Raw genomic sequence first — 57,671 nt, forward strand, 5'->3', positions numbered from 1 at the left:
CTTAACCAGCCCCTGCCAGGGTCTTCCGGCTTGCAACGTTTTCCAGAAATCGACAAATGCCTCTTTAGGCATATCCGGATGGCGCAGAATATTGTGCGGTTTGCCGGCGATTTCAACGTCGCTGTAACCGGACGCCTCTCTGAAACCTTCGTTGTAATCGACGATATTACCTACCAGATCCGACGTCGACAAAATGACTAAATCGTCCGCCAAAAAATATTCGTTGCCTGAGCTCATGGGATAGGGTCTCCAAAAAGGTACTTTTCTCTATATCGGCGCAAAGACAAGTTTCGTTAGCTGTCTTTGCACTAGAGTATGCATTGAGGTTATAGGAGAAAAATAGCACAAAAAACCGGCTTTACTGGAATTTGTTGTGACAAATCTTGCCATTTTAAAAAGCGACTCCCAGTTATGAGAGGAAACCATGACGGTTTCGGGTCTGTACGACGGGTATGGTGTATAAGTATATGCTGATCTAGTCGGATCTCACTGGAAGAGGTCCGATGAACTTGCCGCCGACACGGAGGCAAGGGCAAGCAAATCGGAGCCTGTTTCAGGAAAGGGCGCAAGACCCGTGTATATGGAGTGTCTTCAGTTCAAAAAACGCGCGCGGACTTTTCGTCCTTTCAGTTTGCCGTGGTTCAGCTGGTTCAGCGCCTGCTGGCTGACTTTCTTGCTGACCGCAACATAAGAGCGCATCGCCGTAACTTTGATTTTACCTACCTGATCTCCAGCAATCCCGCCTTCGCCGGTCAGTGCGCCGAGAATGTCGCCCGGACGGATTTTACTTTTCTTGCCGCCATCGATCAGAAGCGTCACCATCGGTGCCTTGATCGGGCGCTGCATCAGGACGGAATCATCCGGCAAGTCTTCGGTTTCAATCTTAATGCCAAGGGCTTCTTCGAGTTGCGCGACCTTATAACTCTGTTTGTCGCTGATCAGCGAGCAGGCAAAACCGCTTTTGCCGGCACGACCGGTTCGTCCGATACGGTGAATATGCACTTCCGGATCGTGCGCCAGATGGTAGTTGATCACCACTTCGACCGAATCAATATCCAAACCGCGTGCCGCCACATCGGTAGCGACCAGAACGGTCGCACTCTGATTGGCGAACTGAATTAAAGTCTGATCGCGTTCGCGCTGCTCCAGATCGCCGTGCAGGGCGACGGCGCTGAATCCTTGCGCTTTAAGATCGTCGGTAAGCTCCTGTACTTCGCGTTTGGTATTGCAGAATACCACCGCAGAAGTGGTCTGATGCGCCAGCAAGACCAGTCTGACCGCCTTTTGGCGTTCGGCATCATTGGCAACCGCATAAAAATGTTGGCGAATCGCACTTTCAGTGTGCACGGATTCGACTTTGACGTGCTGTGGATTTTTCAGAATATGCGCCGAAAGCTGCTGAATCGATTCCGGGAAGGTCGCGCTGAACAGTAATGTCTGGCGCGATTCCGGAGTCTGCTCGATAATTGCGTCCAAGGATTCCTGAAAGCCCATTTCCAGCATACGGTCGGCTTCGTCCAGCACCAGAATATTCAAATCGTCTAAATGCAGCGTGCCGCGGTTAATATGATCTTCCACGCGCCCCGGTGTACCGACAATAATATGCGCGCCGTATTCCAGTGACGCCGCCTGCGGTTTGAAAGGCGCACCGCCGCATAAAGAGAGCAGCTTAACGTTCTCGATCTGACTCGCCAGTTTACGGACTTCCGAAGCGACCTGCTCTGCCAGTTCGCGGGTCGGGCATAAAATCAGTGCCTGAGTGCTGAACCATTTGGGATCAAGCGATTGCAACAGGCCGAGACCGAATGCTGCGGTTTTACCGGAACCGGTTTTGGCTTGGGCAATCAGGTCTTTACCCTCTAGAATGCCCGGTACGCTCTGCGCCTGAATTGGTGTCATCCGGGTGAAATTCAAAGCCTGTAAAGCTCTCAGAAGTTCAGGGCGGAGATTAAGTTCAGAAAAAGAATCGGAAGCGTGAGAGTCGATCATGGCGGCGCCTGTGGCTAAGGAATGAATTAAGCGCTATTGTACGTGAACTCCCCAGTTTGAGTAGAATTGTATTTACTCCGGTATACTCACTCGTCTATGTGTAAGCTGTTTTTAGGATGGATAAATGACAAACCAAGAGAGTTCGCCGCAGAAAAAGCGCGAATCGAAAGCTAAGCCTGCTAAGTCTGCTGCGAAAAAATCATCAGGCTCGCCGCGCCCGCGTATAGAACAGACCTCTTCGCAGCGCAATAACCCTCTGCACGGCATTACCTTAAAAACCATTGTCACCGAGCTACAGGCGTATTACGGCTGGGAGGGCTTGGCGCAAAAAACGCGCATGAACTGTTTTGAAAGCAACCCGTCGATTAAATCGAGCCTGACGTTTTTACGAAAAACGGATTGGGCACGCGATAAAATCGAACAGCTTTATCTGTTTACGCAACGTGAAATCATTCGTGAGCGCAAAGCCAAATCCAAGCAATAAATCCAAAAACCAATAAGAGAAACCTTTCTGTGAGCACCTTAGCACAGCTGCGATCCGGCGCTTTAAACTGCGCACCCCGCATTCAAATTTCTGACAACCTTACTGAATTTCCTGTCGAACTTTATCAACAGGTCGATACCCTGGAGATCTTGGATCTGTCCAATAATCATCTCTCGGAACTGCCGGATGATTTATACCGTTTCACGAATTTGAAGATACTTTTCTGTTCGCTGAATCCGTTTACAGAGCTGCCGGAAGTGCTCGGCAAGTGCGAAAACCTGGAGATGATTGGTTTTAAAAGCTGCCAGATTGAGCGCGTATCGGCGCAAGCTCTGCCGTCAAAACTGCGCTGGCTGATTCTGACCGACAACCAAATTTCTGAGTTGCCGGACTGTTTTGATAAAACGCCTCGACTACAAAAGTTAGCCTTAGCCAGTAATCAATTGGTGGCTCTGCCGACCACTTTGGCGAGCTGTAAGCGATTAGAGTTGATCCGTATCTCGGCCAACCGGCTAACAGAATTTCCCGATGTGCTGGGTAAAATGCCAAGCCTGGCGTGGTGCGCTTATGCGGGGAATCCTTTCTGCCAAAACGAATCGACTGCGCAAGATGAATTATTGGTTTCCGAACTCGAGGCGTTTGAGCTTAAAGAATTATTAGGGCAGGGGGCGTCCGGGCATATCTATCTTGCGGAAGAATTGGAAAGCGGTACAGAAAAAGCGGTCAAAATCTTTAAGGGCGATGTCACCAGCGACGGTTATCCGGAAGATGAAATGCGCGCTTGTATTACCGCAGGTCAGCATCCGAATCTGGTTAAAGTGGAAGCAAAAATTAATGCCGAAAAACTTGGCTTGGTGATGGAACTGATTCCGAGTCACTATCAAAACCTGGGATTGCCACCGAGTCTGGAATCCTGCACTCGCGACCAGTTTACCGAGGGCTTTCAACTCACGCAAACCATGCTGATTCATCTAGTGCAACAAGCCACTTTGGCGCTGAATCATCTGCATCAACAAGGCTTAGTGCATGGCGACTTTTATGCGCATAATGTCTTGATTGATGAAGAGGGGCATCTGCTGCTTGGCGACTTCGGTGCCGCGTCGCATATGGACTGCCTAACCACCGAACAAGCTCAAGCCATGCTCCGCATTGAAAAACGTGCGCTAGCGCACTTTATTGAAGACCTATGGCAACAAGCGGATGTGGATCCAGCGTGTGAAGAACAACTAAAACAATGGCATCAACAACTGCTTAATGACCAAGTTGAGCTGGTTGAGTTGCTATTTCAGTTAGAGAGTTATTCGAATTAATTTAGCTTTTTACTTTGCCTGTTCTTTTCTTGCTTGTACAAGAAAAGAACCAAAAGAATACACCCTTAACCGTTAGATTAAGATTGGCTAACGTTCAATTTTGCGCGGCTTTAACTCCCTCGCTTTGCTCGGTCAGGCAGTCACCGCCGCTATTGCAAAATTATCACTAAGCCACTCTAAATCTGAACTCTAAAGGGAACCCATTTTATTTGGCATTTTTTTAGTCAAAACAGCCATAAGAATCTATCGCCTGAAAATAGTAGAAAGGGTATTTCGTGAAAGCATTGCCTAAAGACTAAAATCCCACTTTGGAGTGCGCTTAGGCTGAGTTAGCGAAAATTTTTGCAGGAGCGGCGGTGGCTGTTTGAGCCCGCTTGCGGGCGAGTTAAAGCCGCGCAAAATTAAGCGCTACTCAGTCTTGGCAAGCGGAACGGGGTGTCTTTTTTTGCTTACTTTCTCGGCTCTTCGCCGAGTTCGTTGTTTGTTGGACAAGCAACAAAGTTGGGGGAAGTCGTTAGGTTAAAATTGAGGGAAAGTGAAATATTTAAAAGGCTTCTCAATTAAAATTGCCAAATTTAATTTGGCTCTGACCCCAATTATTTCACCAGTTATAAGCTGAATTGTATTTTTTTACAAGAATAACTCAGGATATTTATTTTTGAATTTTTCATAAATCATATCGATATTGTCAGCACTACTACAGCTTATATTAATTCGGCGCGGGGCTAGTAATGGTTTATTATTTTTATCAGTAAAATAAACTGCTATTTTTCCTAAATCACTATCGCAGTCAAAGTGAGAAATATTACATCTCCCATTTTCTAGCTTTTTTTGTTGGTCGATCACAGCTTTTAATTGACGCAATGTTTCCGATAATTCCATATGGTGAGCCTAACTATTAAATGTTACTTGGTTTATTCGTAATTAAAATTCATCAAAAGGACTATGATAACTAGCTGTACCTATATATGGAGAATAGTTATCATCAGTGTAACTATTCTTACAAGTCTTACATTCCCAGTAGCCTTCTCCGTTGCCTTGTAATCGGATTAATTCTTTATTTTTATCATAACATTGCTGGCAAAACGGACCTTCTTTACCATTGTCTGCTATATGCCAGTAGTATGGATGTTCCCAGCTTAAGTTTTCTTCAGTTGATAAGGCTTTTTTTAGGGCGTTTATTTCGTCATCTTTGGAATGAACTAATTGTTGAATATCAGACATTTCCATTTTTACATCAGCGAGTGCAGATATGATTTCAGCAAGCTTTAGCTTTAATTCGGCTTTTTCTAAAGATGAATCACTTTCCTTTAGAACTTTAGCAATATCTGTTGCTGTTTTTATACTTCCTAGAGCCGTGCTAATAGTAGCGGTAATATCCATGTTGTTTTGTCTTCTTTATAGGATGTATATAAATTAGATAACAAAAAAGGTGCTAAAAAGCGCCTTTATTATACATGGCTAATGATTTGCTTACTGCGCAAAATCTTCAGGGTCGTAGCCAAGGTTTGGCGCCAGCCATTTCTCGGCTTCTTCGACGCTCCAGCCTTTACGGTGGGCGTAGTCTTCGACTTGGTCGCGACCGACTGAACCGATACCGAAGTATTTGGAATCCGGATGCGAGAAGTAGACACCGGAAACCGCCGCTGTTGGCGTCATGGCGTAGCTTGACGTCAGTTCCAGACCGATTTCGGTATCCGGTTTAAGCAGTTCCCAAATGGTGCCTTTTTCGGTGTGTTCCGGACAGGCCGGATAACCTGGAGCAGGGCGGATGCCCTGGTATTTCTCGCGAATAAGCGCTTCGTTATCCAGATCTTCATCCGGCGCATAGCCCCATTCTTCTTTACGCACCATTTCATGCAAAGTTTCGGCAAAGGCTTCGGCAAAACGATCCGCCAGTGCTTTCAGCATAATCGCTTCATAGTCGTTGTGCTCGGCTTCAAATTCCGCCGCTTTTTCATCACAGCCGATACCGCCGGAAACGGCGAACAGACCGACATAGTCGGCAATTCCGGTTTCTTTCGGCGCAATATAATCGCTTAGACACTGGTTATAACCGCCGCGTTTTTTCTCCGCCTGTTGACGCAGATTGTGCAGAACGGTCAGTACTTCGGTGCGCGATTCGTCGGTATAAACTTCAATATCATCGCCAATCGCATTCGCCGGATAGAAACCGTACACGGCTTTGGCAGTCAGCCATTTTTCAGAGATGATTTTCTCCACCATGGCCTGCGCATCGGCATACACCTTACGCGCTTCTTCACCGACGACTTTATCGTCGAGAATACGCGGGAACAAGCCGTGCAGTTCCCACGACTGGAAGAACGGCGACCAGTCGAAACGTTCCAGCAGTTTTTCCAGCGGGTAATCTTCAATCACGCGCGAACCGAGGAAGCTTGGTTTCACCGGTGCATAGCCGTTCCAGTCGATTTCGATACGGTTTTCACGCGCCTTGTTAATCGGCACACGTTTGACCTGCTTGGCGCGCGCTTTACGCTCTTCACGCACCTGCTCGTATTCGGCACGAATCTTCGTTGCAAAGTCGGCTTTCAGGTCGTTAGAAATCAGACTTTGCGCCACACCGACCGCACGTGATGCATCCTTAACGTACACCACCGGATGATCGTATTGCGGTTCGATTTTGACAGCAGTATGAGCTTTGGAAGTGGTCGCCCCACCGATCAGCAGAGGCAAGTCCATATTGCGCTCTTTCATCAGTTTGGCGACATTGACCATCTCTTCCAACGACGGGGTAATCAGACCGGAAAGTCCGATCACATTCGCGCCTTCGGCCACCGCAGTGTCGAGAATTTTCTCGGCAGGCACCATAACCCCCAGATCGATGACCTCGAAGTTATTACATTGCAGTACCACGCCGACGATGTTCTTACCGATATCGTGTACGTCGCCCTTAACGGTCGCCATGACGATCTTACCTTGCTGCTGGCCTTCGGTTTTCGCCGCCAGCAGATAAGGGTCAAGATAGGCCACCGCGCGCTTCATAACACGGGCCGATTTAACCACCTGCGGCAGGAACATTTTCCCGGAACCGAACAGATCGCCGACCACGTTCATGCCGTCCATCAGCGGCCCTTCGATAACCGAAAGACCGGAGCCGAGTTTTTGATAGGCTTCTTCGGTATCTTCTTCGATAAAGTCGGTGATCCCTTTGACCAGCGCATGCTCAAGACGTTTTTCGACCGAGGCTTCGCGCCAAGCGGTATCGGCGACCTTACTGGCGGCAGAACCGTCGCCACGGAACTCTTCGGCCACTTCCAGCAGGCGTTCACCGGCTTCTGGGTCTTTGTTCAGAATGACATCTTCTACGGCTAGGCGCAGTTTCTCCGGCAGGTCATCGTAAATCGCCATTTGCCCGGCGTTAACGATCCCCATGTCCATGCCTTCTTTAATCGCGTAGTACAGGAATACCGAGTGAATCGCTTCACGCACCGGATTGTTGCCGCGGAAGGAGAAGGAGACGTTGGAGACACCGCCGGAAATCTTGGCGTGCGGCAGGTTGGCTTTAATCCAGGTTACCGCATTGATAAAGTCCAGACCGTAGTTGTTGTGCTCTTCGATACCGGTCGCGACCGCGAAGATATTCGGGTCGAAAATAATGTCTTGCGGCAGGAAACCGACTTTTTCGGTCAGTACTTCATAGGAGCGTTTACAGATCTCGATTTTGCGCTCAAGCGTGTCCGCCTGACCGTCTTCGTCGAAGGCCATAACGATGGTTGCCGCACCGTACTGTTTTACTTTGCGTGCGTGTTCGATAAAGGCTTCTTCGCCCTCTTTGAGCGAGATGGAGTTAACAACCCCTTTACCCTGAATGCATTTCAGACCGGCTTCGATGACTTCCCATTTCGAGGAGTCGATCATAATCGGAACACGCGACGCTTCCGGCTCGGAGGCCAGCAGGTTGAGGAATTTGACCATGCACGCCTTGGCGTCCAACATCCCTTCGTCCATATTGACGTCGATAATCTGCGCGCCGTCTTCCACCTGCTTCACGGCGATCTCGATCGCTTCTTCGTAGTTCTCTTCGATAATCAGGCGTTTGAATTTGGCCGAACCAGTGACGTTATTACGTTCACCGACGTTCACAAATAGCGAGTCTTCGTCGATATTCAACGGTTCCAAACCAGACAGGCGGCAGGCCGGGTGGATTTCCGGCAAGGTGCGCGCCGGGTGTTTTTGCGCGGCTTCCGCCATGGCCTGTACGTGATCCGGCGTGGTACCGCAACAACCACCGATAATATTGATCCAGCCGTGCTCGGCCCAGTGTGCGATCTCCGCCGCCATCTGTTCCGGGGTTTCGTCGTATTCACCGAATTCGTTCGGCAGACCGGCGTTCGGATGAATCGACACATAGGTTTCGCAGACGCGGCTCAGTTCCTGTACATAAGGGCGCAGCTCTTCCGGTCCCAAGGCACAGTTCAGGCCGACCGAAAGCGGTTCGGCGTGTGCCACGGCGTTATAGAAGGCTTCGGTGGTCTGACCGGACAGGGTACGGCCGGAGGCGTCGGTGATAGTACCGGAAAGCATAATCGGAACTTCATAACCGACTTCGTTTTCCACTTCTTTAACCGCAAAGATTGCCGCTTTCGCGTTTAGGGTATCGAAAATCGTTTCAATCAGAATGGTGTCCACACCACCTTCCAGAAGAGCATGCGTCGCTTGTTTGTAGGCGGTAACCAGTTCGTCGAAAGAGGTGTTACGGAAACCCGGGTCGTTGACGTCCGGCGAGATAGACGCAGTGCGGTTTGTTGGCCCCAAAACACCTGCGACAAAGCGCGGTTTGCCGTCTTCTGACTCGGCAATGTCGCATGCTTCGCGGGCCACCTTGGCACAGGCAAGGTTCAGCTCGCTGACATATTCCTGCATGTCGTAGTCAGCCTGTGCAATGGTGGTGGCGTTAAAGGAGTTGGTTTCGACAATATCGACACCTTTGCGCAGAAAGTCCAAATGAATATCGCGAATCACGTCCGGTTTGGTCATCGCCAGAATATCGTTGTTGCCTTTGATATCCATGTGATAGTCGGCAAAGCGCTCGCCACGGAAATCCTCTTCGCTCAGGTTTAAGCCCTGAATCATTGTCCCCATGGCACCGTCAAGGATGACGACTCGCTCGGCCAGCAAGGATTTCAAAATGGATAAACGTTGTGCGCGTGAACTCATGAAACTTTCCCGTAAATTATGCGGTTAGAGAGATAAAATTAAGCCGGTCATTTTACCCGATTTTGAAATTTTCGTCTGTAATCATTCACTTCGCGCGAATTTGCCCATCGGCTCAGAGTGAGGGGGCGGTGTCGCGGGCAAGCGGTTTTTTGTTACGCTCTTCGGGTATGGCCTACAGGAGTTGCTATAATAACGGTTTTGTTTGCCATCAAGCCGGGACGTCTGTGCCGGGCGTAATTAGATTGAATTGACTATGTTGTGCCAAGTTTTTCCTGAAACCTACCAACAGCAGCTTGCTGACAAGGTAGAACGTTTGCAGTCTTTACTGCCGCAGACCCCGAATCTGCAGGTGTTTGAATCGCCGAGTGCGCATTACCGCGCCCGCGCCGAATTTCGTGTCTGGCATGAAGATGACGATACTTTCTATATTATGTTCGATCAGGAAACCAAGCAGAAAGTCCGCATAGACCAATGTCCGATGGCGATCGAGCCGATTGCCGATCTGATGGCGCCCCTGATGGAGGCGATCAAAAGCGAGCCGGTATTGCGCACAAAACTGTTTCAGGTCGATTTTCTGGCAACGCTGAGCGGCGAGATGCTGGTCACTTTGATCTACCGCCGTCAGATTGAAGGCGATGAGGCCTGGTTGCAGGCGGCGGACAGTCTTCGCAAACAGCTGCCGATCACGCATATTATCGGGCGCGCCCGCAAGCAGAAAATTCTGCTCGATGCCGATTTTGTCACCGAAACCCTGGAGGTGGACGGGAAGCCGTATCACTACCAGCAGATCGAAAACAGCTTTACCCAGCCGAACCCTTATGTCGCGCAGCATATGCTGCACTGGGCGCGTTCCGTTTCCGGCCAGTCGGACGGGGATCTGATCGAACTGTACTGCGGTAACGGCAACTTCTCGATCGCTTTGGCCGATTGTTACCGCAAGGTGCTGGCGACGGAGATTTCCAAAACTTCGGTCGCCTCGGCGCAGGTGAACATTGCGGCCAATCAGGTCGAAAATCTGCAGATTATCAAGATGGCGGCCGAAGAGGTCACCGAGGCTTTCGGCGGGCGCGAATTCAACCGTCTCAAAGGTATCGACCTGCAATCCTATGATTTCAGTACGATCTTCGTCGATCCGCCGCGCTCCGGTCTGGATGACCTGACCCGCAAGATGGTCTGCGACTACGAGCGGATTATCTATATTTCCTGCAACCCGGAAACTCTGGCCAGAGATTTGGAAGTTCTGACGCAGACGCACGAGATTCAGCAGACAGCGTTGTTCGATCAGTTTCCTTACACGCATCATATTGAAAGCGGCGTTTTTCTGACCCGTCGTTCCTGATCCCGCACCGTTCAAGCTTTTGGCTTTGGCTGACGATCATACTTTCGTCATATTTTGCGGGTTGGGCTTGTGTAAAATGGGGCCAGTTTTTTTCGTATATTAGCGATTAGTAATTTTTAGGAGAATCCTATGGTATTTGCCTGGATTGGCGCACTGTTTATCGGGATTACGCTCGGGCTGCTAGGCTCCGGCGGATCGATCTTAACCGTTCCGGTTCTGACCTATGTAGTCGGTCAGGAGACGAAAGTGGCGATAGCCGGATCATTGATGATTGTCGGTATTATCAGTGTCTTTTCAGCAATACCCTATGCCCACCAAAAGCTGGTTCAGTGGAAAACTGTGGTTCTCTTCGGGGTTCCGGGAATGGCCGGTGCCGTAGCCGGTGCCTGGAGCGCGCATTTTGTCTCGGACGCAATTCAGATGCTGATCTTCACCGTTCTTTTACTGATTGCCGCCTATTTTATGTACAAGCCGATGAAGCTTCAGGACGGGGAGCATGAACCGCGCGCTTTTTATAAGATTGCCATCGACGGTTTTATCGTCGGCGGTGTGACCGGGCTGGTAGGTGTCGGCGGCGGATTCCTGATTATCCCTGCGCTGGTGCTTCTGGGTGGTTTGTCGATGCGTCTGGCGGTCGGAACCAGTCTGGTAATTATTGCGGTTAAGTCGTTTGCCGGCTTTGCCGAATATCTGTCGGTACTCAAGGCGCTGGATCTGACTCTGGACTGGTCTATTATCGGTATCTTCTCGGCGATCGGTATTGTTGGCGGCTGGCTGGGGCACAAGATCAGCTCCAGAATCGATCAAGATGCGCTCAAGAAAGGCTTCGCGATCTTTATGCTGTTGATGGGGCTGTTTATTCTTTATAAAAACTTGCCGGCGCTACTTGCCTAAGCTGAACAGCTCTCTTTCATATACAAAAACGGCGCTTATTAAGCGCCGTTTTTTATTGTCCGCAGTGCAACGCTGACTAACCGCCTACTGCTGTCCGTGCCCGAGTTCTTTAGGCGTTTCCTTCAATTCAGGTTTGCGCTGTTCCGCCTGTTTAAGGTCTTGAATATAGGCGCGAATACCTGCTGCGAGCGCCGGGTTTTCTTTGGCATAGTTTTCGAATCCGGCTGTATACGGATCATTATAGGAACCGCTTTCCTGAGAGGCCGAGGCCAGACTCGGCAGGTTTAAGCCGGTTGTGACTGCCAGAGCGGCAAACATTAAAGGCAAGTTTTTTCGCATATACACCACCAAATCATTTTTGTGAGTTAATGAGCTGAAACGCAAGTGTCATTGCGAACAATAATCTAAAGACGGCGTTGGTTTTTTTAAAGGGCGTCGATACTGGAAAGTGTCTAATTTCCCTCTATTCAGCCGGGCATAGGGCCATTAACAAACTGTCATTTAAGTTTCATATTGGCTTCTGTTACGGCCGCTACCATTCCCCCGATTAAAAATACTTACAGATTAACGGGTTTATTCTCGGGGGCATGCGAAGTGAAAAATTTATCGATTGTGAAACGACTGTGGCTCAATTTGTCGATTGCGGTAGTGATTACTTTTGCGATCGCTTGGGGCGGTTTAAGCGGTTTGTGGAAAGCGCAGGCTTCTTCCAGCAGCATTCTGCAGCAGGAAACGCAGAAGATCGCGCCGATCGAAAATTTTCATGACGGTTTCCGTGCGCTGGTGGATGAAATGATGCGCCTTCTGCTGACCCGCTCCGACGAAGGGCAGATAAAATTTGCCCAGGCTTTGGATGCTCAGCAGAGTCTGCTGCTTGAATTTTTTGCGAGGCTGGGTGTGGAGGTCGAAGATAACGGCAATGGTTATTTGCAAATGGCTGCGGATCAGGTCGGAGTTCAAACACCCGAGGTTGCAGAGCAGGCTGAAGATTTATTGGCGATCAACCGCGTTCTGATCAATCTGCAGAAAGCGACGCAGAGTTACCTGTTTCTGAAAAAAGATATTGAAAACACCTATCAATACGGTATCGAAAGCAGCTCGGAGTCAATTGAAGAGAAGTTGCAGACTCTGCTGAGCAGTGACACTGTGACTGAAGAACCGGCCTTGCAGCAGAATATCTCAAGTCTGCAGGAGAAGTTGCGGATCTCCAAACGTCTGGCGGCGCAACTGATGGTCTCCGGCGATTTTGCCTTTCTTGACCAGTTCGAAGAGAAGGGATTGGGTGAAAGTGCGAAACAGGATCTCGCCTCGCTTAACGAGGCGTTGAGCGGTAACTTCCTGGTGCAGGAAACATTCGAAGGCGTGAATGATTCGCGCGACGGCTTTATCGAAAGCATGCAGGATATCCGCGACGGTCTGCGAACGGCTCGGGAGAATGACCGAACCATCTCAAAACTGGTCTATTCTGCGCAGGAACATTTTGACCGACTGTTGAATTTCTACAAACAGCAGCGGGTTGATGCCTTGCAGGAAGTTGAAATCCTTTCTGCCGAGCGTATCGAGCAGATGGTCTGGGTTGCCCTTGGCGGTCTCTTGACTATGGTGCTGGTCAATATGCTGTTTATCCGTTCGATTACCCGACCTTTGAATCGCATGAAGCGACAGGTTAACCATATTACCCGTCGAATGGACTTTGACGCCTGGCAGACTGCGCAAGGCCGTAATGAACTGACCGATATGGAGCAGTCGATCGAGGCACTGTTAAAAAGCTTTTCCGGGGCCATGCAGGAGGTGATTGTCAGCAGCCAGTCGCTTGCACGCGGCGATCTGGATATTTCGCTCGCTGATAACTATCAGGGAGATCTGAAAAAAATGGCCGACCATTTCAATGCCAGTATCGGGCAGGTTAAGCAGACCTTGAACGGGCTCGAAGAGGTCAGTCAGTCTCTGGCCAACGGGAACTTAAACCATCAGATTGCGTTGAAAGATTACAAAGGTCAGTATCAGTCGGTTATGAGCGGCTTGCAGAAAGCGATTTTCGAACAGAAGCAGGCGATTGACGAAGTGCGGCGTATTTCCCTGGCGATGGAGCGGGGGGACTTTTCTCTGCGCATCGAACATCAGATGCCGGGCGATCTAGGCTATCTGAAAAGTCATTTGAACGATGCGCTGCATAATCTGGAACAGGCGATTTTCAATAAGGTTGCGGCACTGCAGGCGTTCAGTGAGGGGGATTTCTCCTACGAGATTCCGGGACAGTATCAGGGCAAACTGCGTGAACTTAAAGAGCATATGGTTTCCATGGCGGAAAAAGTCAGCCAGATGCTGGATGAAATTAAAGTGTCGTCGCATCTGGCCGAAGTCGGCGTGCGCGAAATCAGCGACGGTAATCAGGAATTGAATCAGCGGGTCGAAAGTCAGTCCGATCTGATTCAGAAGACATCCCAGCGTATGGGGGCGATGGTGACCTTTCTGGAGGGCAGTTTTGTCCAGTCTTCCGAGGTGGCCGAAGCGACAGCGAATGTTAAACAGCAGACCTCTTCCGGAGTTAATACTGTCGAAGAGATGGTCGATGCCATGCAGCAGATCGAACTGGCGAGTCAGGAGATTGCCGGCATGACCGATACCATCGACAGCATCTCTTTCCAGACCAATCTGCTCGCGCTGAATGCCGCCGTCGAAGCCGCCAGAGCCGGAGAAATGGGACGCGGTTTTGCCGTGGTTGCCCAGGAGGTGCGTAGTCTGGCGCAGCGTTCAGCGGAAGCTTCGCAACAGATCCGCCAGGTAACCGAACAGACATTGCAACGGGTGGAACGCGGTTTGAAACTGTCCGAGCAGACGCGTTCGGTATTCAGTAATAATGTCGATCATATCGAGAAGATCGCCGAGCAAGCCATGCAGATGAAATCATCGATCAAAGATCAGAATCATTCGATTGTCGAAGTTAATGAAGCACTGCAGAAGATTGAAAATGTCACTTTTGCCAATGCCGAACTGGTGAAGCAGGTGACCTCGACCTCAACGGAAATCATCGAACAGGTTTCCAGCGTGCAGAATAAGATGCAGAGCTTCTCATTAAGAGAGGTGACGTTGAAGCGACCACTGCGGCTGGCAGACGGAACTATTCAGTAGAATGGGCGAATGAGGGTTTAAGCCTTCAAGCTTTTTAAAGTGGTTTTAAAAATCTGTTCCGCCAGATAATCGGTCTGATGGTGTTTGGACTGAGAGCCGGGAAGGAAATCGCGCATATTGCCGATCTGGAAATGGAACAGCGTCATGCCGAGAAGGGTGGTGATGGTAAAGTGCAGATCGCTGTCCGGGTTGATTTGCCGGAGAATCTTTTCCAGTTGTTTACAGCTTTCGGCCATCACGGTTTCCGCAAGAAACTGCAGCTTCTGAGGGTCGTTTTGTAATAGCTCGCGAAGAATTAGCTGGCGGAAAATGGTGTCTTCGGCCATTTTACAGGCGCTCAGACGAATCACTTCTTCAAGCTTTTCTTCGGCGCTCTGTTCGCCGACCAATACCGCAATCAGCTGTTCGTTGTGCTGATCGAAAACCGATTTCAAAGTAGCCTGATAAAGACTCTGTTTATCTTTGAAATGGTTGTATAGCGAAGGGGCTTTAATTCCGCAGGCTTTGGCGATATCCCGCATCGAGACGGCCTCGAACCCTTTTTCAGAGAAAAGTTCCGCGGAATGCGCCAGTATACGGTCATAAGTCTGCATCAATTAAAGCCCTTTGTTTCGAATTTATTCTTATGGGTAAATCTTACTCGAAACTTTGTCCTAAGTCGCCCCCGGTGAGCTCTTTATAGACGTGAACCGCATTGTGCTGATGCGTTTGCTGGTACACCGGACGGTCTTTATAGGCAGACTGGTCGATTGAAGGCATATCTTCTTCCTTGCCACCTGCGGCAATCTTCTGCTTGACGGCATTGCGCAGAAACTCAAGATAGCCCAGAGTGTCTTCGCTGATTTTCGCCATATCGGTCGGAGCGCCGTGTCCCGGAACGACAATGACATCTTCCGGCATAGCGGCTTTCATCGCTTTGAAAGTGTCAACCCAGTGTCCGGTATGGGTGTAGGAGAACAGGGCCAGAGAACGCTTGTTATAGGCAACGTCACCGGTATACAGCAGATTACGGCTTGGGATATAGGCGAGTGTCGATCCCGGAGTATGTCCTGGTCCGAAATTAAGAAGCTCGACCGTTTCGCCGCCGCCGACATCGATTACCAGCTTGTCGTCAAATTCGGTGAACTTGTCACTGACATTGCGCGCCGAGTGGGTGATGTCCTCGCCGACGCGTCGCGCCCAGCTGGCTTTGATCTCTTTAAAGCCGTTGTTGAAGTCCTGATTGGCGCGGCTGTGCGAATAAAGGTTTTTGACGCCGATGTTCACCCAGTAGCTGGCACCCAGATAGGCGTGGCCCTGAGAGTTTTCTACCGCGATCCATTTCACCGGTTTATCGGTGTGTTGTTTGATCTGCTGGTGGAAACTGTATGCAACGGCGGGGTTTGGTCCGGCATTGAAAACGAAAACGCCGTCTTCAAACTCGACCCATGACAGGTTGTTGTTCAAACCGAAGTTTTCCGGTGTGTGCCAGATCAGACTGCCGACCACGGTATAGGCTCCATCGGTCACTTTCTGAGGTGCAGGGAGTGTCAGTTTCTTTCCGATATAACCGGCTTTGCGTTCCGCACTCTGCACATCTTTCATGTAAGCTTCGAGACTTCCGCTTAAAGCGCCGTTTTCTTTGGCGTAGGCGGCAAATCCCTGTACAAAAGGATCATCGGAAGAAGCCTGAACCTGAAAGCTGATGCCGCAGGTCAAGGTTGCCAGTATAGCGGTGGTAATAGGGCGAAAAAGCATAAGCGCTCCTTGGTGGGTTTTGAGTCGAAATTAAATCTAACTAACGTTTGTTAGGTTGATGATTCTAACAACTCTTGTCGCCATTAGCGCTTAAAAAAATTTATAGCGAATAAGTTGTTTTTGGGTGTGGACGGCGTCCTGATTTTAAAAACGGCACGTCTGTGAATGCAGGTTGCCGCCTTTGACGCCGTCTTCCAGAATCTGAAATTCAACGCTTCCTTGGTTAAGACGTTTGAACTGAATGCCTTCCGGTTTACCTTGAGGGCTATCGATTTCGCACAACAGACGCAAGCCTTGTGCATTGCGATCCTTTCCACTCAGTTGATTGCTTTCATCCCAGTAATAGACGGCATAGGAGAGCGCCTGATCGCCAACCGCTCCGGCCAGCAGAAGTTGTCCTTGATGAGCGCCATCTGTGCGTTTGATCGGGCTCATGCCTCGCAGGCCGCGACCGTCCAGATTCAGCCATAACCATTTGGATTTTTTAACGGCGAAGTGGTTTCCGGATCGCAGTTTCAGTCTTAGAACCGGCACCCAGTTGCCGCGTAATACCGGGCCGCGAAAACCGACTAGCAGACGGCCTTTGGCGTCGACGGCCAGCGCTTCAAGATCGATTCCGTTCTCTTTACTGGGAATCGAGATAAAAGGCGCGACGATTTTCTGCTCGGCAATAATCTGCTGCAACGAAAGACTCTGTATTTTCGTTATGTCTGCATTTTGGTTTAGCTTAAGTCGGAACAAGCGTTGCCGTTCCATTTCAGGACTGGTTTGTGCCAGCCGTTTCAGGTTTTGTTTCTGGTTTTTGTCGGTCTTTAATTTCTTGCGCTTGGCGCTGTGCGATCCGAGCGCGTACAGAAATGGCGCTTGATAGGCGAGTGCTTCCAGGTCCAATTCGACCGAACCATTGTCCAGAGAAGACGTTTGCTGTAATTGCCAGTTGGCGCCATGCCGTTTCAATATCGCCAGACGACTGCCTTCGTCGGTGACCAGCGCCAGATAGTCGTCGAATTCGACCATTCCGCTCAGATTGTCGGCGTCGATCGGCAGCGGCGGAAGCGCGGCGGCGCGACTTGTCGCTGCGAACAGGCTGAATAAAAGCACGATGCCGGCGTGGATAAAAAGCGATAAGGTCTTTGGCATGAAGCATTCCCGGGTAAGAATTTAGATTTGGCGAGTGTCGATTATTGTAAAATAGGCGCTAAATTTTTACAGCAAGCAAATTACAGAGCCATGAGCGAAGCGGAATCGACTACTCAACCTAAATTGACCAAGAAAGAGCGAACCAAGGATTGGATTATCCCGCCGAAATCGATAATGAAACTGGTCGGGCGTGCCATGGCGCAGTACAAGATGCTGCGCGACGGCGACCGAGTGCTTCTGGGTCTCTCCGGAGGAAAGGATTCTCTGGCTCTGTTGGTTATTCTGAAGCATCTACAGCGGCATGCTCCGGTCAAATTCGAGCTTGCAGCCTGCACCATAGACCCGGAAATTCCCGGCTTCGATCCTTCGCCACTGAAAGAGTGGGTCGCTAAGCTGGGTGTTCCCTATTTCTACGAGTCGGAAGATCTGGTCGCTCTTGCCGATGCGCACATGAAAGGCGACTCTTTCTGCAGCTTCTGCGCGCGTCAGAAACGCGGCAAGCTGTATACCGTTTGCCGTCGCGAAGGCTACAACGTATTGGCGTTGGCGCAGCATCTCGACGATCTGGCGGAGAGCTTTATCATGTCGGCGTTCAATGCCGGTCAACTGCGTACTATGAAAGCACACTATCTGAACGACGAAGGCGATATCCGCATTATTCGTCCTCTGGTCAGAGTGCGTGAGAATCAGACGCGCGATTTCGCCGAGTCCGCCAATCTGCCGGTGATTCCGGATAACTGTCCGGCCTGTTATGCCAAGCCGCAGGCGCGCGCCGAAACCAAAGCGCTTCTGCTGGAGCAGGAAAAGAAGAACAAACATCTGTATGCCAATCTCTGGACCGCTATGCAACCGCTGATCGCCGACGACAACCACGAAGGCGCAGCACAGCTGAAATAGCCGAATATCGAGGCAGTAATGAATTCTAAGCCGAAAAAACGCTCTTTTTTAAAGCGCTCAGTCCACCGGGTTGCCAGTTGGATCGTGGTCGCGTTGATCCAAATTCTGTCGCTGTTGCCGCTGTCGGCAATCCGCCTGCTGGGGAAAGGAATGGGCACGCTCTTCTACTGGCTGCCGAGTCATGCGCGTTTTCTGGCGCAGTGTAATCTGCGCGCCGTCTATCCGCAGTTATCTGAACAGGAACACAAGAAACTTCTCAAAGCGACTCTGCAGCACAACGCTCAGTCGATACTGGAACTTGGTGCCATGTGGCGCTGGCCGAAAGAGAAAGTTGAAAACTCGGTCAGAGAGGTAAAGGGGCAGGAGCTTTTGGATGCTGCCTATGCAAAGGGCAAGGGCGTTCTGTTGCTTGGTCCGCACATCGGTAATTGGGAGGTTGCCGGAAGTTATATTTCCATGAACTATCCTTCTACGATTATGTACCGCCCACCGAATCTGCAAGGGCTGGAAAAAAGTATGCGCGCAGCGAGAACCCGTTTCGGGGCGACGCTGGTGCCAACCGATTTACGCGGTATTCGTCAGATTATCAAGGCTTTGAAAGAGAATCAGCTGTCGGCGATCTTGCCGGATCAGGACGCCGGGAAGAACGGCGTGCATGCGCCTTTTATGGGGGTGCCGGCACGTACCATGACGCTGGTCAGCAAGTTGCTGCAGAAAAGCGAGGCGGAGTGTCTGTATCTGATCGCGCTGCGTCATCCACAGAGCGGTTTTGTTTTGCATATCTTGCCGGCGGATCGTCAGGCGTTGGCGGCCGAAGATCCGCTTGCCGCCGCCAGTGCGTTGAATCAGGGGATCGAAACCTGTATCCGTCTGGCGCCGGAGCAATATCTTTGGACCTACCGCCGCTTTCGCGGCCAGCCGGAAGGCGCGCCGAATATCTATCGCAAGCGGTAACTCGTCGGATTGCCGCTCTTTTAAGCGTCTTGTTGCTCTGTCGAGCCGATTTTGACGTAATTCCCCTTCACCTCAAGAATAATTACTTCCGAACCGTTCTGCGGGTCCACCGGAGGTGTTTTCGGGTCAATCAGCCAGTAGGTTCCTCGATAGAAAACCGAATAGTCGCCGTTTTTATCCAGATGTAATCGGCCATAGCCGTGATCGTTTTCTGGTGCAAAACTGTCCGCCTCATTCGGGTGCTGGCTTTTTTTCAGGTAAGGGTTCAGTAGCCAGGTGAAAAGCGCGCCGAGCGCGGTGATAATTACCAGCTGCAGTCGCCAGTCGAGCGGTTGATACAGGCTGTAGATACCCATCAGAATAAACGCCAGCGCGATCCAGAAAAGCACGAAAGTCCCGACGATCAGAACTTCGCCGAGCATCATAAGAATACCGACGATAATCAGTAGCGACGGAGTCAGAGAGGAGTCGGTCATCCATTCGAACATCACGGCTCTCCTATTTATCCTGTTTGAGCAGGTGTTGGATCAGGCTCATGGAACCAAGCAACTCGCTGGTTTCCACCGGGATGACGATTTTGTTGCTGGAATCGGATTCGGCCAATCCGGAAAAGGCTTTAACCCGATCCTTGGCCAGCAGATATTCCGCCGCCTGAGGATTTTCCTGCATCGCCTGATTGACGGCTTCGATCGCCAGCTGCTGACCGATACCGAGTTGTTCCTGCTGGTAACGTTCGGCATCGGCGGTTCTTTCAAGCGCTTCGGCTTCAAGAAACGCCTTCTGCTTCAAGGCTTCTGCTTCGGCAATCACTGCATTTTTTTCCGCCTGCGCTTTGGTTTCGATGGCGCGTCTTTCACGCGTCGCCTGCAACTGCAGTTCCATCGCTTTCTGCACCTCTTCCGGTACGGAAATGTCGCTGACCTCGACCCTTGTGACTTTTAGACCCCATTCGTTGCTGGCATTGTTCAGCGCCTGCATCAGGGAGGCGTTCAGATCGTCGCGCGAACTTAGGGTTTCGTCCAGTTCCAGCGAACCGATCTCGGAACGCAGGGTGGTCTGGCACAGCTGGCTGATCATATGTTTAACGTCCAGCGCGGAGTAGGTTGCCGCTTGGGCATCGGTAATGCGGATAAAGACGATACCGTCGATGAAAATGGAAACGTTGTCTTTGGTAATGACCCTTTGCGAAGGGATATCGATGGTCTGTTCCTGCATGTTGTATTTGACGCGGACATCATCGATAAAGGGAATAATAAAGTTCAGTCCGCCTTCCAGCGTGCAGTTGTATTTTCCGAGCCGTTCGATAACCCAGTTTTCCGCCTGCGGAACGACCTTGACTCCGCGCATCAGAATAAACAGTACTGCGACAAAAAGAATAATGACCAATGCGTTGTCGGTCAGTTGAATATCCATATCAATAACGCCTCCATAAGATGGCAAAAGTTTTATGAAATCTTTTTGCCGACGAACCAACTATAACGCTGCTTGCAGTTCAGGTCGAGCGAATTTTCCGATGCAAGCCAGCCCTCGCCGTAGACTTCGCAGCGCAATCCGGAAAAAAGTTTCGGCAGTTCTCCGCTGTGCAGATAGAAATCGGCATTGCCCGGGCCATTTTCCTGTTTCGGGCCGAGAAAGCTCTGGTAGAAAAGCAATCCATTGGGTTTAAGGGCCTGCACAATCTGTTTGGCCATTGAGCGCTCGAGGTAGCGACTGACGACAATCGCGTCGTATTTTTGATAAGGCAGCAGCATCTGCTCCAGATCGGTAATTAACGGCGTAATCGGCAGGTGATTTAGGCTGGCGTAATTATTGAGCACTGTCAGGGCGTTATCGGAGATATCCCAAGCGTCGGTTTTCAAGCCGCAGCGCGCCAGAAAACGGGCGTTACCGCCCAGACCGCAGGCCAGTTCAAGAGCTTTGCCGGAGAAGGGCAGCAGTTTGCTGTGCTGCTGCAGGACATAGCACGGATTGGCCGGAGTCTTAAGGTCGGCGTCGGCATAACGCTGCTCCCACTTCTGTTGCACGCTGCTCATTGTTTATCCTTTATTTACGCCAGAAAGCGGCAGTAAAGAGTACCAGTAGAGTGAAGATTTCCAGACGGCCCAGCAACATGGCGAACGTCAGCACCCATTTAACCGGATCGCTGAGGTTCTGGTAGTTTGCCGAGACTTCGCCGAGGCCCGGGCCGAGGTTGTTCATCATCGCCGCCACCGAAGAGAAGGCGGTGACCTGATCGACGCCGAGCGCCATGACCGCCAGCATAATGATGGTGAAGGTAAAGACATAAACCGCAAGGAAGCCCCAGACCGCCATCATGACTTTTTCCGGTATGGTTTTATTGCCCAGTTTGACCGGCATAATCGCATTCGGGTGCAGCAACCCCTGAATTTCGCGGATCACCTGTTTGCTCAACAGCAGGAAGCGGATGACTTTCATACCTCCGGCGGTCGAGCCGGCACTACCGCCGATAAAGCTGACAAAAATCAGCAGAACCGGCAGAAACCCGGGCCATGCCGGGAAATCGGCATTGGCGAATCCGGTGGTCGTGGCCAGGGATACGCTCTGGAACAGGCCGAAACGCAAGGCTTCTTCCCAGCTCGGATAGACCTGATGCAGGTACAGGAACAGGCTGACTACGATGGTAACCAGAATCAGTATGGAGGCGTAGACTTTGAATTCCGGATCGCTGAGATAGACATTGGTATTCAGGTTGCGGAAAGCGCTGAAATGCAGGGCGAAATTAATTCCCGCCAAGAACATAAAGAAGATCGCGACCAGTTCGATTTCGAAGCTGTCAAAGTAGCCGATACTGGCGTCGTGGGTCGAAAAACCGCCGATGGCAACGGTGGAGAAACTATGGCTGAAAGCGTCGAACCAGTTCATGCCGGCAATCCAGTAAGCAATCGCACAGGCCAAGGTCAATCCGAGATAGATGTACCATAATGCTTTGGCAGTTTCGGAAATACGCGGCGCGATTTTTGAATCTTTGACCGGCCCTGGAGTTTCCGCACGATACAGCTGCATACCACCGACACCCAGCATCGGCAGAACGGCAACCGCCAGTACGATAATCCCCATGCCGCCCAGCCATTGCAGCTGCTGTCGATACCAGAGTATCGATTGCGGCATGCTGTCCAAGCCGGTCAGTACGGTGGCACCAGTCGTAGTCAGGCCGGAAAAGGATTCGAAAATCGCGTCAGTGAGACTTAGAGAGACCTCTTGTTCGATATACAGCGGCAGGGCTCCGACGACCCCTAATACCACCCAGAACATTACCACGACGAAAAAACCGTCGCGGATCTTCAGGTCGTGCTTGTAGTCGCGTACCGGAAGCCAGAGCAGCAGGCCGAGCAGCAGGACGCCGCCCATGACCGAGGCGAATTCGATCAGCGCGCCGTCATTGTAGATGGCGGCAATAATCACCGGCGGTACCAGCGTTAAGCTGAAAATCATCAGCAGCAGGCCGATGACCTTGAGAATGATTTTGGAGTGCATCTAAGGTTAACTCCAGCTGAACCAGCTTGGTTTGCTGGTTGCGAACAGTTCGGCAACCGCAGAGGTGCTGTTCGGGTCGGTCAGGAAGAGTACAACGTGATCCTCCGCTTCGATCTCGAGATCGCGGTGGGCGATAATGACCTGATCGTTGCGGATAATGGCGCCGACGGTAATGTCGCTCGGCCAAGGAATTTCGGCAATGGTTTTACCGATGATTTCCGAGGTATTCTCGCTGCCGTGAGCGACCACTTCCATGGCTTCGGCGGCACCTCGTCGCAGAGTGACAGCCTTGACGGTGTCCCCCTGACGGGTGTGGTGCAACAGATTACTGGTGGTGATCCGGTCGGCGGAGATGGCGACATCAATCCCGTTCAACTGGATCAGCTCGACATACGACTGATTGTTTACCAGAGCGATTACCCGGCGTACACCGAGTTTTTTGGCCAGCATGCCGGAAATGATATTGGCTTCGTCACTGTTGGTGACGGCGACAAACAGATCGATTTCATCAATATTCTCTTCCAGCAACAGGTCTTTATCGGAGATGTCACCGTGGATAATAACAGTATTGTTGAGTTTTTCCGCGACCTCTCTGGCCTGATTCATATTGTGATCGACCAGTTTGACCTGGTGGGTTTTTTCCAGCGCTTGCGCAAGATGGAAACCGACGTTCCCTCCGCCGGCGATCATAATGTTGCGCGAAGGCTTCTCTTTACGCTGGCGCAGTTCGGTAATGATCGCCGGAACATGCTGCGGTTCGGCAAGGAAGAAGACTTCGTCCCCGGTACGAATCACGGTGTCGCCGGTCGGCATGACGATTTCATCCTTGCGGTAGATCGCAACAATACGGGTCTTAATGTGATTCGGCAGGTGGTTTCGCAGAGTATTGATTTTCTTATTGACCAGCAACCCGTCCTCATGCGCCGGCATGGCGACCAGACGTAGCTTCCCGTCGTGAAAGTCGATTACCTGCAAAGAGCCGGGGTAGGCGATAAGCTGGAGAATGTAGTTGGTAACCAGATTTTCCGGACTGATAAGCAGATCTATATCAATCGCTTTTTCGTTTTCAGTGCGGTTGAAGAGTTCCGGGTGCTCCAGATAGGAACGCCCGCGGACGCGGGCGATTTTAGTCGGAACTCGGAACATGAGCTGGGCCAGATGACAGGCGACGATATTGGTTTCATCGTTCTGGGTGGCGGCGATCAGCATATCGGCGTCTTCCAGTCCGGCCTGCATCAGAATGTCCGGGTGAGAGGCATGTCCGAATACGGTACGAATATCAAGACGGTCTTGCAGACGTTGCAGGTGAAGTCGATCGATATCCACCACAGTCACATCGTTGTTTTCATTTGCCAAGACTTCGGCCAGCGAGGAACCAACCTGGCCGGCGCCTAAAATTACAATATTCATTTAACTATGGTCTCAATATTCACTTCGGACTGCTTCAAAGCGGATTTTTCGGGTCGATTCCGAGGTTTTTCAGTTTCCGGTACAGGTTGGTGCGGTCGATACCGGATCGTTTGGCGGTTTCGGATACATTTCCGCCTGTTTCGCGTAAAAGTTGTGACAGATAAGCGGCTTCAAGGCGGTCTTTAGCCTCTTTCAAATTGACGCTGGTATCGATCGCTGCCGTCTGGGCACTTTCGTTATGGGATTCGCTGAGGTACTTACGGACTTCCTCGTCGGAAATTTCGCCGTTGCCGAGAATCAGTATACGCTGCACCAGATTCTGTAGCTCTTTAAGATTCCCAGGCCAGGCGTACTGACGCAGAATATTTTGCGCCGGAACACTGAAATGGCGGTATTCCAAAGCATCGTGAGTCACATAATGATTGATGAAAAAATCCAGTAGCTCCGGGATGTCTTCCGTATGCTGGCGCAGCGCAGGAATGGCGATCGGCATGACTTTTAAGCGCTGATAAAGGTCATCGCGAAAGTTTTTGTGTTCCACTTCAAGTTCCAAATCCCCGCGGCTCAGGGCAATCACGCGGATATCAAGATCAATGGTTTCATTGCCGACCTGAACCTGTTTATGGTTGATCAGGTCGGTGAGAATATTTTGCGCGTCAATGCTCAGTTGTTCGATATTGGCCACCACCAGAGTGCCCTGATCGGCCTGACGTAACTGCTGGATCAGAGCGGATTCCTGCATCTGCTCCAGATAGCGGTTAAAGTCATAGGCCGAGAGCTCGACAATGGCCGCGTCTTTGCGGTTGCTGGTTTTGTGCAGGGCGCGCGCCAGATGGTGTTTGCCGCTGCCTGACTCGCCTTCGATCAGAACCGGCATGGTGAATTTGGACAGGCGTTCGATGGTTTCGCGCAGACTGACCATCGCCTTGCTTTTACCGATCGGCAGAAACTGTTCCGGTAACTTCTGTTTGAGCTGACGGTTTTCCTGATTCAGGCGGATATTTTCCATCGCCCGTTCCGCGGTGACGATCAGTTTGGCAAGAGAGAGCGGCTTTTCCAGAAAGTCGTAAGCGCCAAGGCGGGTCGCTTCGATCGCCGTTTCAATGGTGCCGTGGCCAGACATCATGATCACTTTGGTGTGTTCCAGAAGCGCTTCTTCCTGCATCTCCTTGAGCAACGAAATACCGTCTACATCCGGCATCCAGACATCAAGGAACATAATGTCGGGAAGGCTCTGACGCCAAGCCTGTTTCGCTTGGATGCCATTGGCGGCCGTGGCGACTTGATAACCTTCCTCGGCAAAGATTTCTTGCATTAAATTGCGGATATCTTTTTCATCATCAACGATCAGCAGTTTGCCAGGTTTCATGTTCTCTCGCTAGCTAAAACAGGTAGGGTGATTATAAAGCAGGTTCCCTCGGCGGGTGAAGCCTTAACGCGGATTTGCCCATGATGTTCATCAACTATCTTGCGGACAATCGCCAGCCCCAGCCCGGTTCCTTTCGGTTTGTCGGTGGCATAGGGTTCGAAAATCCAGTTCTGGGCTTCTTTGGGAATACCGGGACCGTTATCGCAAACCTTGATCTGCAGCGAGTCTTCGTCAATCTGTTCTGCGGAGATTTCGACGCGCGGCTGCGGCAGGTCTTCGGTTGCTTCCAGAGCATTTTTGATCAGGTTGTGGAACAGCTGGCGCAGGCGGGCTTTATCGGCCATTACCAGCGGGCAGTTGTTGTTCAGGTGCGAGGTCACTTGCCACTTTGCGTTCGGGTTCTGGTACATCTCGGTGATGCCTTGAATCAGCGAGCACAGTTCGGTTTTTTGCAGCTCGACTTCCGGCGTGTTCGCATAGTCGCTGAAAGCCTGAACCAAGGTTTGCATGGTGCTGACCTGCTCGATAATGGTTTGCGTCAGCCGCTCCAGAAGCTCGCGGTCCTCGCCCTGCAGACGACGGCCGAGCTTGAAATTCAGGCGCTCTGCGGAGAGCTGGATCGGTGTCAGAGGGTTTTTAATTTCATGCGCCAGACGGCGGGCAACATCGCTCCAGGCGGCATGCAGCTGTGCCTGTACCAGATCGGTGATGTCATCGATAACGATAATATAACCCGCGACTTGCTTCTCCAATGAAGGTAACGGCGAGCCGTGTAGCATGAGAATTTTCTGTCCTTCGCTGCTCTGGAATTCGAACTGCAATGCCCAGGTCAGGTTGGGTTGGTTTTGATGATCGTCAAAGTGTTGCACGATCTTGTCGAACAGCAGTTGCAGGCTCTGCTGATGCATGGCTTCATCGTCCTGCAGCGTTTCCAGATTCTTTGCCTTAGCCAGAAACGGCAGACTCTGTTCTAGAAGGTGTTCGCTTTTTATGCCGAGTATGCGTTCAGCGGCACTGTTAAGCGTTCGGATCTGTTTCTGGGTATCGAGCGTGATGACGCCGCTGGAAAGGTTCTGAATGATGGCCTGCAGATAGAGTTTCTGGACTTCGGCCTGCTGGTGACTGAGTTTGATATCGTTTCGGGCCTGGGCAATGCGCGCGATCATATCGTTGAAAGAGTTGATCAGGTCGCCGAATTCATCCTGTTGTTTGACCGGCATGCGGATGGTGTAATCTCCACGCGATACGGCCTTGGTTCCGCGCGCCAGAACCCGGATCGGGCTGGTAAAGTTCTGTACCGCACGGATGGTGAAAAGTACCGCCGTGACCAGTGTTAGCAGAACCACCATCGACAGGATCAGCGTGAAACTGAAAGTCAAAGGCCCTTTAAGGTAGGAGAGTTCGCGGTACTGCTCGGTCGCCAGTGCAACCGAATCCGACAGTTCGGTGATGTTGGTCGGCAGAGGGAAGATTGCCTGCAGGGCGTATTGCGCATTCAGACTGTTGGTGATCGGGATGAATACACGCACGAACTGTTCTTTTTGCGTAGCTCCCGGTTGGCTTTCGATTGCCGCGTAAGGGGTTTCCTTGCGCACCTGCTGGAAAAGGTTGTCGCCGGGCGTATTCGGCAGAATCTGGGTGTTGTCCTGCGAGCTGAAAGCGATCAGTTGCTGGTTGGTTTGGTACAGAGCCACTTCCTGAGCGTTGATCAGATTGCGGATGCTGTCCACTGCCGCGATCGGATTGAATTCCAGTGCAATCTGTTGCTGCGAGACGACAGACTGCGTCAGCTTGAGGCTGTCTCGGGTTTTATTGTCGAGGGTGATGCTGGCCAGACTGGAAGCCTTTTCCAAGGCGTCTTCGGTGGTGACGTCAAACCACTGGCTGATCCCCTGTTGGATGAAGTTCAGCGAGAAAGCGAAGATGGTGATGGCCGGAATGCCCATTAACAGAGTCGCCAGCAGTGTCAGGCGGATAGTGACTTTGATGCCGGGAATTTTCTGTTTCAGCTGTTTGTAGAGTTTCCATAGAGTGCGGAAGAAGAGCACCAGCAATACGCCGACACCGAGCCAGGTGATGAACAGCAGAACCGAATAAACCTCGGCGAACTGCGATGCATTTTGCAGAATCTGACTCATTACGGCCAGCATAACCATCAGAACGCTGAATAGCAGACTGACCCAGCCGAATTGTTTGATAAACCTTCCTAGAGAGCCCATGAATCGTCCTTTCGCTTATTGCCAGCTTAGCGGGGTGGTCAGGTTGACCTCGAACCAGCCGCTGTCCAGTCGCCAGCTTGGGTCTAGGAGGGCTTCCAGGAGCAGCGGTGCAGGCAGGGTCCAGTAATCGAGGAAAATACGCATTCGCAGCCGATATTTCTGTGTCGGGTGCAGTTCTTTAAGATGCGCTATTTCAAAGGCTTCCAATGTTCCCATGGTTTCCAGTGCGCGGTCGATGGTGGCAAAGCGCTGCAGTTTGTCGTTACGGTTATTGAACAGGACATATTGGCGGTTGATGCCATAACTGGTCAGTTCGGTCAGATAGCGGACATGTTTGCGGGTACGCTGGTAGGGGAAGCCAAGAAAGGAGCTGCTTTCGGTCAACAGAATTTCGGTTTTGAACTTGATCGGAATGCCGTGATTAATCGCCGAGATCTGTTCGGTTCCGATACTGAATCGGCTTTGCGAATCGATTTTCAGCTGGTTGTTTTCGCGGTAATCAACGACTTTCAGAATGGTGATGCCGGGGCTGCTGTCGCCGTCGGTGGCGCTTTTTTCGGTCAGGATTTCATCGAGGTCGATGCTCAGAACTTCCTTGTCCCGTTGATCTTCCTCCAGATCGGTACTTTCCGCAGTCTGCTCATTGAGCAGCAGGTTGAAGGGTTCAAGGCGCAGTTTCGACGGAAGCTCGGCGTTGCTGAGACTGCTAACCGATAAAAGTATCCATGCAACGGAAAAAGAGATAAGTCGTGAGAGAGTCGTTTTCCGCATTGGTTTCATAGCATCCGAGATCGTGAATTGCGCGGTTTAAGCACTCTGGGTCTTTTCCAGCAGGCAGTAGTAAAAACCGTCCATGCCGTGGTTGCCCGGTAGAATCTGTCGGCCGGTTGTACTGCCGCTCCAGCCCCATTCTACTTCTAAAGGAACAGGTTTTGCATCCGTCGTGCGCTCCAGAAACGCTTCTATCTGCCGGCTGTTTTCCTGCGGTAAAACCGAGCAGGTCGCGTACAGCATGCGACCGCCCGGTTTTAAAGTCGGCCACAGGGCGTCAAGAATGCGGCTCTGAATCTGAACCAGTTCTTCGATATCTTCCGGCACGCGATGCCATTTTATATCCGGGTGGCGGCGGATAATACCGGTTGCCGAGCAGGGGGCGTCAAGCAGGATTTTGTCGAAGGTCCGTCCGTCCCACCAGGTTTCGGGTTCGGCGGCATCGCCGACGGTATAGTCGCACTGCAGATCCAGTCGGTACAGGTTTTCTGCCAGACGATCCAGTCGTTCGGGTTCTTTTTCCAGTGCGAAAAGATCGATGTCGCCGTCGCTGTACTCCAGCAGGTGACTGGTTTTACCGCCCGGAGCGGCGCAGGCGTCGAGAATATGCTCTCCGACCTGCGGCTGGAGAAGTTGCGCGGCCTGTTGTGCAGCCGCATCCTGTACGCTGAATCCGCCTTCGTCATAGGTTGGTAAGCGGGTAATGTCGGTGCTCTGTTGCAGGATCAGTCCCTGTTCGCAGTCGGGATGCGGTTCCGTAGCAAAACCGGCATCGGTCAGTAGTTGTTGAAGCTGTGCACGGTTTTGAAATTTACGGTTGTTGCGCAGAGTCAGAGGCGCGATCTGATTGTTGGCATCGAGAATTTGCTGCCAATTGTCCGGGTAGGCTTTGCGTATCGCTTTAAAAAACCATTGCGGGTGGGCGTATTTCTGTGCCGGTTTAAGATCGACTTCGGCGCAGATCGACTCCTGTTCACGCATAAAGTTGCGTAAAACGCCGTTTACTAAGCCTTTTGCCCAAGGTTTCTTGAGTTTTGCCGTAACATTGACCGTCTCCGATACCGCTGCATGTTGAGCGGTGTCGGTGTAGAGAATTTGAAACAGGCCGAGAAGAATCAGCTGATTGACGTCTTCATCTTTGGCTTTGAGCTTTTTTTTCAGGAGCTGCGAGCGAATCGCCATTAGACGGAATTGCCAGCGCAAGGTACCCAATACCAGATTTTGAACAAAAGCACGTTCGCGGCGGTCGGAAAACTGCGCCAGCCCTTCGGGAAGTACCTGGCTTAGAGAGCGGCCTTGTTCAATCACGCTGAGACACATTTTCAGCGCGACAAAGCGCGTATGGCTGCCGCTGTTTTCGATCGCCTGATTCATTGCAGTTTCTGTCCCTGGAGTTGTCTGGATTGTGCGAAATCATAGGCGGGCATGGCTTTTTTTCCAGCGGCCTGAATGGTTTGCAGACAGAGAATTCCGTTTCCAGTTTGAATCCAGATACCCTCTTTATTAACCAGTTGCACGGTTCCGGCCGATGCCGACTTGTCGAATGTTTCATGGCTCAACTCGTGTTCCTGCGCCAGCCTGGCTTGCCAGATACGTAACGGCTTGCCTTCGAAGTCGCAAAAAGCCACCGGCCAGGGATTGAATGCCTGAATCAGACGCTGCAGAGAAGTCGCATCCTGCGACCAGTCAATCTGTGCTTCGGCTTTGGACAGTTTCTCCGCATAGGTAACGTGCGACTCATCCTGTTTTTGTGCTTTGTTTTGCAGGTTGTGCAGATCATTCAGCGTGGTGATAAGCGCTTCGGCACCCATGGTCATCAGACGGTCATGCAGACTTTGTGCACTGTCTTCAGGTTGGATGGCGGTTTCGGTTTTATATAGCATGTCACCGGTATCCAGTCCGACATCCATCTGCATAATCGTTACGCCGGTTTTCTCGTCGCCTGCCTGAATGGCGCGTTGGATCGGTGCGGCACCGCGCCAGCGCGGCAGAAGCGAGGCGTGAATGTTGAGACAGCCGTATTTCGGCATTTCAAGTACCGCCTGAGGCAGAATCAGACCATAGGCGACGACAATCATGATATCGGCGTTCAGTGCGGCGACTTCCGCTTGAGCGTCCGGGTCTTTCAGCGTTAACGGCTGATAGACCGGAATGTCATGTTGTAGAGCGAGTTCTTTGACCGGGCTGGCGGTTAATTTCCGGCCACGTCCGGCGGGACGATCCGGCTGGGTGTAGACGGCAATAACCTGATGTTCGGAGTCCAGAAGTGCCAGCAGCGGCGCAACGGAAAAATCCGGCGTACCGGCAAAAATGACTCTTAATGGCTGGCTCATTTAGCTTCCTTGATGTTGCAGCTTGCGGTATTTCTGCATAGCGCGGGTGCGCTTAAGATTGGATAGATGGTCGATAAACATGACGCCGTTCAAATGATCGATTTCGTGTTGCAGGCAGACCGCCAGCAGTTCGTTCGCTTCGATTTCCACTGTCTTGCCGTCGCGGTTCATGCCGCGGACAATGACGTCGCTCGGGCGGGTCACTTTGGCATAGACGCCAGGCAGCGACAGACAGCCTTCTTCCCAGGTGATGCTGCCGGCTTCCTGAACGATTTCCGGATTGATCAGAGCGATCGGCTGATCTTTGGTTTCGGAAACGTCGACCACAATAATGCGTTCCTGAACCGCGATTTGCGGAGCCGCAAGGCCGATTCCCGGTGCGTCGTACATGGTGTAGAACATTTCATCGATCAGTTTGTCGATCTGATCGGTCATCTCGCTGACCGGTTTGCATACCTCGCGCAGGCCTTCATCCGGGTAGAGGACAATATCAAGCTTTTCCAATTGCTGTTCCACCTGTTCTTCCATAGCGTCGCTCACTCATTAAAGTCATAGTAAGTTGTATATAGTGGTATATACTTATGGGTTTAAAAATAATCCGTGCATTATAACTGACTATGCCCAAGTTGTCTGAATTACCCGCTCTGCTCCGCTTGCATCAGGCTCAGCCCAAGCTGAGTCAGTTGCAGGCGCTGCTGGATCGCTTCGGCTCCTTTAGCGAAGCACTGCTGGCGGGCGAAACAAGTTTGCGGGAAACTGCCGGCTTGACGCCCTGGCAACAGCAGCAGATTTCGGCACAGGAAGTCGGCGACAGGGTGGATGAAGCGCTTAACTGGCAGCAGAGTCCGAATAGCGTTTATCCGCAGCAGTGGCTCAGTTATTGGGACGAAGGTTATCCGCAGCTTCTCAAAGAGATCAGCGATGCGCCGCCGATCCTTGCCGTGCGCGGCAATCTCGCTCTGCTGAATGATCCGCAGATTGCGGTGGTCGGCAGTCGTAACGCCTCTAAAACGGGTATGGACAATGCCTATGACTTCTCTCGCTTCCTTTCGCAACAAGGTTTGTGTATTACTTCAGGAATGGCTGCCGGGATCGATACGGCCGCGCATAAGGGCGGTCTTCAGGGACAGGGTAAGACGGTTGCGGTGCTTGGAACCGGGCTGGATCGCGTTTATCCGGCCAGCAATCAGCAGCTGGCCCGCGATATTGCCGCAGATGGCGTAATGATTTCGGAGTTTCCGCTCGGAACCAAACCGCTGGCGCAAAATTTTCCGAAAAGAAATCGCATCATCAGTGGTTTGAGTGTTGGAACGCTGGTGGTTGAAGCGAGTTTGAAAAGCGGCTCTTTGATTACCGCCCGTACCGCATTGGAGCAGGGGCGGGAGGTTTTTGCAATTCCCGGATCGATTCATAATCCGCAGGCAAAAGGCTGTCACCAGTTAATCAAGCAAGGTGCCAAACTGGTTGAATCGGGCGAGGATGTCTTCGCCGAACTCGGCGCCATTCTGCAACTCGCTCTGCAACCGGAAATCTTGTCCGAGCAGCCTGAAAACCGGGAAGGCTCAGCGCCTGAATCTTCCAAATTGCTGTCGTTGATTGAATTTGAACCGATTTCGCTGGACGAGCTGTTGGTTTTGAGCAAAATTCCCCTTTCATCCCTGCAAAGCGAGTTGATGGCTTTGGAGTTGCAAGGGAAAATCGAGAAACTTTCGGCCGGTCGCTGGCAGAGAATCCGTTGAAGAAACTTTTCTTGCGTTGCCCTTCCTTTTCTTGAGCCGGAACCGAAATCACAGTGACTCAAACTCCTGCCTTGCCGGAACGGGCAAAATTTTATCTGTTCAGCCATATAAATAAAATGTCGTTTTAAATTCATTGCAAAACGACCTAAAATTTTGCACCCTAGAAAAAAGATTAAATTATTGAACCCCGTTAATTGTAATAAAGCCGCGTTTTATTGAATACGGGGTTTGTTTTTAGAGAATTGGGAATATATGACAAATTTGGTGATCGTGGAGTCGCCTGCTAAGGCTAAGACCATCGAAAAATATCTGGGTAAAGATTTCGTGGTGCGTTCAAGCTACGGGCATATCCGGGATATTCAGAAAAAAGGGATGGGAATCGATTTGGCGAACGGATTTACGCCGAATTACGAAATTTCCGCCGATAAAAAGAAAAACGTTACCGAGCTGAAAAAACTGGCCAAACAGTCAGATTCAGTTTGGCTGGCAACGGATGAGGACCGTGAGGGGGAGGCGATTGCCTGGCACCTTGCGGAAGCTCTGAATCTGGATGTTACTACGACTAAGCGTATTGTTTTTCATGAAATCACCAAGCCGGCGATTGAGCATGCTGTGGCGCACCCGCGTACAGTGGATATGGATCTGGTTGATGCGCAGCAGGCGCGTCGTATTCTGGATCGTATCGTTGGTTTCGAACTGTCACCGATTCTTTGGAAGAAAATTCGCACCGGGCTTTCCGCCGGGCGGGTTCAGTCGGTTGCCGTGCGCCTGATTGTCGAACGCGAGCAGGAAATCGAAGCCTTTGAAGCCAGTTTCAGTTTTAAGGTTCAGGGTGAATTGCAACTGCTGGACGCGAACGGTCAGGTAAGCGGTACCGTTGAAGTCAAACGCAACGCGGCATTCGAAACCGAAGAGGAAGCTCAGGCGTATCTTCTGGCCGTGGCTCAAGCCAATCTGACGGTGATGTCTCTTGACGAGAAACCGGCGAAACGCAGTCCGAAAGCACCTTTTACTACGTCAACCCTGCAGCAGGAAGCGTCTTCAAAACTCGGTTTTTCGGTCAAGCAGACCATGATGATCGCTCAGCGATTGTACGAGTCCGGGAAAATTACCTATATGCGTACCGACTCGGTGAACCTGTCTGAAACCGCAATTGATCAGGCCAAGCAAACGATTACCGCCAATTACGGTTCCGAATACAGTCATAGCCGCCGCTATAAAACCAAACAAGCGGACGCTCAGGAAGCGCACGAGGCGATTCGTCCGACCGATTTTGCGGTTAGTGAAGTTTCCGGCGAACGCAACGAACAGCGCCTGTATCAATTGATCTGGCGTCGTGCAATCGCTTCGCAGATGGCGGATGCTAAACTGCAGCGCACCACGGTCGAGATCGGCATCAGTAATTTGGACGCCGAAAAATTGGTTGCCAAAGGCGAAGTGGTGACTTTCGACGGATTCCTGAAAGTTTATGATTTTGGCGGCAAAGGCGATGAAGGGCTTTTGCCTCCGATGACGATCGGTCAGACATTGCAGTTAGGCACCCTGGGTGCCCGTCAGAGTTTTGCCCGACCTCCGGCTCGTTATAACGAAGCCAGTCTGGTTCGAACGCTGGAAGAGATGGGGATTGGCCGTCCTTCGACCTATGCGCCGACGATTGATACCATTCAGCAGCGCGGTTATGTGGTCAAGGAAGATCGTGAGGGGACGCCGCGCGATTACCGTCAATTGACCTTGACCGCAGAAGGTTTGCAGGCGGAAACTCTGAATGAGATGGCCGGTTCCGAAAAGAATAAGCTGTTCCCGACCGATATCGCGGGCATCGTAACCAATTTCCTGACCAAGCATTTCGGTGAAATTCTGGATTATCAGTTTACCGCCAAGGTCGAGGAGAAGTTCGATATCATCGCGCACGGCGAAATGCAGTGGCAGGCGATGTTGGATGATTTCTACAAGCGTTTCCATCCTAAAGTCGAAGCTGCAGAAGATGTTTCACGTGAAGAGGCGGGTCAGGCCCGTCTGTTGGGTGAACACCCGGAAAGCGGCAAGCCGATGTTTGTCAAAATCGGCCGTTTCGGCCCTTATGTTCAGGTCGGTGACGGCGAAAACGACGAGAAACCGCAGTTTGCCAGCCTGATGCCGGGCCAGAAGATGGATACCTTGAAACTTGAGGAAGCGCTGGAACTGTTCAAACTGCCGCGCGAAGTCGGTGAGATGCCGGAAAGCTATAGCGCGACCGCCGTCGACGGTTCGGTTTTCTCGGTGGAAGCCGGTCAGAAACTGATTGCCAAGCAAGGGCCTTTCGGACCTTATCTGGAATACGGTAGTAAAATGTATGCTCCGATTAAAGGTTACGATCCTTTAAGTATCACTCTGGATGAGGCGGTAGTGCTGGTTGAGGCCAAGATACAGGCCGAAGCGGAGAAAATCGTCAAAACCTTTCCGGACAATCCGGACGTTAAGATCCTTAAAGGTCGCTGGGGACCTTATATTACCGATTTGACGACCAAGAAAAACGCCAAGATTGCCAAAGACGAAGATGCTCTGGCCTTGACGCTTGAAGAGTGCGTGAAACGTCTCGATGAAGCGCCCGAGCCGAAACGTCGCGGCAGAAAAGCACCGGCCAAAAAGACTGCCGCGAAAAAAGCACCAGCCAAAAAAACGACGGCTAAGAAAACCACCGCGAAAAAGGCACCAGCCAAGAAAACCGCGGCCAAAAAGACGACCGTTAAAAAATAGACTGTTGGGGGCGTCTCTTGAGGCGTCTCCGGTCGATCACGTATCATTCCTTTAAAATGTCGGTGAAGCGATTTGTTTTTGCCGACGCAATTTCCCGTAATTTTATCCTGAAAATCAGTTAATATAACTGGCTTGATTTTTCACCGGCGTTTTACGCGTTTGACTCGCGGATAAAAGGCTTTTAAGCACGCCGATCCCCCATATTTTTCAGACCAACCCATATTTGAAAGAGAGCAGCAAATGAAGCAGCAACTTGCGCAAATTTTGACCGATGTGGTGCAACAACTTAAAGATCAAGGTGTGATTCCGAGCGATGCCGCACCGCGAATTCATGTTGAAAACACACGCGACAAGACGCATGGCGACTTTGCGACCAATCTGGCGATGATGATGACCAAAATGGCGGGAATGCCGCCGCGTGATCTGGCGCAGAAGATTGTCGATTTGCTGTCGGATCATCCGGTTATTGAAAAGATCGAGATCGCCGGACCTGGTTTTATCAACTTTTTTGTCCAGGATACGGCCAAGTTTGACGTTCTCGCGCAGATTTTCGAGCAGGGGGATGCGTTCGGGCGCTGTAATGTCGGTCAGGGCAAATCGGTACTGGTGGAATTTGTTTCCGCCAATCCGACCGGGCCTCTGCATGTCGGCCACGGCCGTGGTGCCGCTTATGGCGCAAGTGTTGCCAATCTGTTGGATGCGGCCGGGTTCGATGTCTGTCGTGAGTATTATGTAAACGACGCCGGACGTCAGATGGATATTCTGGCTACTTCGGTCTGGTTGCGTTATCTGCAGGATCAGGGCGAAGAGCTGACCTTCCCGAGCAACGGTTACAAGGGCAATTATATTCTGGATGTCGCCGCCGAAGTTCGCAGCCAGTTTGCCAATCGTCTGCATAAGCCGGCATTTGAGGTTTTCGCTAATGTCACGCCGGATGAAGGCATGGAAGACGGCGATAAAGAAAAACACATCGATGCGCTTATCGAGCGAGCCAAACACTTGCTGGGCAGTCAGTATTATGACGTTTTTCAGATTGCCGTCGATGCAATTCTAGGTGATATCCGCGATGACCTGGAAGGTTTCAAGGTTCGCTTCGATAACTGGTTCTCCGAGCGTTCGCTTATGGATACCGGCGTAATTGATGCGGCGTTGGAGAAATTGCAGAAAGCCGGAAAAATCTACGAGCAAAGAGGCGCTTTGTGGTTCCGCTCTACTGAATACGGTGACGAGAAAGACCGTGTTGTCGTGCGTGAAAACGGTTTGAAGACCTATTTTGCTTCCGATATCGCTTACCATTTCAATAAACTCGAACGTGGTTTTGATCTGCTGATCGATATTTGGGGTTCCGACCATCACGGTTATATTCCGCGCGTACGCGCTGCAATGCAAGCGATGGAAACCAATCCGGATGCGCTGGAAGTGCTTCTGGTGCAATTTGCCGTTCTGTACAGAAGCGGTGAAAAGGTTGCCATGTCGACCCGTAGCGGACAATTTGTTACCCTGCGCGAACTGCGTGAAGAGGTAGGTTCGGATGCGGCGCGCTTCTTCTATGTACAGCGAAAATCCGAGCAACATATGGATTTCGATCTGGATCTGGCTAAGTCGCAGTCCAACGATAACCCGGTTTATTATATTCAATACGCGCATGCGCGAATTTGTCGTGTGCTTGAACAGGCACGCGAGAAAGGCTATAGCTTTGATCTGCAGCAAGGCATGCAGAATCTTGAGCTACTGACCGAAGAACATGAAACCTATCTGGCAACGGAACTTGCGAAATATCCGGAAATCATCGCCCGCTCGGCAGTGGTTTACGAACCGCATCAGATTGCTTACTATCTGAAAGATCTGGCGAACGGTTTGCATACCTACTATAACGCCAGCCAGTTTATCGTTGACGACGATAATTTGCGACATGCCCGCCTGACGTTGATCAGTGCGGTTCGTCAGGTTCTGCGTAACGGTTTGGCGCTGCTAGATGTCTCTGCTCCCGAATCGATGTAATTACCCATAGGGATTTTTCTGAATGGCTCGAGATTATCGCCCGCGGCGTTCCCCCGAAACTCTGCCGCCACCGATGCTGGAATCAAGTTCGGCCCGACATAAACGTCAGGAAGAACAGCGAACGAGCCGTAATGCCTGGTTGGTTATGCTGCTGGTGATTGGTGCCATGGTTGGCGGCTACTGGGTCATTAACCATTTCGCCAATTCCGGTTTGAAATCGGGCAGCCAGCAAATGCAACAACAGGCGGTTGCCGAAGTTGATTCGACTGGTGAGAGCGAGTCGGTCGTAATTCTGAGTGATCCACAGCCGGAAGCGCTTGAAGAACGAATCGAATTACCTGAAGCAAACACGCCTTTGCAGGCGCCTGAAGCCGTGGCATTGAGCGAAACAGAAGTAATCCCTGAAGCGCCTAAGGAGATCCGTGCGCAGGCGTTGGAAGTGCCTTCCGACGAACAGATCTACGGCGAGCCGAAAAAGAACTTCTACAGCGAACTGAAAGATCTGGAGGTGATTCCGGACGATACGACTCCGGAACCGGTCGCGCTCGAAAAGCCGAAATATATTCTCGCCGGCAGTTTTTTCAGCGAATCCGCCGCTTTAAGAGCGCAGAGCCGACTTGCTCAGCACGAGCAGAAGTTGAAGATCCGTTCAACGGTGCGTAAAGACGGAAAGCATATCTATGCTCTGTATACCGAGCCTTATTATGATCGTCTTGAGTTGAATAAGCGCAAGAATCAGCTGCGTAAGCTGGGGGCAAGTGTTATGGAATTGGAATACAAGTCCGAAAGCCGGTAGTAAAAAAGCCGGCAAGGGAACCGGCTTAGATCGCGAATTTCGACTTTTATAGACTGATTTCACAGACGACGCGATTACGCCCGTCTTTCTTGGCCTTGTAAAGCGATTTGTCGGCGCGATTGAAGAAGCTTTCCGCATCGTCAAGATTCGGGCGAAGCTGGGCGACACCGAATGATGCGGTAATCGTATTAATCTCCTGATCGGAGTTTTTCAGTTTCAGATGGGCAGAGGAAATCTGCTTGCGAATCTCTTGCGCGCGTTTAACCGCTTCATCCAGAGAGAAGTTTCTCAGTAGAATAACAAACTCTTCGCCGCCGTAACGGAAGACGTCTTCATTCTTGCTCTGGTTGCGTCTAATCAGCTTGGAAAAATAGCGCAGGACACTGTCGCCGATAAGGTGACCGTAGGTGTCGTTAAAGTTTTTAAAGTGATCGATGTCGGCAATAATCATGCAGCAGCCTGAACCGAATTCGGCGACATCCTGAAGCATCTGTTCCATGGCCATATTATAGGCTTTACGATTACCGACTTCGGTCAGTTCGTCCTGAAGAACCTGGCTTTGCACGGCCAGAAGCTGTTGACGCAGTTTTTTGATTTCTTCGCTGCTTTCCAACATATGCTTCTGAAACATCTGGTTGGTTTCCTGCATGGACGTGGCCGTATTCAGGACGTTGCTGGTAATCTCTTTGACCTGATGAACGTCCAGATTATCCTTCTTTAATTCTTCAGTCGAATATTCCAGTTGTTTGGTGTGGCTGTCCAGTTTGTCATTCCAGGAATTGATCTTCTGGACCATCAGGTTGACCAGACGGCGGAACGCCTTGTCGAATTCCGAAGTGGTCGAGTCTACGGCAAAGTAATCATTATAGAGACGGCGACCGATCCGGTCGTTATACCCCATGTCATCCTTGAGTACTTGATCCAATTCCTCGCGGAATTGAGGATTATCCCCTTTGTAGTACTGATACCAGAGATAATAGTTCAGCGGAATAGGATTGATGTCCTTCTCTTCGAAGGAGGCCTTTATATATTGAAATAAACGCCATGCAACCTCTGGGCTGTCTTGTATGCGATACATTGTTATTTCCCTTGTTTTAAAATTGATTTTAGCAAAAAGTTGATCGGCTAAATATCAAATGAGTATATTTTTCATACCGTTTTATTTGGCTTTGTTGTATTGTTTTTTCCACAACGGCTGTAAGTTAATTAACGGCCGCATTATTAATAAACTTAATAGTGTTTGCTGGCTTAATTTCGGTCGAATCGTTATAGTGACTGATAATTCGCAGTAAGAGGTATAAATTATGTTTAATCCAGTGCAATTAGAGGAGTTTGCCAAAAAAGTCGCGGAAATTATTCCTCCCGGTTTTGGTGATTTTCCCGAAGAAGGCAAGAAACAGGTGCAGTTAAATCTGCAACGTTTACTGGAGCAGATGGACCTGGTTTCCAGAGAAGAATTTGATACGCAGAAAGCGGTTTTGGCTAAAACTCGAGCCAAACTGGAAGCGCTGGAAAAGCGTTTCGAGGATCTGGAACAGCTGTATAATCGCTGATCGGTTGCAATTCCGTGGGCCTGGCAAGAGTTTTCAGTCGCGCCATACAGGGGATGGAATCCCCCAGAGTGGTTGTCGAAGTGCACGTCAGCTCGGGGTTGCCGAGCCTGACGATCGTCGGTTTGCCGGAAGCATCGGTTAAGGAGAGTAAGGAGCGCGTTCGCAGCGCTCTGCTTAATTCCGGATTCGATATGCCCGCCAAGCGGGTTACCGTTAATCTGGCGCCGGCGGATCTGCCGAAAAGCGGCGGATGCTATGATTTGGCGATTGCGATTGGTATTTTGATCGCAACCGAGCAGCTGGTTCCGAAATTAACCGGCGAAATCGAACTTTACGGTGAGCTGGCGTTAACCGGCGAGTTACGCGAAATCAGCGGACTGCTGCCAAGCCTGTTACAGCTTCAAGAAACGGGTCAAGCTTTCATTCCATGGCATAATGCGGTGGACAAACAGTTATGCGCGCAAACCGGCCATAACGGAAAGATCCGACTGCTCGAAAACCTGCGTCAGGCCTGGGTGTATCTGAACGGTGAAACGCCGGAGACTTTAAGTCAAGAACCGCAATTTACTCCGCTGGTACAACGCTATCCGCTCTGTTTATCCGATATTCAGGGGCAGGCGCAAGCCAAGAGATTGTTGGAAATCTGTGCAGCGGGCGGTCACTCGCTATTGATGGTCGGCGAGCCGGGCGCGGGGAAAAGCATGCTCGCGTCCCGACTGGTGACGCTGTTGCCGCCTTTAAGCGAGCAACAGGCTCTGGAGAATGCGACTATCCGTTCCTTGGCGGGACAGAAGGTTGAGTTGGAAACCTTTTATCACCGTCCCTTTGTCAGTCCTCATCACTCCGCTTCGGCCGCTGCGGTTATCGGTGGCGGTAGAGTGCCCAGGCCCGGAGCGATTTCCCTGGCTAATCACGGGGTTCTGTTCCTTGATGAGTTGCCCGAGTTCAATCGCGATGTGCTCGAAGCTTTGCGCGAACCTCTGGAAAGCGGCAAAGTGGATATTGCGCGAGTTCAGCAGCATGTGGCCTATCCGGCACGGGTTCAGTTGGTGGCCGCTTTAAATCCGACGCCGAGCGGTTATTTCCCGGACGATCCTCTCGGACGCTGTAAAGATACACCGACGCAGATTTCGCGTTACCTTAAGAAGCTCTCCGGCCCATTGCTGGATCGTATCGACTGTCATCTTGAGGTGCCGGCGGTTGAGATCGAAGCCTTGCAGAGCACTCGTCCGGATGGAGAAACCAGCGAACAGGTCCGTAAGCGGGTTGAAGGGGTTCAGGAACGGCAGATTGCACGTCAGGGTTGTCTCAATTCGGTTTTGAGTAATCGGCAATTGAATAAACTGGTCGCTCTGGATACGCACTCTCAAGAACTGTTGCAACAGGCGATCAAGCGTTTCGGGTTGTCTGCACGCAGTTATTACCGTATTGTGCGTCTGGCGCTGACGATTGCTGATATACAGGAAGCAGGCTCGGTTGAGAGCGCACATATTGCGGAAGCTTTGAGCTACCGCCTTTCACAAAAACTTTCGGAGCTTTTCTAAAAGATTAATGATGGTTGAAGGGATTTATATTTCGGCATTGCTGACCGGATTGTTCGGTGGCGTTCACTGCCTGGGTATGTGCGGCGGAGTGGTCGGTGCTTTGACCTTTAGTCTGGAGGTTAAAAACCAAGCCAGCTGGTGGCGGATGTTGCCGTTCCAGCTTGCGTATAATGGCGGCCGAATTCTCAGTTATCTTTTGATAGGCGCGCTTTTCGGCTCCTTGGGCATGCTGTTGAACTCTTTGGCGACACTGTTGCCGTTTCAGCAGCTGCTACAGATTTTTGCCGGGCTTTTCATGATTGCCCTAGGACTCTATCTGGCCGGTTGGTGGCAAGGGATAGTGGTTGTTGAACGTTTCGGTCAGGGGCTGTGGCAGAAACTGGCGCCTTATGCGCAACGGATGCGGACGGTTAAGAATATCCGGCAGGCTGGATTGTACGGTCTGGTATGGGGATGGCTGCCGTGCGGTCTGGTGTACAGTATGCTGATTCTGGCGTTGAGTTCCGGTGGCGCTTTTGAAGGCGCGATGGTCATGCTGGCGTTCGGCTTGGGGACTTTACCTAATCTGCTTTTGATCGGCGCTTTTGCCTTCTACTTTACCCGGCTGGCGCGTAAGGCCTGGGTGAAAGCGATTGCCGGTTTATCGGTTATGGCGATGGGTTTATGGCAGATCTATCTTGCGATGGTAGTCGCGGTAAATTAAGAGTGAACTTCTCCTGCTGTTTCGTAAGATACGCCGTCGACAATAAAAAGCCCGCTTTTGCGGGCTTTTTTATGGATGACTATCCTTTGGTTTCATCTTTTACTTCAAGCGAACGCTGACGCTATTGCTATAGCCGGATGTTCCACTGTCATTAAAGGCCTGTACGCGATATTCATAGGTTCCGCTAGCCAGTGTTTCGCTGTAGGTCACGGTATCGGTGCCGACGGTAGCGACACGGCTATAAGATGTTTGGCCGCGCACTTTTACGCCGCGTTCAATATAGAACCCGCTTTCATCGGTACTGTTGTCGTTCCATGTCAGTGTGACGGTGTTGCCGTTTAGCGTGGCGCTCAGATTATCCGGCGCAATCAGTGTGCCCGGTTCAGGAGGAGGTGGAGGGGGTTCAGTCGAGGTGGTTTCAACTTTCACTAAAACCGCATCCGAATAAACCTGATTGCTGTCATTGAACGCATAGACACGATACTGATAGGTGCCCAGTTCGGCAACCGAGTCGGTAAAGCTGGTACTGTCGGCTCCCAGTATTGCGATAGTCTCAAAGGTGTATTTACCGCGGATTTTCATGGCGCGTTCCACAGCAAAACCGTTTTCATTGGCACTGTTGTCCTGCCAGTTTAAAGTGACGTCCTGTCCAGTGACAGTCGCACTCAACCCGCTTGGCGCAAGCAGTACGCTCGGGTCGATTACTTCAATCTGAATCGATGAAGCATTGCTGGCTCCGGCGTTATCGGTGACCGTCAGGGTTGCGTTATAAAGGCCGCCGACCGGATAGCTGTATTGGACCGATTCGCCGCTGGCGGTTTGACCGTTTCCGAAATCCCATTCATGGCTGACGACCGCACCGTTTGGATCCGGATCATATGAGTTGTAGCCGTTGAAAGAGACTGTGTCGCCGAGATTGTAGCTGGTCGCCATAGGTTCAATGACCGCAATCGGCAGTTGATTGGTGACCTGAATCGACAAGGTGGCGGAATCGGTCAGGTTGTCGTTATCGGTAACGGTCAAGCTGACTTCAAATACCCCGCTTTGCTGGTAGTTATGACTTGGATCAACAATGTCCGCGGTCGTCCCGTCGCCGAAATCCCAGTGGTAGCTGACGACCGAACCGTCGGCATCATAGGAGTTGGCTGCGCTGAAAGAAATCAACGTGCCGAACGATACGCTCGTATTATCTGCCCAGATATCGGCGACAGGCGGTTGGTAATTGCCAAGATTCAGCGCGTAATTGACTGCGGCCTGCGCATTGATCAACCCGTGTCCGTAGACATTGTCATCGCCTGCGGCTCCCAAGTCGGTCGCGGTCGAGAAGAGGCCGTTTTCGATCTCATCGGGGGTAATCGCCGGATTGGCCGCAACCATAAGCGCACCGACGCCCGCCGTCATGGGTGAGGAGAAAGAGGTGCCCGAGTAGTCGATATAGCCTGCATTCAGAAAAGTGGTGCGGATGCTGACGCCCGGAGCGACGACATCGACATAGTCGCCGTAGCTGGAAAAGCTGGCTTTAACGTTGTTCTGATCGGTTGCGCCGACACCTACCAGACTGGTGTAGTCAGGATATTCCGGATGTTCGTTATAGTCGTTCCCGGCTGACATAAACAGCAGTCCACCCTGATTTCTCAGGTTGGTTGCGGCGTCATTGATTGAAGCGGAGGATATACCGCCGTAACTGATATTGACGATCTTGGCACCGCGTTGACCGGCATACACCATACAGTTGACCATCGAGCTGATATAGGCGGATGAGTTTGTTTCGCTGATTGCAATTCGCACCGGAAGAATACTGGTATCCCAGTTCACACCGGCGACGCCGGTGATGTTGTTACCGACAGCGCCGAGCGTACCGGCGGTTCCGGTTCCGTGGCCGTGGAAATCTTCAACATCGGTCGAAATGACATTGCCGTTGGCATCAAAGCCGACATGAGCATCGAATCCGGGAAAAGTGAAGTTGTTGACCAAATCCGGGTGATCAGTATCGACACCGGTATCGCACACCGCTACCAGTACGTTATGGCTACCGGTAGTTACATCCCATGCTTGTGGACTGTTTATAGTCGGATGATGCCACTGCACGCCGTAATCCGTATCATTCGGTTGCAGTGTCGGAGTAACTAGATAGTCCGGTTCGGCAAATTTAACATAGCCGCTCGTCTGCAGAATTTTGGCGATCGCTTTTTCCCGTCCGCTGTGTGCGAATTTGGCCATATGGATATTCACATCCGGAATGACTCTTTCTTCCTGTAAGCCTTGGCCGTGCAACAGCGCATTGAGACTCTTTAATTCCTTGGCGGAAGCATTTTCGTTGAGTTTATAGAGGACGATTCCGGGTCTGAGTTCCTCCGCGAAAGAGGGCGAAGAGAGCAGACTGAGTGAAATCAGGACCGAAGAGGCGAGCGCCATAAGAGTGTTGCGAGAGCCCATGACTTTCTCCTTTTTTTGATTATGCTGGAGAGGTTCCTGAATTTGATCATAACCCGTAAATGCTTGTTTTAAAAGGTAATCAGATTTCACTCCGGCTTATTACTCAATTGGCGGTATCAAGAGTTGTTTATGATTAATTTTTCAAAAGATTTGCTGAACGTAATCGAAGGGAAATATCTAAAGTGGGGAATCTTGGTTACACTGGCTCTAAATGAGAATCTGATGAGGATAGCGTTATGAAAGTTGTTTCTTTTAGCTGCAAAATTTACGATCGCCAGCAGTTGTGCCGAATCTTGCCGCCGGAGTGGGAATCCGAATACGTCGAACCGACACTGGATAAGCATACGGTGGTTTATGCCGACGGGGCGGATGTTATTACCGCATTCGTCAATGATCGTCTGGATCTGGAAATTTTGCAGATTCTGGCGGAATACGGCGTCAAAATGATCGCCTTGCGTTGCGCCGGTTTCAATAATGTCGATCTGGTTGCTGCCCATGATCTGGGGATCAAAGTCGCTCGCGTGCCGGCCTACTCGCCTTATGCGGTGGCCGAACACACCGTCGGTCTGATGTTGGCCCTGAACCGCAAACTTTACCGCGCCTATAACCGGGTGCGTGAAGGGAATTTCTCTCTGAACGGTATGCTGGGTTTTGATTTTCATGGCAAGACCATCGGGATTGTCGGCGCCGGAAAAATCGGTCGTCTGGTCGGTAAGATGCTTAAGGCGTTTGGTTGTGAGGTTCTGGTTTATGATCCTTATCTCTGTAAAGAGTGCCCGGATCTCGGATTGCAACAGGTCTCGCTGGAAGAGATTTATCAGCGCAGTGATGTCATTAGTCTGCACTGCCCGTTGACCGAAGAAACCAACCATTTGGTCAATGCCGAGTCGATCGCCAAAATGAAAAAGGGCGTGATGCTGATTAATACCGGTCGCGGGGCTCTGATGGATACCGAAGCGCTGATTGAAGGTCTGAAATCCGGCCGGATCGGTTATTTGGGAATGGATGTATATGAAAAGGAAGGGGCGCTGTTTTTTGAAGACCACTCGTGCGAGATTATTCAGGATGACGCCTTTGAGCGCCTTTTGACTTTCCACAATGTGCTGATTACCGGTCATCAGGCGTATTTTACTGAGGAGGCCTTGCGCCATATTGCCGAAACTACCCGGGATAATATTCAGGCGTTGATAGAAGGCGCGCCTCTGGAAAACGAAATTGAGGTCTGTTAGCAGCGTTTGTACTTACTCAGGGCGACGACACCGTTCGCTTTTCTCCTGGGCATTTTTGAACATCGCCTGACGTATTTGCCGTTTATAAGCGTTGCTTTGAAATTCTTTCGGCTGTCGGGTAACCAGATACAGGTAATCGCCGAGTTGTAACTCTTCTTTCGTCCAGCTCGGGTTCTGCGGATTTTCTACGCCAAGCGGCGTTATCACGGTAATCTTTAGTTCCGGCCGACGTTGTTTGAGCAGTGCTACGGTTCCGAGAAAAGCTTCGCTGTGGAAACTGCCGTTGAGGTGAATCACCTGATATTGCGGAAAGTCTTGCAGTGCTTTAAGGATCGATTCGGCCATAGTGTTATCCCGAGCAAGTTGAGCGGAATAACTTTGCGCCTTACGCGCTTGCGGCATAGGTCGCATGGAATCCATAAAGTCGTAAAACTTCTGTCGATAATCGGCATTATCCATAAATGCCTTCTGGGCAACCCATTCGCGCTCCTCTTTGTGCAGCAGATTGACATAAGTCTGGCCATGCTCTCCGATACAGCGCACAATATCTGCCGCCGCATTGGCTGCGATTACCGGGATGAAGTGCTGTTTGGCAAATTCGATCATCGGCCGGTAGGAGCCGACATAGTTGGGCCAGGCAGGCGCTTCGTTGATCAGATATTTTTCGCCGACCTCATTGTCCAGATAACGGTTGAGGATCGTCTGCTGGTCGCGATTGAACATCTCCATGCTCAGCACTTGCTGTGAGCGCAGTGTGTACAGTGCCGTCTGTAACTGCATTTCCAGAAGATGGGAGGCGTGATTACCGTGAAACTCGCCGATAAAGACGACATCGCTTTTTTGGACCGCCTGTGCCAGATCGGGGATAGTGAGAATTTTTTGGGTTTTGCTGTCGATTATCGAAAAACTGTAGGCGTTGCTTAATGGCGGCGATACCGTTTTGGCCGTCTCTGCGTATTGTGGCTGTTCAAGTGTTATTTGGCAGCCTGTCAGGCTTAAAGAGCTTAATATGAGTATGGAAAACCTCTTGGTAAAAGCGCGTATTTTCATGAAATTCCCATGATTTTACTTAGAGTTAAGTCAAAATCTATTGAATGGATTGAGAGGTTTTATTAGCAATCTTGAGCAATTGGCTATATTATTCTCTGCGATTGAATTGTTCTAATTTTAGAAACTAGGATAGTCCATTCGAAACTGATTGCTAAAATTTTTTAGCGACCCGGTCTAGAAGGATGATCCGTTAATCAATCTTCGCTTAAACTTAAAGCAGTATTTCGGGACGGCGGTCGGCGCACTGCCGTTCCGGATTATTGTTTTAAACCTTTTTCGGTTTTCTCTGTTCTATTCTCTGTTTCGTTATCGCGATGGGATCTTTACCTCGCCTGCTTATTTTCGCTCGTCTGCATATTTCCACTCTTTTTCAGGTAGTTCATTTGAGTGATTCGCTTGAGATCAAATTTTTGTCAGAAATTGGTCTTAAAAGTTAAATCTTTGATTTGTTTACTAAAGATACGTGGTATAAATTTACAGAATCTGATTATTTTTATAGGGTTTTTAGTTTATGCCCATTCATGCCTGCATTAAAGAGTTTCATGGGAGTCAGGAAGTCTTCTGTCAAATACTCGAAAGAATTCAGGATGCAGCCTATTTAACCGACGATCAAGGTCGGATTCTGTATGCAAACCCGGCGGCCGGCAAGGTTTTTGGCTATGAGCGCGAATCCTTGCTCGGTAAAAAGGTCATGGATTTTGAGCCCGATATGACGCCTGCAAAATGGCAGGCGTTTTTCTTTCGCCTGCAGGAGTTGAAAGAGGTTACCGTTAACAGTCGTTATCTGCGACCGGATGGTGTGGAAACTCCGGTTGAGATAAATACCAATTACCTGACTCTTGAAGGATCTGAATTCTGTATAGCGATTGCGCGCGACGTCAGCCGGGATTACCTGCAATCCGAACTCCGCCTTCTGCAAAGCCGACTGTCCGACATGGTTCATGACAGCGATGAAACTGAGCTGTTGCAGTACGGCCTTGATCAGGCTGAAAAATTAACGCAAAGTGAAATCGCCTTTCTCTATTTTGTGCAAAGCGACGAGCAGGATGAAGCTTTGCAGGTCTGTTCCAGCCGCACCAAACAACTTATGGATGGCGACTTTCCGCATTACTTATCTGAACAAGTCGGTATGTGGGTGCAGAGTTACATTACCCATGAGGCGGTGTTGTGTAATGATTTTTCGCAATACCCGAATAAAAAAGGACTGCCGGAGTGGCATTCGGAAATACGCCGTTTTCTGACCGTTCCTCTGGTGCAGAAAGACGCAGTCGTTGCCGTCGTCGGCGTTGCAAACAAAGTCAGTGACTATAATCAGAACGATATCGATTTACTGTCTTGCGTGACCGAAATGATCGATGCCTACCGTCGGCGACAAAAGTCCGAGCAGCGGGTTGGTTTCGATTATTACCACGATGGACTGACCGGTGTGGCCAACCGCCAGTTAATGATGGACCGGGTTGAACAGAGCATTGCGGAAGCGACGCGGCACGGACAGAGTTTCGCGGTCTGTTATATGGATATTACCGGTTTCAGACGGGTGAATAATCTGTATGGTCACGATTTCGGCGACAGCGTTTTACAGGCGCTTGCCAAGCGTTTGCAGGACGCGCTGAGAGTGGATGATAGTATTGCCCGACTCGGCGGAGACGAATTTGCCTTCATTCTGCATCAGGTGGATTCCCCCTATCATTGCGAGCAAGCCTTAAGAAGATTGCTGCAGAGCATAATCATGCCGTTTGATGTTATGGGGGAGCGGGTTCACCTGACGGCAAATATCGGAGCCACGCTCTATCCTCTGGATGCCTGCGATGCCAGTACCCTGTTGCATCATGCTTATCAGAGTATGTATGAAGCCAAATCTCAGGAATACCTCAACTTCTATATTTATAATCCGCAAGAATCGGCGCTGATCAAAAGTCGTCAGGCACTGATTCAGGAGTTCCCTTTTGCATTACGCGAAGAGCAGTTCTGTTTATTTCTGCAGCCCAAGATTGATCTGCAAAATCTGCAAGTCATCGGTTTTGAAGGTCTGATTCGCTGGCGACACCCGCAAAAAGGCCTTTTAACGCCGGATAAGTTCCTCCCCGAGCTCAACGGAACAGTTGAAGAGATTGTTCTCGGCGAGTGGGTGGTCGAAAGAGCCTTGAAGAAACTGCAGGTCTGGCACAGGGAAGGGTTGAAGTTATCCTTGAGCATCAATATCAGTCCTCGGCAGATTCAGGAGAGTACCTTCAGCGATTTTGTGCTGTGCACCTTGAAAAAATTTCCCGAGGGGCTGGCGCAATGGCTGGAGATAGAGCTGCTTGAAGACAGCGATTTTGATGATAGCGACGCTGTGCTAGAAAACATGCGGATTCTGAAAGAGCAGGGGATTCGTTTTCTGCTGGACGATTTCGGAACCGGCTATGCCTCGCTGGCGCATTTTTATAATTTGCCGTTTGATTTGCTTAAGATCGACCAGAATTTTGTCAAACGTATGCTTGATCGCAGCGATAATCTGGATATTGTGGAAGGGGTCTTGCGCCTCTCAGAGGCGATTCAGCGGCCTGTGATCACCGAAGGTGTCGAATCGATCGAGATCGGCTATATGCTGATGAAACTCGGCAGTCAGTTTGCCCAGGGGTATGGAATCGCCCGTCCTATGCCGATGGATCGGGTTAAAAGCTGGCTGGAGGAGTGGGAACATGCGAATCCTTGGCAGGATCTTCGAGCAGAAATCGAGGATGATCATCTACGCTATGACCTGGGGGTGGCGGTTTTCAGTCAGCGCTGGTGGGTCAATGCGATCGAGCGGCATCTCAAAATCTGCTGCATGGGAGAGAAGGTTCCCGCGACTTATCATTCGGGGATGCCTGAACTGGATGAGAGCAAGTGCCAGTTTTACTGCTGGTATCGAGGTATCGGCAAAACCCGTTACGGCAAAATGCCCGGTTACGGTTCTCTGTATGAACAGCATCATGAAATGCATGAACTGGCCAAACAAATCTATAAATGCACCGAAATCGGCGATTATGAACAGGCCTGGTCGCTGTTCGCTCAGCTCAAGCAGGTGAGCCTCAAAATCATCGACCAGATTGAAGGGTTTGACGCCTAAGCAACCTAACCCCTTGCCTTTATCTCGGCAGTGAACCGTTATTGATGTCGATACAGACGCCGTTTATATATTCCGGACTTTCGGTTGCCAGCCAGAACATGGTGTCCGCCACTTCTTGTGCCGTAGCGAAGCGACCGCTGATGGTATTCTGCAAAAAAGCTTTCTGACGGTGTTCGGGAATACTGTCGAGCATATCGGTTTCCACCGGACTCGGCGCGACGGCATTGACGATAATGTCGCCTTGAAAAGCTTTGGAGAACGCCTTGGTGGCATTGATCAGACCGGCTTTGGCGATCCCGTACCAGATGTCGGGGTGTCCGATCTGGCCGGCAATGGACGCGTTGTTCACCACTCGCGCCTTATAGTCGCTTGGCGCTTTGAGTTTCTTTTCCAGCAATGTGGTTAACTGCACCGGAGCGATAATGTTCAGATTCAGGGCGTAGTCGCGTTGATCGGCAGGGTAATCGTCATAGGTGATCGGCTGTAAAAGCCCTGCATTATTGACCAGTACGTCGATGTCATCTATCTGTCCGGCCAGAACGGGTAGCTGTTCGATCTGCGTCAGGTCGAATGCAATGCAGCGCACTTGCGGGTGGTTCTGGTAGTCAAAACTTTCGCGATTGGAAAAATCACGCGCGATAATGGTAACGAAATCGCCCTGTGTGACGAACTTTTCAGTCAACGCCAGTCCGATTCCTTTATTGCCGCCGGTAATCACGACCTTTCTCATAAAATAGTCCTTTCTTTTTGCGCCTTTCTGCGCAGAGATTTTAAGAAAGTATACCGGTACTGTACAGCGGGCGGGAGTTTTCTAAGCGCTGGATCGCCCGTCCCCGAGTTTTTGCAGAAACCATTTTCTGGCGGCATCTGCGGCTAGGTCGAGCGTACCCGGTTCTTCGAATAGATGGGTCGCTCCGGGAATCACGGTTAACTCGCATTCGGCGTGCATTTGCGACTGAGCCAGTTTGTTCAGTTGCAGAACTTCGTAATCCAAACCTCCGACGATCAGCAGTGTCGGCGCTTGCACCTTGGCCAATACCGGTTGTGCCAGATCGGGCCTGCCTCCGCGCGAAACCACGGTCTTAATCTTATCGGCAAGCGATTCGGCGGCAAACAGTGCAGCGGCGGCTCCGGTGCTGGCTCCGAACAGGCCGATCGGTAAATCAGCCAGTTTCGGCTGTCGGGCGACATACTTTATGGCGTAGCGGCTTCTGTCACTTAACAGCGGAATATCGAAACGGAATTCGCGCGTCAGCATATCTATTTGGTTCTCTTCAGCAGTCAGCAAGTCAAACAGCAAAGTCGCCAAGCCAGCCTGATTAAGCAGTTGAGCGACATGGCGGTTACGGGAACTGAAACGACTGCTGCCACTGCCGTGAATAAAAAGAACCAGGCCTCGAGCATCGTCGGGCAGGCGCAGATTTCCCTCCAGTGTGACGTCACCGGCAGGAATCTGCATGCTACTTTCTGGAATTTCAGGGTTCATAAGCTACGCCTGCCATGCCTCTTGGAGCTGCTGTTTGACCTCGGCGTCGCTTACCTGGTCAAACTGTAGATACCACTGCCCGATCGCGGAAAAATCGTACGGCTGGAAAGGGCAGACAACCTGATCGACTTTGGATTCGATCAGTTCGACGCTTTGCGGCGGAGCGACTGGCACGGCGACTGTGACGGATGCGGGCTTCTGCAAGCGAACCGCGTCAATTGCCGCCAGCATTGTAGAGCCGGTTGCCAGTCCGTCATCGACCAGTACGACATCGCGATTCTGCAGTGTCAGATGCGGGCGTTCGCCTCTATAGGCTTTTTCGCGCCTTTCCAGTTCTTGGCGTTCTTTGGCTTCGATGACGGCAATCTCTTTGTCGTCGATGTTATAGGCGCGAATAACGGATTGGTTGAGCACTTTGATATTGCCGCTCGCGATGGCGCCCATTGCCAGTTCCGGAAAATGCGGTGCACCGAGTTTGCGTACCAGCAGCAGATCCAATGGAGCCTTAAAGGCCTTGGCGATCTCGAAAGCGACAGGGACACCGCCTCGGGGAAGAGCCAGTATGACCGGGTTGCGGAGAGTTGTCTGTTGCTGTAAACACTCTGCCAGCCAGCGGCCGGCAGTATCTCGATCAGGTATCGGTAATTTCATGAGTCGCTTTCCTGTTGATTTTAAAGGGAAAGGGGGCGTGTGCTTTTTAGTCTAGCGATTTAGCGAAAGCGCCGTGTCGTTTTAAGATCGAAAATTGATCCGAATAGATTACCGGGTTAAGAAATGGAAGGTGTTGTCGAGTCGTGCTTCTTGAGTGCGGTCTGGATAAATTAAACTGATTTGCTTTCAATATTTATGTTTATTAGTGTTGTAAACGTAGGTTTTTTTAACTCTTTTAGGAATGATGTATGAAATTTTCCCGGTTTGCATTTTTGAAGTTGTGCTTTGCGTTATTTGTAGTGACTTTTTCGGTTCCCGGCTCTGCGACGGAATTAAACAATAGGGAAGCGATGCAAGGTCTTAAAAGCATGCATGTGATCTACGATATCCGTAAATCCACTCCGAATGCGATGTTGGTTTATTTAAAAGGGATTGAATCCAACCGAAGCAATTTGATTAAAGAAGGGGTTGAACCGCATCAGAGAATTGTCTTTATTGCCCGTTCGGTAAAGTTCATTACCACACAACCTTCGGAAGAGGTGGAAATGCAGTATGGGCCGGTTCTCGAGAAAGTAGCGGCTCAGATCGCGCGACTGGTTGAACTGGGCGTTAAAATGGAAGTTTGTTCCGCCGCGACAGCGGCTTTTAATGTCGATAATGATACCTTGCTTCCGGGCATTAAGCCGGTCCGTTCAGGCTTTTTATCGGTGATGGGCTGGCAGGCTCAGGGATATCAGTTAGTGCCGGTTTACGATTGAACCGCTCCAGGCTTATCCGTCGTAGGGTTAAATAGCAAGCCCGCCGTATGTTCGGCGGGTTTTTTATTGGTTGACGCCTTATAAGTCGGCGGTTCGGCAATCATTCGAAATAGCGGGTAAAGGCTTCCACCGGTTCCCGCTCGGTGCGGTACTGGTTGACCGGATGATCGGTGTTTTCGTAGCCAAGTGCCATTCCTCCGAGCAAGAGTTTATCGTCACCGTAGCCGAGTTGTTCGCGGATAATATCGGGATATTCTCCCAAAGCGCCTTGCGGACAGGTGCCCAGCCCTTCTTCCAGTGCCAGCAGCATAATATTCTGGACAAACATGCCATAGTCGAAAAACGAACCGGTCTGCAGATTTTTATCCATAAAGAAATACAGTGCGACCGGAGCGTCGAAACTGCGGTAGTTTGCCGCCCATTGTGCCATCTGTCCGGCCTTGTCATGGCGTTCGATCTTTAAGGCGCCATATAACTGCTTTCCGGTTTGTACCCGGCGCAGTTTATAAGCGCCTTTCCATTCGTCCGGGTAGTAAGCGTAGTCCATTTTGCCGCGTTCACCGGCAGAAAATTTATCCAGCATGGCGTTCTGTAAGCGCAGTTTTGTCTCGCCACTGACAACCGCTACCTGCCAAGGCTGAGTGTTGACTCCGGAGGGCGCATAACGCGCGGCATCCAGAATCCTCTGAACAATTGCATTGTCCACCGGCTGGTCTAAAAAAGCGCGTACGGAATGACGCTGGGTTATCGCTTGAGATACAGACAGGCTCATATTCTTCCTTGATATTCCGATTGAAAATACTGGTTGAAAGGGGATTATACCCACAGGCTCAGAGGAGGATCCATCATCAGCGCTTTGAGCAAATCGGTTTTGCTGATGATTCCGACCAGATTATCCTGCTCGTTAACGACTGGCAGAGCGCTGAGCTGGTATTCGTACAGTACTTGCGCCACACGGCGGACATCTGAAACGGGATCTACGGTAATGACTTCCGGATTCATAAACTCCGTAATCGGGGTGTTGGGCGGAAGCCGGTCGTGCAGACTGACTTTAAACAGCTGCTGGTAGGTCAGCAATCCGACCAGCGATTGTTGCACGTTTATCACCGGCATCTGCTGGAAGCTGCCCTTTTCAAAAATATCCAGAGCCTGTTTTAGCGTCGTACCGCTGTCCAGAGTGGCGACAGGCTGAGACATGATCTGGTAGGCATGCACTAGAACGCTGCGGTCGTTCAGCTGCAGCATTTTACGATAGGCTTCCCGGTGACGGGCATTGGCCGCCGTTTCAGGAGTATCCTCGGAGCCGCTTCCTTGAATGGAAAAGGTTTGCTCTCGGGCGACATCTTCGTGCAAATCAGGGGCTTGTCCGGCGTTCGGTTGATGCACTTTGTGCAGTTGTTCCAGGCTGCTGCGGAAGCGTCTTCCTTGAATATTATAAATAGCGAACATGATTCACCTCGCGGATAGCAAGGTTCTATCTTAGGCGTAATTCATTTCAATTTCACGCTGTAAGCATGACGGATTGATTGAAAATATATCTGGTATTTAAGGGTATATGATATATACTTGTTTGACTGTGCTAAGAGTTTTCGTTTAAGCAAGTAGTGGAAATATCGTGTTTTTACATGTCCTTACTGGTTTTATGAGTTTAGCGCAGGATTTGTCGTATTCATTTTGCGGTTTTCGTTAACCGTAAGAACTTTTCCTCCAATGGGCATTGTTTTTCAACAGAGCCCATTATCTTTCCTGGAGTTCTTCATTCACTCCAGGAGCTTTTTTTCACGACTTTGTTCCATCCTTTGGCCTTAACGGTTTTCTTCGAATGTCACCTTATCCGGATTATTGTCCCGGATCACCACTGTTCCGGCGATTTTGTCGTGCCACCCCTGTTTTTTCGGGTCAAAGCCGATCCAAATGAACCCGAGTCCCAATGGCACGGCGGAGATAATATAAGCGAAGTAGCGGATCACAGCTTGAAAGACGGAAAGCTTGTAACCGGTTCTGGCATCAACGATTTTCAGTTTAGTGGCCATTTTTCCGGGCGTGCCATAAAAACGCACCCAAAGCCAGATAATGACGATAAACGGCAGTATCCAATTGATCAGCAAGTCCCAAAAGCCGTGGATAATCGCACCGTTGCTCATCTCCTCGGAGCCGTAAATCATCATGGTGGGAATAGTGAAAACAATGACCATCAGGATGGCGTCGATAAAAGTCGCCCCGACTCTGATCCAGAAACCCGCATACGTTGGTTGCATTCTATTCTCCTCGATCGATTAAATAGCGCTTTATTTATCAAAAGCATATACAAAATACCATCTTAACCGAGTTTAATTGCGTATTACAGATGGTAGAGATCGAAAGATTTTTTGGCAAGGGGTCAGCTCATTTTCACCAGGATATCTTCCAGCGAATTCGCACAGATTTGAAAACGTTTACCGATCTCTTTCAACTGCAAAAGCAGTTCGCGGTGAATGAACATCTCTTGAAGGTTATTGCTTTTTGAAAGCAGGGCCATCTTTTCGACATAAATATCCACCAGATAATCATAGCTGTCGCGAACGTTTTGCGCTTCAACCGCGACGGCAAGATGATCTTTCTCGATCAGTTTTTCAAACCCTTTGGCAAGGTGTTCCGCACTCAGGCAGATTTGCGAAAAAATGGTGTTGTAGCCATTGTGCAATTCACGGATTTCATAGGCTTTGGCTTCGATAATGAAGTGACGGATACTGACAGCCAGCCAATCTAACTGGCTGATGATGCGAAAAATGGATTCGCGATCGATGGGGGTGATAAAGCTGTTGAGCAATTCATTCATATTGCTCTCTTTGATGCTTTTCGCCTGATGTTCGTCTTCGGTTACCGCCTGACAGCAGATCTCGTCGCCCTCGATAAAGCACGACTGCAGATCGTGCGTGATACGCTTGATAGCCTGCGCATGCTGGTTCAAGGCACCGAGGAAATCGACCTCTCTCGGTAAGACGTATTTTTGGAGAAGGGATCTAAACATGAGAACCTCCGAACAGGTGGAAAATAAACGTGGCGTATAAGGCGCCAAGGAGCATTGAAATCGGAACATTCAAAAACCAGCCGGTGACAATTCCTTTTGCTTTGAGCCAGTTCACGTGTCGGGGTTTTTCAGCGGCGCCATTGCCTATCAAAGTCGCTGTCACCACCTGAGTGGTTGAAGTCGGGGCGCCTATCAAGGTAGCCATGGTATTGACCAGTGAAGCGCTGAGTTGATTAGCCACTGAATGCACGACGCGGACACGATAAATTTCAAATCCCAGGGTCTTGATAATACTCCATCCGCCGAAGAAGGTCCCCAGGGTAATTGCCGTAGTGCACAGTAAAATTGTCCATAAAGGGATTTCGAAACTTTGCGTCTGGCCGGTGGCTAAAAGCATCATGCCGATAATCGCCATCCCTTTCTGGGCGTCGTTTGCGCCGTGCGAAAAGCCGAGCCAGGCGACACTGAAATACTGCGACGCAATAAACAGATTACGTATCCGGTAGGTGAAGTTTTTGAACAGGTTTAGAATCAGTTTCATTAAAAGAAAACCGATCAGAAGTCCCAGAAACGGAGAGGCAAAAAGTCCGGCAATGACTTTCATCACGCCATCAAGCTGCCCGTTAAGCAAGGCTTCGATTCCCCAGTTCACCTGTTGATTGCCAAGTAAAGCCAGCCCCGCTCCGACCAACCCGCCGGCCAAAGAATTGGACGATGACGACGGGTAGCCGAGTTTCCAGGTAACCAGATTATAAGAGATGGCTGCCAGCAGTGCGCCTATCACCAGGCTTTGTGCGCTCTGAACCTGTGCGTCACTGATATCGACAAAAGTGCCGATGGTATCGGCGACGGCCAAGCCCATAACCAGAGGGCCTAGAAAGGTGAAGATGCCGGCAATAATAATGGCCACCGACGCTTTCATTGCACCGGAAGCAATTGCAGTTGCGACCATGTCAGCCGAATCGTGGAAGCCGTTGGTGAAGTCGTACAGCGCAACGACAACAATCACCATGATTAAAAGAAAGAAGCTCAATTCCATGGAAAGGTTATCCGCTTGCAGAGATTAGGCATTCTGCGGACTTTGCAGGTAGTCAACGATCTCCTGTATAGAGCCGCTGAATTCGACTTTATGCTGCCGCTTCTGCATCTGATAGTCGTACATAGGGTCGTAATACTCGACCAGCAGGGTCTCGATCCATGTTTGGTGCTCGTCGATTGATCCGCTGCTTAACTGCGTCTGCAGCGCCTGACTGAATTGCTGCAGCACTCTTTGATAGCGTTCGCCGCCGAGTCGTTTCTGGATACGGTTAAATGCCGCGAGCATAAAAGCCTGCCAGTCATCGATGGACGGATATTCTTTTTGCGCCTGCACGACATACTCGTCGAGCGTAATGGAAATGCGCTCTTCAAGCGGAGTTTCCAGAACGATCCGGGAGCCGCTTTTGAAAAACTCAAACAGCTCTTTGGACATGTAAACGGTGCCGATATTGCGCCCTTCATCTTCAATCACCAGCCGTCTGTGCGGCGTTTCCCGAAAACGGATCAGCTCCATCGCCAGAGCGTTTTCGAAATTGATTTGCGTCGGCTGCGGCGTGGCATGCCGGCCGAAAGCGGAACCGCGGTGATGTGCCAACCCCTCCAGATCAACGGTATTCTGCAGTTGTTGCAGCAGCAGCGTTTTACCGGAGCCGGTGCGCCCGGCCAGAACGACAGGTTGAATAGAGGATTGCGCAAAGGTTGTAGGTACGGATTCTAGAAAGTCGATCAGGTAGCGACGAAAAGCCTTATAACCGCCTTTTAAGCGTACGATTTCGCGCCCCGCATCCTTAAGCCATTGTTGGGATATTTTCGAGCGCATGCCGCCACGGAAGCAGTACAGAAGCGCATCCGGGTGGGCGTCCATAAAGGCCTTCCAGGATTGTACTCGTGGTTCGCGAACTTGTTCATTAACCAGTTTATGACCGAGTTTAACCGCCGCCTCGTTGCCGTAGTGTTTGTAACAGATACCGACTTTCTGCCGTTCCTCATCATTCATCAGTGGCAGATTGACCGTATTGGGGAAAGCGCCCTGGGTAAACTCCACCGGAGCGCGCACGTCGATCAGAGGCGTATTGTTCAATACGATCGATTTGAAATCATCGGTCTGCGGCAGGTCTTGCTCAAATTGCGTAATGGAGACGGCCATTAAATTACCTGTATGCAGTGTGACTGTGTTTCGAGCGCAACGGTACGGC

General features: G+C 50.7%; 50 protein-coding genes (2 of these 50 only partly in view). 17 read left to right on the forward strand and 33 right to left on the reverse strand.

What is annotated here, in order from left to right:
• On the reverse strand, window positions 1-237 hold the beginning of the coding sequence (locus J3999_RS09370) for a methyl-accepting chemotaxis protein (protein ID WP_208127633.1). It extends 1,950 nt beyond the left edge of the window; the window shows 237 of its 2,187 coding nt (coding positions 1-237); its start codon is at window positions 235-237; the stop codon falls past the left edge of the window.
• Window positions 238-591: 354 nt separating this feature from the next.
• The gene (gene dbpA / locus J3999_RS09375) at window positions 592-1,989 is read right to left on the reverse strand and encodes an ATP-dependent RNA helicase DbpA (RefSeq protein ID WP_208127634.1); all 1,398 of its coding nucleotides are present in this window, start codon (window positions 1,987-1,989) and stop codon (window positions 592-594) included.
• 124 nt (window positions 1,990-2,113) lie between these two features.
• On the opposite strand from dbpA, the gene J3999_RS12045 reads away from it, so the two are divergent.
• Together J3999_RS12045 and J3999_RS12050 are read left to right on the forward strand one after the other, a co-directional pair.
• A complete protein-coding gene (locus J3999_RS12045) occupies window positions 2,114-2,473 on the forward strand; it encodes a VF530 family protein (protein ID WP_208127635.1) in 360 nt (119 codons plus the stop codon).
• A 29-nt stretch (window positions 2,474-2,502) separates the two neighbouring features.
• A complete protein-coding gene (locus tag J3999_RS12050; protein WP_208127636.1) occupies window positions 2,503-3,783 on the forward strand; it encodes a leucine-rich repeat-containing protein kinase family protein in 1,281 nt (426 codons plus the stop codon).
• A gap of 630 nt (window positions 3,784-4,413) precedes the next feature.
• Here J3999_RS12050 and J3999_RS09390 read toward each other — a convergent pair.
• The 3 genes from J3999_RS09390 to metH all read right to left on the reverse strand — a co-directional run bounded on the left by J3999_RS09390 (window position 4,414) and on the right by metH (window position 8,961).
• On the reverse strand, window positions 4,414-4,665 hold the full coding sequence (locus tag J3999_RS09390; protein WP_208127637.1) for a hypothetical protein: 252 nt from the start codon (window positions 4,663-4,665) through the stop codon (window positions 4,414-4,416).
• Window positions 4,666-4,707: 42 nt separating this feature from the next.
• Window positions 4,708-5,166 (reverse strand): hypothetical protein, encoded by a 459-nt coding sequence (locus tag J3999_RS09395; protein ID WP_208127638.1) that lies wholly within the window; start codon window positions 5,164-5,166, stop codon window positions 4,708-4,710.
• Window positions 5,167-5,256: 90 nt separating this feature from the next.
• Window positions 5,257-8,961: a methionine synthase gene (gene metH / locus J3999_RS09400; protein WP_208127639.1), complete on the reverse strand. Its 3,705-nt coding sequence runs from the start codon at window positions 8,959-8,961 to the stop codon at window positions 5,257-5,259.
• Between the two features lie 253 nt (window positions 8,962-9,214).
• On the opposite strand from metH, the gene trmA reads away from it, so the two are divergent.
• On the forward strand, window positions 9,215-10,300 hold the full coding sequence (gene trmA / locus J3999_RS09405; protein ID WP_208127640.1) for a tRNA (uridine(54)-C5)-methyltransferase TrmA: 1,086 nt from the start codon (window positions 9,215-9,217) through the stop codon (window positions 10,298-10,300).
• Window positions 10,301-10,429: 129 nt separating this feature from the next.
• Window positions 10,430-11,194 (forward strand): sulfite exporter TauE/SafE family protein, encoded by a 765-nt coding sequence (locus J3999_RS09410; protein ID WP_208127641.1) that lies wholly within the window; start codon window positions 10,430-10,432, stop codon window positions 11,192-11,194.
• Window positions 11,195-11,278: 84 nt separating this feature from the next.
• On the opposite strand, the gene J3999_RS09415 is transcribed toward J3999_RS09410, so the two are convergent.
• A complete protein-coding gene (locus tag J3999_RS09415) occupies window positions 11,279-11,533 on the reverse strand; it encodes a hypothetical protein (RefSeq protein ID WP_208127642.1) in 255 nt (84 codons plus the stop codon).
• 255 nt (window positions 11,534-11,788) lie between these two features.
• Here J3999_RS09415 and J3999_RS12055 point away from each other — a divergent pair, with 255 nt between their 5' ends.
• Window positions 11,789-14,326 (forward strand): methyl-accepting chemotaxis protein, encoded by a 2,538-nt coding sequence (locus J3999_RS12055; protein WP_208127643.1) that lies wholly within the window; start codon window positions 11,789-11,791, stop codon window positions 14,324-14,326.
• Window positions 14,327-14,343: 17 nt separating this feature from the next.
• On the opposite strand, the gene J3999_RS09425 is transcribed toward J3999_RS12055, so the two are convergent.
• From J3999_RS09425 to J3999_RS09435, 3 genes are all read right to left on the reverse strand, one after another.
• The gene (locus J3999_RS09425) at window positions 14,344-14,919 is read right to left on the reverse strand and encodes a TetR/AcrR family transcriptional regulator (protein WP_208127644.1); all 576 of its coding nucleotides are present in this window, start codon (window positions 14,917-14,919) and stop codon (window positions 14,344-14,346) included.
• A gap of 43 nt (window positions 14,920-14,962) precedes the next feature.
• Window positions 14,963-16,063, reverse strand: a complete 1,101-nt coding sequence (locus J3999_RS09430) for an MBL fold metallo-hydrolase (RefSeq protein WP_208127645.1) — start codon at window positions 16,061-16,063, stop codon at window positions 14,963-14,965.
• 144 nt (window positions 16,064-16,207) lie between these two features.
• Window positions 16,208-17,203, reverse strand: coding sequence for a DUF3616 domain-containing protein (locus J3999_RS09435; protein WP_208127646.1), 996 nt, complete (start codon window positions 17,201-17,203; stop codon window positions 16,208-16,210).
• 90 nt (window positions 17,204-17,293) lie between these two features.
• Between J3999_RS09435 and J3999_RS09440 the strand changes: the two genes are divergently transcribed.
• Window positions 17,294-18,100, forward strand: coding sequence for an ATP-binding protein (locus tag J3999_RS09440; RefSeq protein WP_208127647.1), 807 nt, complete (start codon window positions 17,294-17,296; stop codon window positions 18,098-18,100).
• An 18-nt stretch (window positions 18,101-18,118) separates the two neighbouring features.
• Window positions 18,119-19,054: a lysophospholipid acyltransferase family protein gene (locus J3999_RS09445; RefSeq protein WP_208127648.1), complete on the forward strand. Its 936-nt coding sequence runs from the start codon at window positions 18,119-18,121 to the stop codon at window positions 19,052-19,054.
• Between the two features lie 20 nt (window positions 19,055-19,074).
• Here J3999_RS09445 and J3999_RS09450 read toward each other — a convergent pair whose 3' ends face one another.
• The 11 genes from J3999_RS09450 to def are packed head-to-tail and all read right to left on the reverse strand — an operon-like array spanning window position 19,075 to window position 31,179.
• Window positions 19,075-19,542 carry an NfeD family protein gene (locus J3999_RS09450; RefSeq protein ID WP_208127649.1) on the reverse strand — a complete coding sequence of 156 codons (468 nt, stop codon included), beginning with the start codon at window positions 19,540-19,542 and terminating at the stop codon, window positions 19,075-19,077.
• A 10-nt stretch (window positions 19,543-19,552) separates the two neighbouring features.
• The gene (locus J3999_RS09455) at window positions 19,553-20,467 is read right to left on the reverse strand and encodes an SPFH domain-containing protein (protein ID WP_208127650.1); all 915 of its coding nucleotides are present in this window, start codon (window positions 20,465-20,467) and stop codon (window positions 19,553-19,555) included.
• A 32-nt stretch (window positions 20,468-20,499) separates the two neighbouring features.
• On the reverse strand, window positions 20,500-21,087 hold the full coding sequence (locus tag J3999_RS09460) for a bifunctional 2-polyprenyl-6-hydroxyphenol methylase/3-demethylubiquinol 3-O-methyltransferase UbiG (RefSeq protein ID WP_208127651.1): 588 nt from the start codon (window positions 21,085-21,087) through the stop codon (window positions 20,500-20,502).
• Between the two features lie 10 nt (window positions 21,088-21,097).
• Entirely contained in the window at window positions 21,098-22,549 is a 1,452-nt protein-coding gene (locus J3999_RS09465) for a TrkH family potassium uptake protein (protein ID WP_208127652.1), read from the reverse strand.
• 6 nt (window positions 22,550-22,555) lie between these two features.
• On the reverse strand, window positions 22,556-23,959 hold the full coding sequence (gene trkA, locus J3999_RS09470; RefSeq protein WP_208127653.1) for a Trk system potassium transporter TrkA: 1,404 nt from the start codon (window positions 23,957-23,959) through the stop codon (window positions 22,556-22,558).
• A 34-nt stretch (window positions 23,960-23,993) separates the two neighbouring features.
• A complete protein-coding gene (locus tag J3999_RS09475; protein WP_208127654.1) occupies window positions 23,994-25,328 on the reverse strand; it encodes a sigma-54 dependent transcriptional regulator in 1,335 nt (444 codons plus the stop codon).
• Window positions 25,325-27,547 (reverse strand): ATP-binding protein, encoded by a 2,223-nt coding sequence (locus tag J3999_RS09480; RefSeq protein WP_208127655.1) that lies wholly within the window; start codon window positions 27,545-27,547, stop codon window positions 25,325-25,327. The genes J3999_RS09475 and J3999_RS09480 overlap by 4 nt, the downstream gene beginning before the upstream one ends.
• A 15-nt stretch (window positions 27,548-27,562) precedes the next feature.
• Window positions 27,563-28,318 carry a DUF4390 domain-containing protein gene (locus J3999_RS09485; protein ID WP_208127656.1) on the reverse strand — a complete coding sequence of 252 codons (756 nt, stop codon included), beginning with the start codon at window positions 28,316-28,318 and terminating at the stop codon, window positions 27,563-27,565.
• 36 nt (window positions 28,319-28,354) lie between these two features.
• Window positions 28,355-29,692, reverse strand: a complete 1,338-nt coding sequence (gene rsmB, locus J3999_RS09490) for a 16S rRNA (cytosine(967)-C(5))-methyltransferase RsmB (protein WP_208127657.1) — start codon at window positions 29,690-29,692, stop codon at window positions 28,355-28,357.
• The gene (gene fmt / locus J3999_RS09495; protein WP_208127658.1) at window positions 29,689-30,651 is read right to left on the reverse strand and encodes a methionyl-tRNA formyltransferase; all 963 of its coding nucleotides are present in this window, start codon (window positions 30,649-30,651) and stop codon (window positions 29,689-29,691) included. Before fmt ends, rsmB begins: the two co-directional genes overlap by 4 nt.
• Complete coding sequence (def, locus tag J3999_RS09500) at window positions 30,652-31,179, reverse strand: peptide deformylase (RefSeq protein WP_371811877.1); 528 nt, start codon at window positions 31,177-31,179, stop codon at window positions 30,652-30,654.
• 89 nt (window positions 31,180-31,268) lie between these two features.
• On the opposite strand from def, the gene dprA reads away from it, so the two are divergent.
• The 4 genes from dprA to J3999_RS09520 all read left to right on the forward strand — a co-directional run bounded on the left by dprA (window position 31,269) and on the right by J3999_RS09520 (window position 37,923).
• Window positions 31,269-32,390 carry a DNA-processing protein DprA gene (dprA, locus tag J3999_RS09505; RefSeq protein WP_208127659.1) on the forward strand — a complete coding sequence of 374 codons (1,122 nt, stop codon included), beginning with the start codon at window positions 31,269-31,271 and terminating at the stop codon, window positions 32,388-32,390.
• A gap of 252 nt (window positions 32,391-32,642) precedes the next feature.
• Window positions 32,643-35,126 carry a type I DNA topoisomerase gene (gene topA, locus J3999_RS09510; protein ID WP_208127660.1) on the forward strand — a complete coding sequence of 828 codons (2,484 nt, stop codon included), beginning with the start codon at window positions 32,643-32,645 and terminating at the stop codon, window positions 35,124-35,126.
• A gap of 240 nt (window positions 35,127-35,366) precedes the next feature.
• Window positions 35,367-37,127 (forward strand): arginine--tRNA ligase, encoded by a 1,761-nt coding sequence (argS, locus tag J3999_RS09515; protein ID WP_208127661.1) that lies wholly within the window; start codon window positions 35,367-35,369, stop codon window positions 37,125-37,127.
• A gap of 22 nt (window positions 37,128-37,149) precedes the next feature.
• Window positions 37,150-37,923 (forward strand): SPOR domain-containing protein, encoded by a 774-nt coding sequence (locus tag J3999_RS09520; RefSeq protein WP_208127662.1) that lies wholly within the window; start codon window positions 37,150-37,152, stop codon window positions 37,921-37,923.
• Between the two features lie 46 nt (window positions 37,924-37,969).
• On the opposite strand, the gene J3999_RS09525 is transcribed toward J3999_RS09520, so the two are convergent.
• A complete protein-coding gene (locus tag J3999_RS09525) occupies window positions 37,970-39,001 on the reverse strand; it encodes a GGDEF domain-containing protein (protein ID WP_208127663.1) in 1,032 nt (343 codons plus the stop codon).
• 226 nt (window positions 39,002-39,227) lie between these two features.
• On the opposite strand from J3999_RS09525, the gene J3999_RS09530 reads away from it, so the two are divergent.
• The 3 genes from J3999_RS09530 to J3999_RS09540 are packed head-to-tail and all read left to right on the forward strand — an operon-like array spanning window position 39,228 to window position 41,723.
• Window positions 39,228-39,476 (forward strand): accessory factor UbiK family protein, encoded by a 249-nt coding sequence (locus J3999_RS09530; protein ID WP_208127664.1) that lies wholly within the window; start codon window positions 39,228-39,230, stop codon window positions 39,474-39,476.
• Window positions 39,477-39,490: 14 nt separating this feature from the next.
• The gene (locus tag J3999_RS09535) at window positions 39,491-41,020 is read left to right on the forward strand and encodes a YifB family Mg chelatase-like AAA ATPase (protein WP_208127665.1); all 1,530 of its coding nucleotides are present in this window, start codon (window positions 39,491-39,493) and stop codon (window positions 41,018-41,020) included.
• A gap of 10 nt (window positions 41,021-41,030) precedes the next feature.
• Window positions 41,031-41,723 (forward strand): sulfite exporter TauE/SafE family protein, encoded by a 693-nt coding sequence (locus J3999_RS09540; protein ID WP_371811878.1) that lies wholly within the window; start codon window positions 41,031-41,033, stop codon window positions 41,721-41,723.
• A gap of 99 nt (window positions 41,724-41,822) precedes the next feature.
• On the opposite strand, the gene J3999_RS09545 is transcribed toward J3999_RS09540, so the two are convergent.
• Entirely contained in the window at window positions 41,823-44,159 is a 2,337-nt protein-coding gene (locus tag J3999_RS09545) for a S8 family serine peptidase (RefSeq protein ID WP_208127667.1), read from the reverse strand.
• A gap of 236 nt (window positions 44,160-44,395) precedes the next feature.
• On the opposite strand from J3999_RS09545, the gene J3999_RS09550 reads away from it, so the two are divergent.
• The gene (locus J3999_RS09550) at window positions 44,396-45,388 is read left to right on the forward strand and encodes a 2-hydroxyacid dehydrogenase (protein ID WP_208127668.1); all 993 of its coding nucleotides are present in this window, start codon (window positions 44,396-44,398) and stop codon (window positions 45,386-45,388) included.
• Window positions 45,389-45,400: 12 nt separating this feature from the next.
• Here the strand turns inward: J3999_RS09550 and J3999_RS09555 are convergent, their stop codons facing one another.
• Entirely contained in the window at window positions 45,401-46,438 is a 1,038-nt protein-coding gene (locus J3999_RS09555) for a ChaN family lipoprotein (protein WP_208127669.1), read from the reverse strand.
• 511 nt (window positions 46,439-46,949) lie between these two features.
• Between J3999_RS09555 and J3999_RS09560 the strand changes: the two genes are divergently transcribed.
• Window positions 46,950-49,532: an EAL domain-containing protein gene (locus J3999_RS09560; protein ID WP_208127670.1), complete on the forward strand. Its 2,583-nt coding sequence runs from the start codon at window positions 46,950-46,952 to the stop codon at window positions 49,530-49,532.
• Between the two features lie 19 nt (window positions 49,533-49,551).
• Here the strand turns inward: J3999_RS09560 and J3999_RS09565 are convergent, their stop codons facing one another.
• The 3 genes from J3999_RS09565 to J3999_RS09575 all read right to left on the reverse strand — a co-directional run bounded on the left by J3999_RS09565 (window position 49,552) and on the right by J3999_RS09575 (window position 51,669).
• Window positions 49,552-50,262, reverse strand: coding sequence for an SDR family oxidoreductase (locus J3999_RS09565; RefSeq protein ID WP_208127671.1), 711 nt, complete (start codon window positions 50,260-50,262; stop codon window positions 49,552-49,554).
• Between the two features lie 81 nt (window positions 50,263-50,343).
• On the reverse strand, window positions 50,344-51,018 hold the full coding sequence (locus J3999_RS09570) for a dienelactone hydrolase family protein (RefSeq protein WP_208127672.1): 675 nt from the start codon (window positions 51,016-51,018) through the stop codon (window positions 50,344-50,346).
• A gap of 3 nt (window positions 51,019-51,021) precedes the next feature.
• A complete protein-coding gene (locus J3999_RS09575) occupies window positions 51,022-51,669 on the reverse strand; it encodes a phosphoribosyltransferase (RefSeq protein ID WP_208127673.1) in 648 nt (215 codons plus the stop codon).
• A 350-nt stretch (window positions 51,670-52,019) separates the two neighbouring features.
• Between J3999_RS09575 and J3999_RS09580 the strand changes: the two genes are divergently transcribed.
• Window positions 52,020-52,427, forward strand: a complete 408-nt coding sequence (locus tag J3999_RS09580) for a DsrE family protein (protein WP_243755416.1) — start codon at window positions 52,020-52,022, stop codon at window positions 52,425-52,427.
• 100 nt (window positions 52,428-52,527) lie between these two features.
• Here J3999_RS09580 and J3999_RS09585 read toward each other — a convergent pair whose 3' ends face one another.
• The 7 genes from J3999_RS09585 to selD form a co-directional block, all read right to left on the reverse strand.
• Complete coding sequence (locus tag J3999_RS09585; protein ID WP_371811879.1) at window positions 52,528-53,199, reverse strand: nitroreductase; 672 nt, start codon at window positions 53,197-53,199, stop codon at window positions 52,528-52,530.
• Window positions 53,200-53,243: 44 nt separating this feature from the next.
• Entirely contained in the window at window positions 53,244-53,876 is a 633-nt protein-coding gene (locus J3999_RS09590; RefSeq protein ID WP_208127675.1) for an HPP family protein, read from the reverse strand.
• A gap of 356 nt (window positions 53,877-54,232) precedes the next feature.
• A complete protein-coding gene (locus tag J3999_RS09595) occupies window positions 54,233-54,685 on the reverse strand; it encodes an RDD family protein (RefSeq protein WP_208127676.1) in 453 nt (150 codons plus the stop codon).
• Window positions 54,686-54,807: 122 nt separating this feature from the next.
• Window positions 54,808-55,437 (reverse strand): DUF47 domain-containing protein, encoded by a 630-nt coding sequence (locus J3999_RS09600; RefSeq protein WP_208127677.1) that lies wholly within the window; start codon window positions 55,435-55,437, stop codon window positions 54,808-54,810.
• Entirely contained in the window at window positions 55,430-56,476 is a 1,047-nt protein-coding gene (locus J3999_RS09605) for an inorganic phosphate transporter (RefSeq protein ID WP_208127678.1), read from the reverse strand. Before J3999_RS09605 ends, J3999_RS09600 begins: the two co-directional genes overlap by 8 nt.
• A gap of 24 nt (window positions 56,477-56,500) precedes the next feature.
• Entirely contained in the window at window positions 56,501-57,622 is a 1,122-nt protein-coding gene (gene mnmH, locus J3999_RS09610; RefSeq protein WP_208127679.1) for a tRNA 2-selenouridine(34) synthase MnmH, read from the reverse strand.
• Window positions 57,622-57,671, reverse strand: the end of a protein-coding gene (selD, locus tag J3999_RS09615) for a selenide, water dikinase SelD (RefSeq protein ID WP_208127680.1). 1,027 nt of this gene lie beyond the right edge of the window; the window shows 50 of its 1,077 coding nt (coding positions 1,028-1,077); its start codon lies beyond the right edge, outside the window; it ends in the stop codon at window positions 57,622-57,624. Before selD ends, mnmH begins: the two co-directional genes overlap by 1 nt.

The organism is Thiomicrorhabdus sp. 6S3-12, from assembly GCF_017571475.1.
In the GTDB taxonomy this organism is placed as follows: domain Bacteria; phylum Pseudomonadota; class Gammaproteobacteria; order Thiomicrospirales; family Thiomicrospiraceae; genus Thiomicrorhabdus.

Bases quoted from the DNA above. Each gene is read 5' to 3' on its own strand.
- dbpA (WP_208127634.1), bottom strand. From the start codon at position 1,989: ATGATCGACTCTCACGCTTCCGATTCTTTTTCTGAACTTAATCTCCGC.
- J3999_RS12045 (WP_208127635.1), top strand. From the start codon at position 2,114: ATGACAAACCAAGAGAGTTCGCCGCAGAAAAAGCGCGAATCGAAAGCT.
- J3999_RS09390 (WP_208127637.1), bottom strand. From the start codon at position 4,665: ATGGAATTATCGGAAACATTGCGTCAATTAAAAGCTGTGATCGACCAA.
- J3999_RS09395 (WP_208127638.1), bottom strand. From the start codon at position 5,166: ATGGATATTACCGCTACTATTAGCACGGCTCTAGGAAGTATAAAAACA.
- metH (WP_208127639.1), bottom strand. From the start codon at position 8,961: ATGAGTTCACGCGCACAACGTTTATCCATTTTGAAATCCTTGCTGGCC.
- trmA (WP_208127640.1), top strand. From the start codon at position 9,215: ATGTTGTGCCAAGTTTTTCCTGAAACCTACCAACAGCAGCTTGCTGAC.
- J3999_RS09410 (WP_208127641.1), top strand. From the start codon at position 10,430: ATGGTATTTGCCTGGATTGGCGCACTGTTTATCGGGATTACGCTCGGG.
- J3999_RS09415 (WP_208127642.1), bottom strand. From the start codon at position 11,533: ATGCGAAAAAACTTGCCTTTAATGTTTGCCGCTCTGGCAGTCACAACC.
- J3999_RS09425 (WP_208127644.1), bottom strand. From the start codon at position 14,919: ATGCAGACTTATGACCGTATACTGGCGCATTCCGCGGAACTTTTCTCT.
- J3999_RS09430 (WP_208127645.1), bottom strand. From the start codon at position 16,063: ATGCTTTTTCGCCCTATTACCACCGCTATACTGGCAACCTTGACCTGC.
- J3999_RS09435 (WP_208127646.1), bottom strand. From the start codon at position 17,203: ATGCCAAAGACCTTATCGCTTTTTATCCACGCCGGCATCGTGCTTTTA.
- J3999_RS09440 (WP_208127647.1), top strand. From the start codon at position 17,294: ATGAGCGAAGCGGAATCGACTACTCAACCTAAATTGACCAAGAAAGAG.
- J3999_RS09445 (WP_208127648.1), top strand. From the start codon at position 18,119: ATGAATTCTAAGCCGAAAAAACGCTCTTTTTTAAAGCGCTCAGTCCAC.
- J3999_RS09450 (WP_208127649.1), bottom strand. From the start codon at position 19,542: ATGTTCGAATGGATGACCGACTCCTCTCTGACTCCGTCGCTACTGATT.
- J3999_RS09455 (WP_208127650.1), bottom strand. From the start codon at position 20,467: ATGGATATTCAACTGACCGACAACGCATTGGTCATTATTCTTTTTGTC.
- J3999_RS09460 (WP_208127651.1), bottom strand. From the start codon at position 21,087: ATGAGCAGCGTGCAACAGAAGTGGGAGCAGCGTTATGCCGACGCCGAC.
- J3999_RS09465 (WP_208127652.1), bottom strand. From the start codon at position 22,549: ATGCACTCCAAAATCATTCTCAAGGTCATCGGCCTGCTGCTGATGATT.
- trkA (WP_208127653.1), bottom strand. From the start codon at position 23,959: ATGAATATTGTAATTTTAGGCGCCGGCCAGGTTGGTTCCTCGCTGGCC.
- J3999_RS09475 (WP_208127654.1), bottom strand. From the start codon at position 25,328: ATGAAACCTGGCAAACTGCTGATCGTTGATGATGAAAAAGATATCCGC.
- J3999_RS09480 (WP_208127655.1), bottom strand. From the start codon at position 27,547: ATGGGCTCTCTAGGAAGGTTTATCAAACAATTCGGCTGGGTCAGTCTG.
- J3999_RS09485 (WP_208127656.1), bottom strand. From the start codon at position 28,318: ATGCGGAAAACGACTCTCTCACGACTTATCTCTTTTTCCGTTGCATGG.
- rsmB (WP_208127657.1), bottom strand. From the start codon at position 29,692: ATGAATCAGGCGATCGAAAACAGCGGCAGCCATACGCGCTTTGTCGCG.
- fmt (WP_208127658.1), bottom strand. From the start codon at position 30,651: ATGAGCCAGCCATTAAGAGTCATTTTTGCCGGTACGCCGGATTTTTCC.
- def (WP_371811877.1), bottom strand. From the start codon at position 31,179: ATGGAAGAACAGGTGGAACAGCAATTGGAAAAGCTTGATATTGTCCTC.
- dprA (WP_208127659.1), top strand. From the start codon at position 31,269: ATGCCCAAGTTGTCTGAATTACCCGCTCTGCTCCGCTTGCATCAGGCT.
- topA (WP_208127660.1), top strand. From the start codon at position 32,643: ATGACAAATTTGGTGATCGTGGAGTCGCCTGCTAAGGCTAAGACCATC.
- argS (WP_208127661.1), top strand. From the start codon at position 35,367: ATGAAGCAGCAACTTGCGCAAATTTTGACCGATGTGGTGCAACAACTT.
- J3999_RS09520 (WP_208127662.1), top strand. From the start codon at position 37,150: ATGGCTCGAGATTATCGCCCGCGGCGTTCCCCCGAAACTCTGCCGCCA.
- J3999_RS09525 (WP_208127663.1), bottom strand. From the start codon at position 39,001: ATGTATCGCATACAAGACAGCCCAGAGGTTGCATGGCGTTTATTTCAA.
- J3999_RS09530 (WP_208127664.1), top strand. From the start codon at position 39,228: ATGTTTAATCCAGTGCAATTAGAGGAGTTTGCCAAAAAAGTCGCGGAA.
- J3999_RS09540 (WP_371811878.1), top strand. From the start codon at position 41,031: ATGGTTGAAGGGATTTATATTTCGGCATTGCTGACCGGATTGTTCGGT.
- J3999_RS09545 (WP_208127667.1), bottom strand. From the start codon at position 44,159: ATGGGCTCTCGCAACACTCTTATGGCGCTCGCCTCTTCGGTCCTGATT.
- J3999_RS09550 (WP_208127668.1), top strand. From the start codon at position 44,396: ATGAAAGTTGTTTCTTTTAGCTGCAAAATTTACGATCGCCAGCAGTTG.
- J3999_RS09555 (WP_208127669.1), bottom strand. From the start codon at position 46,438: ATGAAAATACGCGCTTTTACCAAGAGGTTTTCCATACTCATATTAAGC.
- J3999_RS09560 (WP_208127670.1), top strand. From the start codon at position 46,950: ATGCCCATTCATGCCTGCATTAAAGAGTTTCATGGGAGTCAGGAAGTC.
- J3999_RS09565 (WP_208127671.1), bottom strand. From the start codon at position 50,262: ATGAGAAAGGTCGTGATTACCGGCGGCAATAAAGGAATCGGACTGGCG.
- J3999_RS09570 (WP_208127672.1), bottom strand. From the start codon at position 51,018: ATGAACCCTGAAATTCCAGAAAGTAGCATGCAGATTCCTGCCGGTGAC.
- J3999_RS09575 (WP_208127673.1), bottom strand. From the start codon at position 51,669: ATGAAATTACCGATACCTGATCGAGATACTGCCGGCCGCTGGCTGGCA.
- J3999_RS09580 (WP_243755416.1), top strand. From the start codon at position 52,020: ATGCAAGGTCTTAAAAGCATGCATGTGATCTACGATATCCGTAAATCC.
- J3999_RS09585 (WP_371811879.1), bottom strand. From the start codon at position 53,199: ATGAGCCTGTCTGTATCTCAAGCGATAACCCAGCGTCATTCCGTACGC.
- J3999_RS09590 (WP_208127675.1), bottom strand. From the start codon at position 53,876: ATGTTCGCTATTTATAATATTCAAGGAAGACGCTTCCGCAGCAGCCTG.
- J3999_RS09595 (WP_208127676.1), bottom strand. From the start codon at position 54,685: ATGCAACCAACGTATGCGGGTTTCTGGATCAGAGTCGGGGCGACTTTT.
- J3999_RS09600 (WP_208127677.1), bottom strand. From the start codon at position 55,437: ATGTTTAGATCCCTTCTCCAAAAATACGTCTTACCGAGAGAGGTCGAT.
- J3999_RS09605 (WP_208127678.1), bottom strand. From the start codon at position 56,476: ATGGAATTGAGCTTCTTTCTTTTAATCATGGTGATTGTTGTCGTTGCG.
- mnmH (WP_208127679.1), bottom strand. From the start codon at position 57,622: ATGGCCGTCTCCATTACGCAATTTGAGCAAGACCTGCCGCAGACCGAT.